Annotated in this window: 40 protein-coding genes and 3 tRNA genes; 26 read left to right on the forward strand and 17 right to left on the reverse strand. The window is 73.0% G+C overall.

Features of this window, described 5'->3' with window-relative positions:
* Positions 1 to 91: 91 nt before the first annotated feature.
* The 3 genes from ACZ514_RS31125 to fahA all read right to left on the reverse strand — a co-directional run bounded on the left by ACZ514_RS31125 (position 92) and on the right by fahA (position 2,768).
* Positions 92 to 715 carry a hypothetical protein gene (locus ACZ514_RS31125; RefSeq protein ID WP_468172640.1) on the reverse strand — a complete coding sequence of 208 codons (624 nt, stop codon included), beginning with the start codon at positions 713 to 715 and terminating at the stop codon, positions 92 to 94.
* Positions 716 to 818: 103 nt separating this feature from the next.
* Complete coding sequence (locus tag ACZ514_RS31130; protein WP_468699876.1) at positions 819 to 1,391, reverse strand: hypothetical protein; 573 nt, start codon at positions 1,389 to 1,391, stop codon at positions 819 to 821.
* Between the two features lie 150 nt (positions 1,392 to 1,541).
* Entirely contained in the window at positions 1,542 to 2,768 is a 1,227-nt protein-coding gene (gene fahA / locus ACZ514_RS31135; RefSeq protein ID WP_468172646.1) for a fumarylacetoacetase, read from the reverse strand.
* A gap of 141 nt (positions 2,769 to 2,909) precedes the next feature.
* Between fahA and ACZ514_RS31140 the strand changes: the two genes are divergently transcribed.
* Positions 2,910 to 3,719 carry a Cof-type HAD-IIB family hydrolase gene (locus tag ACZ514_RS31140; protein WP_468699878.1) on the forward strand — a complete coding sequence of 270 codons (810 nt, stop codon included), beginning with the start codon at positions 2,910 to 2,912 and terminating at the stop codon, positions 3,717 to 3,719.
* Positions 3,720 to 3,752: 33 nt separating this feature from the next.
* Here the strand turns inward: ACZ514_RS31140 and ACZ514_RS31145 are convergent, their stop codons facing one another.
* Positions 3,753 to 5,762, reverse strand: coding sequence for a CocE/NonD family hydrolase (locus tag ACZ514_RS31145; protein ID WP_469126237.1), 2,010 nt, complete (start codon positions 5,760 to 5,762; stop codon positions 3,753 to 3,755).
* A gap of 398 nt (positions 5,763 to 6,160) precedes the next feature.
* On the opposite strand from ACZ514_RS31145, the gene ACZ514_RS31150 reads away from it, so the two are divergent.
* The 4 genes from ACZ514_RS31150 to ACZ514_RS31165 all read left to right on the forward strand — a co-directional run bounded on the left by ACZ514_RS31150 (position 6,161) and on the right by ACZ514_RS31165 (position 9,332).
* Entirely contained in the window at positions 6,161 to 7,171 is a 1,011-nt protein-coding gene (locus tag ACZ514_RS31150; RefSeq protein WP_469126238.1) for a polyprenyl synthetase family protein, read from the forward strand.
* Positions 7,172 to 7,398: 227 nt separating this feature from the next.
* Entirely contained in the window at positions 7,399 to 8,619 is a 1,221-nt protein-coding gene (locus ACZ514_RS31155; RefSeq protein ID WP_469126239.1) for a LolA family protein, read from the forward strand.
* 96 nt (positions 8,620 to 8,715) lie between these two features.
* Entirely contained in the window at positions 8,716 to 8,919 is a 204-nt protein-coding gene (locus tag ACZ514_RS31160) for a hypothetical protein (RefSeq protein WP_361608417.1), read from the forward strand.
* Entirely contained in the window at positions 8,916 to 9,332 is a 417-nt protein-coding gene (locus ACZ514_RS31165) for a hypothetical protein (protein ID WP_468172661.1), read from the forward strand. Before ACZ514_RS31160 ends, ACZ514_RS31165 begins: the two co-directional genes overlap by 4 nt.
* 123 nt (positions 9,333 to 9,455) lie before the next feature.
* Here ACZ514_RS31165 and ACZ514_RS31170 read toward each other — a convergent pair whose 3' ends face one another.
* The 3 genes from ACZ514_RS31170 to ACZ514_RS31180 form a co-directional block, all read right to left on the reverse strand.
* Positions 9,456 to 10,772 (reverse strand): M28 family metallopeptidase, encoded by a 1,317-nt coding sequence (locus tag ACZ514_RS31170; RefSeq protein WP_468172664.1) that lies wholly within the window; start codon positions 10,770 to 10,772, stop codon positions 9,456 to 9,458.
* 244 nt (positions 10,773 to 11,016) lie between these two features.
* Entirely contained in the window at positions 11,017 to 12,033 is a 1,017-nt protein-coding gene (rarD, locus tag ACZ514_RS31175) for an EamA family transporter RarD (RefSeq protein WP_468172667.1), read from the reverse strand.
* 165 nt (positions 12,034 to 12,198) lie between these two features.
* Positions 12,199 to 13,053, reverse strand: coding sequence for an NAD(P)H-binding protein (locus ACZ514_RS31180; protein WP_468172670.1), 855 nt, complete (start codon positions 13,051 to 13,053; stop codon positions 12,199 to 12,201).
* 108 nt (positions 13,054 to 13,161) lie between these two features.
* On the opposite strand from ACZ514_RS31180, the gene ACZ514_RS31185 reads away from it, so the two are divergent.
* Entirely contained in the window at positions 13,162 to 13,539 is a 378-nt protein-coding gene (locus ACZ514_RS31185; RefSeq protein ID WP_468172673.1) for a winged helix-turn-helix transcriptional regulator, read from the forward strand.
* A gap of 74 nt (positions 13,540 to 13,613) precedes the next feature.
* On the opposite strand, the gene ACZ514_RS31190 is transcribed toward ACZ514_RS31185, so the two are convergent.
* The 5 genes from ACZ514_RS31190 to ACZ514_RS31210 all read right to left on the reverse strand — a co-directional run bounded on the left by ACZ514_RS31190 (position 13,614) and on the right by ACZ514_RS31210 (position 20,413).
* On the reverse strand, positions 13,614 to 14,684 hold the full coding sequence (locus ACZ514_RS31190; RefSeq protein WP_469126240.1) for a 2-oxoacid:ferredoxin oxidoreductase subunit beta: 1,071 nt from the start codon (positions 14,682 to 14,684) through the stop codon (positions 13,614 to 13,616).
* On the reverse strand, positions 14,677 to 16,623 hold the full coding sequence (locus ACZ514_RS31195; protein ID WP_469126241.1) for a 2-oxoacid:acceptor oxidoreductase subunit alpha: 1,947 nt from the start codon (positions 16,621 to 16,623) through the stop codon (positions 14,677 to 14,679). The genes ACZ514_RS31190 and ACZ514_RS31195 overlap by 8 nt, the downstream gene beginning before the upstream one ends.
* A 218-nt stretch (positions 16,624 to 16,841) precedes the next feature.
* Complete coding sequence (locus ACZ514_RS31200; protein ID WP_285342768.1) at positions 16,842 to 17,501, reverse strand: response regulator transcription factor; 660 nt, start codon at positions 17,499 to 17,501, stop codon at positions 16,842 to 16,844.
* A gap of 225 nt (positions 17,502 to 17,726) precedes the next feature.
* The gene (locus ACZ514_RS31205; RefSeq protein ID WP_469126242.1) at positions 17,727 to 19,028 is read right to left on the reverse strand and encodes a sensor histidine kinase; all 1,302 of its coding nucleotides are present in this window, start codon (positions 19,026 to 19,028) and stop codon (positions 17,727 to 17,729) included.
* Positions 19,029 to 19,252: 224 nt separating this feature from the next.
* Complete coding sequence (locus ACZ514_RS31210) at positions 19,253 to 20,413, reverse strand: sensor histidine kinase (RefSeq protein ID WP_468172685.1); 1,161 nt, start codon at positions 20,411 to 20,413, stop codon at positions 19,253 to 19,255.
* A gap of 156 nt (positions 20,414 to 20,569) precedes the next feature.
* On the opposite strand from ACZ514_RS31210, the gene ACZ514_RS31215 reads away from it, so the two are divergent.
* The 13 genes from ACZ514_RS31215 to ACZ514_RS31275 all read left to right on the forward strand — a co-directional run bounded on the left by ACZ514_RS31215 (position 20,570) and on the right by ACZ514_RS31275 (position 32,966).
* A complete protein-coding gene (locus ACZ514_RS31215; protein WP_468172688.1) occupies positions 20,570 to 20,977 on the forward strand; it encodes an NADH-quinone oxidoreductase subunit A in 408 nt (135 codons plus the stop codon).
* On the forward strand, positions 20,968 to 21,567 hold the full coding sequence (locus ACZ514_RS31220; RefSeq protein WP_388934953.1) for an NADH-quinone oxidoreductase subunit B: 600 nt from the start codon (positions 20,968 to 20,970) through the stop codon (positions 21,565 to 21,567). The genes ACZ514_RS31215 and ACZ514_RS31220 overlap by 10 nt, the downstream gene beginning before the upstream one ends.
* Positions 21,564 to 22,697, forward strand: coding sequence for an NADH-quinone oxidoreductase subunit C (locus tag ACZ514_RS31225; RefSeq protein ID WP_469126243.1), 1,134 nt, complete (start codon positions 21,564 to 21,566; stop codon positions 22,695 to 22,697). The genes ACZ514_RS31220 and ACZ514_RS31225 overlap by 4 nt, the downstream gene beginning before the upstream one ends.
* Positions 22,694 to 23,662: a complex I subunit 1/NuoH family protein gene (locus tag ACZ514_RS31230; RefSeq protein WP_468172694.1), complete on the forward strand. Its 969-nt coding sequence runs from the start codon at positions 22,694 to 22,696 to the stop codon at positions 23,660 to 23,662. The genes ACZ514_RS31225 and ACZ514_RS31230 overlap by 4 nt, the downstream gene beginning before the upstream one ends.
* Positions 23,662 to 24,270, forward strand: a complete 609-nt coding sequence (locus ACZ514_RS31235) for a NuoI/complex I 23 kDa subunit family protein (protein ID WP_468172697.1) — start codon at positions 23,662 to 23,664, stop codon at positions 24,268 to 24,270. Before ACZ514_RS31230 ends, ACZ514_RS31235 begins: the two co-directional genes overlap by 1 nt.
* Complete coding sequence (locus ACZ514_RS31240; RefSeq protein WP_468172700.1) at positions 24,270 to 24,899, forward strand: NADH-quinone oxidoreductase subunit J family protein; 630 nt, start codon at positions 24,270 to 24,272, stop codon at positions 24,897 to 24,899. The genes ACZ514_RS31235 and ACZ514_RS31240 overlap by 1 nt, the downstream gene beginning before the upstream one ends.
* A complete protein-coding gene (gene nuoK / locus ACZ514_RS31245) occupies positions 24,899 to 25,267 on the forward strand; it encodes an NADH-quinone oxidoreductase subunit NuoK (RefSeq protein ID WP_468172703.1) in 369 nt (122 codons plus the stop codon). The genes ACZ514_RS31240 and nuoK overlap by 1 nt, the downstream gene beginning before the upstream one ends.
* Positions 25,264 to 27,267 (forward strand): NADH-quinone oxidoreductase subunit 5 family protein, encoded by a 2,004-nt coding sequence (locus tag ACZ514_RS31250; RefSeq protein ID WP_468699884.1) that lies wholly within the window; start codon positions 25,264 to 25,266, stop codon positions 27,265 to 27,267. Before nuoK ends, ACZ514_RS31250 begins: the two co-directional genes overlap by 4 nt.
* Before the next feature lie 38 nt (positions 27,268 to 27,305).
* On the forward strand, positions 27,306 to 28,859 hold the full coding sequence (locus ACZ514_RS31255) for a complex I subunit 4 family protein (RefSeq protein WP_468172791.1): 1,554 nt from the start codon (positions 27,306 to 27,308) through the stop codon (positions 28,857 to 28,859).
* Positions 28,856 to 30,409: an NADH-quinone oxidoreductase subunit N gene (locus ACZ514_RS31260; protein WP_469126244.1), complete on the forward strand. Its 1,554-nt coding sequence runs from the start codon at positions 28,856 to 28,858 to the stop codon at positions 30,407 to 30,409. Before ACZ514_RS31255 ends, ACZ514_RS31260 begins: the two co-directional genes overlap by 4 nt.
* A 219-nt stretch (positions 30,410 to 30,628) precedes the next feature.
* Positions 30,629 to 31,492 carry a zinc metalloprotease HtpX gene (gene htpX, locus ACZ514_RS31265; RefSeq protein ID WP_468699886.1) on the forward strand — a complete coding sequence of 288 codons (864 nt, stop codon included), beginning with the start codon at positions 30,629 to 30,631 and terminating at the stop codon, positions 31,490 to 31,492.
* On the forward strand, positions 31,489 to 31,881 hold the full coding sequence (locus ACZ514_RS31270; protein WP_468172715.1) for a YccF domain-containing protein: 393 nt from the start codon (positions 31,489 to 31,491) through the stop codon (positions 31,879 to 31,881). The genes htpX and ACZ514_RS31270 overlap by 4 nt, the downstream gene beginning before the upstream one ends.
* Complete coding sequence (locus tag ACZ514_RS31275) at positions 31,878 to 32,966, forward strand: barstar family protein (protein WP_468172718.1); 1,089 nt, start codon at positions 31,878 to 31,880, stop codon at positions 32,964 to 32,966. Before ACZ514_RS31270 ends, ACZ514_RS31275 begins: the two co-directional genes overlap by 4 nt.
* Positions 32,967 to 33,164: 198 nt before the next feature.
* Here ACZ514_RS31275 and ACZ514_RS31280 read toward each other — a convergent pair whose 3' ends face one another.
* Positions 33,165 to 34,400 (reverse strand): APC family permease, encoded by a 1,236-nt coding sequence (locus ACZ514_RS31280; RefSeq protein ID WP_469126245.1) that lies wholly within the window; start codon positions 34,398 to 34,400, stop codon positions 33,165 to 33,167.
* Between the two features lie 206 nt (positions 34,401 to 34,606).
* Positions 34,607 to 35,095 carry a YajQ family cyclic di-GMP-binding protein gene (locus tag ACZ514_RS31285; protein ID WP_030030284.1) on the reverse strand — a complete coding sequence of 163 codons (489 nt, stop codon included), beginning with the start codon at positions 35,093 to 35,095 and terminating at the stop codon, positions 34,607 to 34,609.
* Positions 35,096 to 35,299: 204 nt separating this feature from the next.
* Here ACZ514_RS31285 and ACZ514_RS31290 point away from each other — a divergent pair.
* A tRNA-Tyr gene (locus tag ACZ514_RS31290) sits at positions 35,300 to 35,381 on the forward strand.
* A 111-nt stretch (positions 35,382 to 35,492) separates the two neighbouring features.
* Here ACZ514_RS31290 and ACZ514_RS31295 read toward each other — a convergent pair.
* Entirely contained in the window at positions 35,493 to 36,002 is a 510-nt protein-coding gene (locus tag ACZ514_RS31295; RefSeq protein WP_469126247.1) for a hypothetical protein, read from the reverse strand.
* 237 nt (positions 36,003 to 36,239) lie between these two features.
* Between ACZ514_RS31295 and ACZ514_RS31300 the strand changes: the two genes are divergently transcribed.
* Positions 36,240 to 36,548 carry a DUF3574 domain-containing protein gene (locus ACZ514_RS31300; RefSeq protein WP_469126248.1) on the forward strand — a complete coding sequence of 103 codons (309 nt, stop codon included), beginning with the start codon at positions 36,240 to 36,242 and terminating at the stop codon, positions 36,546 to 36,548.
* 40 nt (positions 36,549 to 36,588) lie between these two features.
* Here the strand turns inward: ACZ514_RS31300 and ACZ514_RS31305 are convergent, their stop codons facing one another.
* Positions 36,589 to 37,245, reverse strand: coding sequence for an SDR family oxidoreductase (locus ACZ514_RS31305; RefSeq protein ID WP_468172724.1), 657 nt, complete (start codon positions 37,243 to 37,245; stop codon positions 36,589 to 36,591).
* Between the two features lie 54 nt (positions 37,246 to 37,299).
* Complete coding sequence (locus ACZ514_RS31310) at positions 37,300 to 38,565, reverse strand: amidohydrolase family protein (RefSeq protein ID WP_469126246.1); 1,266 nt, start codon at positions 38,563 to 38,565, stop codon at positions 37,300 to 37,302.
* Between the two features lie 351 nt (positions 38,566 to 38,916).
* Between ACZ514_RS31310 and ACZ514_RS31315 the strand changes: the two genes are divergently transcribed.
* The 5 genes from ACZ514_RS31315 to ACZ514_RS31335 all read left to right on the forward strand — a co-directional run bounded on the left by ACZ514_RS31315 (position 38,917) and on the right by ACZ514_RS31335 (position 40,448).
* Positions 38,917 to 38,989, forward strand: a tRNA-Thr gene (locus ACZ514_RS31315).
* Between the two features lie 48 nt (positions 38,990 to 39,037).
* Positions 39,038 to 39,110 (forward strand) — tRNA-Met (locus tag ACZ514_RS31320).
* Positions 39,111 to 39,198: 88 nt separating this feature from the next.
* Complete coding sequence (gene rpmG, locus ACZ514_RS31325; RefSeq protein ID WP_007265873.1) at positions 39,199 to 39,363, forward strand: 50S ribosomal protein L33; 165 nt, start codon at positions 39,199 to 39,201, stop codon at positions 39,361 to 39,363.
* Positions 39,364 to 39,565: 202 nt separating this feature from the next.
* A complete protein-coding gene (locus ACZ514_RS31330; RefSeq protein WP_467889199.1) occupies positions 39,566 to 40,018 on the forward strand; it encodes an FAS1-like dehydratase domain-containing protein in 453 nt (150 codons plus the stop codon).
* Position 40,019: 1 nt separating this feature from the next.
* Complete coding sequence (locus tag ACZ514_RS31335; RefSeq protein WP_468172730.1) at positions 40,020 to 40,448, forward strand: MaoC family dehydratase; 429 nt, start codon at positions 40,020 to 40,022, stop codon at positions 40,446 to 40,448.
* The last annotated feature ends 129 nt before the right edge of the window (positions 40,449 to 40,577 follow it).

Below are 40,577 nucleotides of genomic sequence, written 5' to 3' on the forward strand. Positions count from 1 at the left end.
CCGCTACGACAAACGCGCCTACGTTTTCCACGGCACCATCACCACAGCAGCCATCAGACTCTGGCTCCGCGAATGATCCGCCGGACACAACCTAGTGCCCGTGCCCGTGGCCGGGGGCCGGCTGGGCGGTGCCCGCGGCGGGCTTCTTCGGGGGGCAGCTCAGGCCGGGGTTCCAGTTGTGGAAGCGGCCGGCGGGGTTCTTCTCGTACGCCCACATGTGGAGGTCGTAGTGCTTGGGCATGCCCGGCCAGTGGCCGGGCATGGGGCCGTCGAAGGGCAGCCCGAACATGCGGGGCCGGTCGTCGGTGGTCTTGAGGTCCTGGTCCCGGTCGGTGGACATCCACTCCACCGTCTGGAGCTTGCGGCGCCCGTGGCGGTCCTTCGCGGTGCTGTAGAGGAGCGCGGTCGGCCTGGCGGGGTCGGTGGAGCCCCAGTTGGCCTGCTTGACGTAGTGGTAGCCCATGGTGCCGACGCCGAACGGGTTGGTCATGCACTCCTCACCGTGCGGGACGTAACCGTCCCTGAGGGCCGCCCGCTCGTCCACGTACTTCGCGGTCGCCGCGACCGCCGTGGCCATGTCGCGCATCGCCCGCTTGTCGCGGGGGTCGGGCGCGGGCCCTTCGACCGCCCGGGCCGGGGGGAGGGCGGCGAGGAACAGCGACGCCGCGGCGGCGGAGGCGGCGAACAGGGCCTTGGCGCTGCGCGGTACGGGCATGGGAGCTCCTGGTGGTCGGGGGTCCCGGAGGGCTTTCGTCCACCATCGCGGGGAGACGGCGGCCCCGCACGCGGCGGGCCCCCGAACGGGGGGCGGCGCGGAGCTAAGGGGTGGCGGCGGGTGCGGCGGGGCGCGGCCGGGTGGTGCCGGGCCGGCAGACGACCGACGGGTTGAAGGGCTCGAACCGCCCCGAGGGGTTCTTCTTCCACAGCCACAGGTGCAGCGAGTAGTGGACCTTCTGGCCCGCGTACCGGGCGGGCAGCGGGCCGCGGAAGGGCTGCCCGAACAGGGTGGGGCGGTCGTCGTCGGTGTCCGTGCGGCCGTCGCGGTCCACGACCATCCACTCGAGGCCGGCGAGCCGCCAGTGCCCCGCGCCGTCGCCCTCGTAGAGCAGGGCCGTGGGCTTCCCCGGGTCGGTGGAGCCGTCGTAGGCGTGGTTGAAGTGCGGGTAGCCGAGGGCCCCGCCGCCCTCGCCCGGGTTGACGACGCAGTACCGGTCGGGGACGTAGCCGTCGGCGACGGCCTTCCGGTGGTCGTGGTACTTGGCGGTGGCCCGGTAGGTCGCGGCCAGCTGGGCGTTGGGCGTCGCCGTGGGGGTGGCGGGGGCGGCGCCGAGGGTGAGGGAGGCGGTGGCCGCGAGGGCCAGGGGGGCGAGCTTTGCGGTACGAGAGGCCATGCGAGCAGCGTCACCGCGGCCCCCGGCCCCCGCCACCCGGGCGGTGCGGCCGGAGTAGGCGCACCGGTGCGGTACGCCCGACCGGCGGCGGGGCGGCGGGGCGGCGGGGCGGCGGGGCGGCGGGGGAGGCCCGCCGCCCCTTCGTGCGTCCTACCGGGCGGCGGTGATGCGGCCGGTGACCTCGCCGAGGCCGACGCGGGTGCCGTCGGCGCCGGGGGCCCACGCGGTGAGGGTGACGGTGTCGCCGTCCTCGAGGAAGGTGCGCTTGCCGTCGGCGAGCTCGACGGCGTCGCGGCCGTTCCAGGTGAGCTCCAGCAGCGAGCCCCGCTGGTCGGGCTCCGGGCCGCTGACGGTGCCGGAGCCGTACACGTCGCCGGTGCGCAGGGAGGCGCCGTTGACGGTCATGTGGGCCAGCTGCTGGGCGGCCGTCCAGTACATCGAGGCGAACGGCGGCCGGGCGACCTCCTGCCCGTTGATGGAGACGCTGATGCGCAGGTCGAAGCCACCGGGGCGGTCGACGCCGGCGTCGTCGAGGTACGGCAGGAGCGGGAAGTCCCGGGCGGGCGGGGCGACCCGGGCGGCGTCCAGGGCCTCCAGGGGGGTCACCCAGGCCGAGACGGAGGTGGCGAACGACTTGCCGAGGAAGGGGCCGAGCGGCACGTACTCCCAGGCCTGGATGTCGCGCGCGGACCAGTCGTTGAGGAGGAACAGCCCGAAGACGTGCTCCTCGAAGTCGCCGAGCGCGACCGGACGGCCCATCTCCGAGGGGGTGCCGACGACGAAGCCGACCTCGGCCTCGATGTCGAGCTTCACGGACGGCCCGAAGACCGGCGCCGGGTCGGAGGGCGCCTTGCGCTGCCCCGACGGCCGCACCACATCGGTTCCGGAGACCACGATCGTGCCCGACCGGCCGTGGTAACCGATGGGCAGGTGCTTCCAGTTGGGGGTGAGCGCGTCGCCGTCCGGGCGGAAGATCCGTCCGACGTTGGTGGCGTGGTGCTCGCTCGCGTAGAAGTCGACGTAGTCCGCGACCTCGTACGGCAGGTGCAGGGTGACCGCGTCGAGCGGCAGCAGGTGCGGTTCGACCGTCCCACGGTGCCCGGGGTCGGTGACCCACGCGGTCAGGGCGCGGCGCACGTCGCGCCAGGAGGTGCGGCCGGCGGCCAGCAGCGGGTTGAGCGAACCCTGGGCGAGCAGCCCGGCGTACGGGGACCCGAGGGCGACCGCCACCGCCCCCGCGTCGAGCACGTACCCGCCGAGGCGCACGCCGACGCGGCGGCGCTCCGGCTCCGCCGGGGTGGAGAACACGCCGTAGGGGAGGTTGTGCGGCCCGAACGGGTCGCCCTCGGGGACGTCGAGGGGGCTCTGCTGGGGCATGGGGTGCTGCCTCGCTTTCGAGGGGGGCCGGGGGTGTCCCGGGGGCTGGCTGACACGTTACGTGGCGCGTGGGGTCTGTGGGAGGCCGGATTCGGGCGCTATTTGTAGGACTTGTCCAAGGGGGTCCGTATCCTTGGCGGGGTGACTTCCGCCCTCCCCTATGCCTTGATCGCCACCGACCTGGACGGGACTCTGCTGCGCGCCGGTGACACCGTCTCCGCCCGCTCCTGCACGGCGCTCGCGACGGCGCGCGCGGCCGGCGCCCGGCACATCGTGGTCACCGGCCGCCCCGTCCCGCAGATCCGGCACGTCCTGGACGACCTCGGCTACACGGGGCTCGCGGTGTGCGGGCAGGGTGCGCAGGTGTACGACGCGGCGCGCGGGATCCTGCTGCACTCCGTCGCCATGGACCGGGGCCTGGCCGAGGTGGCCCTCGGCAAGATCGAGGCGGAGATCGGCGAGGTGTACGTGGCCGTCAACCAGGAGGGGCTGGACGCGGAGATGCTGGTGGGCCCCGGCTACCGGATGCCGCACCCGCACCTGCCGATGGTGCGGGTCCGCGGGCGGGGCGAGCTGTGGTCGTCGCCGATCAACAAGGTGCTGCTCCAGCACCCCCGGCTGGACGACGACGAACTGACGCGGGTGGCGCGGTCGGTGGTCGGTGACCTGGTCAACGTCACGATGGCGGGGGAGCACACGGTGGAACTCCAGCCGCCGGGCGTCGACAAGGCCAGCGGGCTCGCGCGGGCGGCGTCGGTGCTGGAGGCGGCGGCGGAGTCGACGATCGCCTTCGGCGACATGCCGAACGACATCCCGATGTTCGCCTGGGCCGCGCACGGGGTCGCGATGGCGAACGCCCACCGGGAGCTGGTGGCCGTCGCCGACGAGGTGACCCTGTCGAACGAGGCGGACGGCATCGCGGTGGTGCTGGAGCGGCTGTTCCGTTCGTGACGCGGCCCCTGACGCGCGCCCGAAGGGGTCCGCTCAGCCCGCGGCGCGCGGCAGGCGGCGTTCCCACGTGCGGTGGAAGACGACCTCCTCGCCCTCACGGCAGACGACCTCGTCCGACGTGAGGAAGCCGCCCTCGTCGCACGTGATCTCGGACCGGGTCTCCACCCGCGCGTCCCACCCGTCCTCCGGCCGGTGCAACCGGATCCGCCAGTCCGAGCGGGTGCGGGCGGACAGCGGGTCGGCCTGCTGGATCTCGTAGACCTCCGTCGCGGCCTCCTCGTACTCCAGCCCGTCCGGGTACACCCGCGTCCCGGCGGGCCGGGGGTCCACCTCCAGCCGCCACACCCCGCGCGCGACGTCGCGCACGACCACCCGCTCCGGGCGCGGCGCGTCCAGCGTCTCCGGGTGGACCACCCCGAGCGGCTCGGCCTGTTCCGGCGGTCCGAAGGCGATGCCCGCGTCCAGGGAGGAGGGGGCGCGGACCGGGAGTTCCAGCGTGCTGCCCGCGGGGTCCAGGGTCCAGCCCGCCTCCGAGCCGGCGCGCGGCCAGACCCACGGCCAGTACGCGGAGGACACCGCGAGGCGGATCCGGTGCCCCGGCGGGAAGGAGTGGCCGATGCCGTCGAGCCCGAAGGTGACGTCCTCGTACGCGCCCGCCCGCCACGGCGCCGCCCGGTCCGGTCCGTACCGTGCCGACAGGTTCAGCGCACCCCGCGTGACCAGCGTCGACGCCCCGTCGGGGGCGACGTCGCACAGCCGCGCCACGACCTGCCCGTACGGGACGTCCAGCCGTAGCCGCAGCGTCACCGACGGCTGCCCCAGGACCTCCACCGGCTCGCCCGCGTCGACGGGCACCGGGAACTCGAAGCAGGCCGACTTCGCGTCCTCCTCCCGCTGGTCCGGCGGCAGGTCGGCGGCGCCGCCGACGGGGCGGTGCCGCCCGGCGTCGAGCCCGGTGTGCTGCGGCGAGGCCACCGTCACCGGCGGGCCCTGGAGCCCGTACGAGACGGGCACGACCGAGGGCGACGGCCACGCCTGCTCGCCGGCCCAGCGGCCCGGCAGCCGGTCGTAGACGGTGGCCGGCGGGTGCGAGCCGCTGATCCACGCGCGCAGCAGCGGCTCGTCCATCACCCCGTTGTCGGCGCCCTTCAGCCAGTGGTCCCACCAGCGCAGGGTCTCCTGGAGGAAGCCGATGGCCGGCCCCGGCGGCAGCTCCTGGTCCGGGTACTGGTGCGACCAGGGCCCGATCAGGCCCCGCACCCGGGAGGCGGGCAGGCGGGAGACCAGCCGCAGCACGGCGTCCCGGTGGGGGTCGTGCCAGCCGCCCACGGCGAGGACCGCGGCGCCGATCGCCGCGTACTCCTCGCGGACGCCGGCGTGGCGCCAGTAGGCGTCGCGGGTCTGGTGGGAGAGCCAGGTGTGGACCGGCGGTTCCACGCCCTCCAGCCGGTCCAGCCACTGCTCCCGCCAGCCGTCGCCGGCGTGGCGCGGGTCGGGCGGGCTGGCGGCGAGGGCCAGGGCCATGGCAGACCGGGCGTGCGCGTCCACGGCCAGTACCGACCCGCCCAGGTAGGGGCCGCCGTCGTCGTACGGGTCGTCCGTCGAGCAGACGGCGACGACGGCCTTCAGCGCCTCCGGTGCCAGGGCGGCGATCCGCAGGGCGTCGCGGCCGCCCCGGGAGATGCCGTGCATGCCCACCGCTCCCGTGCACCACGGCCGCGCGGCCAGCCACTCCACCACCGCGGCACCGTCGGCGATTTCGAGCGCGTCGTGCGCCCCGCCGGGGCGGCCGCCGCTGCACCCGTGGCCGCGTACGTCCACCCGCACGGACGCGTAGCCGTGCCCGGCGTACCAGGGGTGGCGCCGGCGGTCGCGCGCCGCCGTGCAGTCGGTCAGCCGGCCCGGGAGGTACTCCAGCAGGGCGGGCACCGGTTCGTCCGTCACGGGGCGCCAGACGCGGGCGTGGAGCCCGACCCCGTCCGGCATCGGGATCCGGACATCCTCGTGGGCGGTGGCGTACGGGAAGTCGGTACGGATGATCATCGGCTTTCCCTCACCGGCCCCTCGGCGGACGCGCGGACGGGGCCGAACGGGCCGTCGTCAACCGGCCGATACGCGCCAGGGGGGTGGCGGGCGCAGTGGAGGCGCGGCACCCGCCGGCGGCCCGCGGGGCGGCCGTGGCCGGCGGGCCGGCGACGGCGCCGGTGCTTCCGGGCCCGGGCCCGCCCCTATCGGTGACAGTTCTGGACAAAACGTGTTCTCCGGTCGTTTCGGCTCCCACCGAACATACCGGGATGGATCGGACTGCGCGTGTGCGGCAACCGGACAGGCGCTCTCGGTGATCGAAAACAGACCGGATACGCTGGCTTGAGTGATGGCAGCGACACATCGACAATCCAGGTGATCGTCAGCGTGATCGTCAGCAGACAGGAGTACCCCTCGTGACCGTCGTCGGGCCGTTCGGACTGAGCGTGCGGGACCAGGCTCTTGAGACCGATGTCCAGGCCGGACTGGCCGCCGTCGAGGCGGGTCTGCTGGAGGCCACCAAGAGCGAAGTCCCCTTCATCACCGAGGCCGCGCAGCATCTGGTGCGCGCCGGGGGCAAGCGGTTCCGGCCGCTGCTGGTGATGCTGGCCTCCCGCTTCGGCGACCCCTACGCGCCCGGCATCGTGCCGTCCGCCGTGGTCGTGGAGCTCACCCACCTGGCGACGCTCTACCACGACGACGTCATGGACGAGGCGGACGTACGCCGCGGGGTGGAGAGCGCCAACGCCCGCTGGGGCAACTCCGTCGCGGTCCTGACGGGTGACTTCCTCTTCGCCCGCGCCTCGCACATCCTCGCGGACCTCGGGCCGGAGGCCGTGCGCATCCAGGCCGAGGCCTTCGAGCGGCTCGTCACGGGTCAGATCCTGGAGACGGCCGGTCCGCGCGACGGCCGCGACCCGGTCGCGCACTACCTGGACGTCATCGCCGGCAAGACCGGCTCGCTGATCGCCGTCTCCGGCCGCTTCGGCGCGCTCATGTCCGGCGCCGACGAGTCCGTCGTCGACATCCTGACCCAGTACGGCGAGCGCCTCGGCACCGCCTTCCAGCTCGCGGACGACGTCCTCGACATCGCCTCCGACTCGCACGAGTCCGGCAAGACCCCGGGCACCGACCTGCGCGAGGGCATCCCGACCCTGCCCGTGCTGCGGCTGCGCGAGACGGCCGCGCGGGACCGGCGCCCCGAGGACCTGGAGCTCGTGGCCCTGCTGGACGGTGACCTCACGGACGACGCCCGGCACGCCGAGGTCCTCTCCCGGCTGCGGGTGCACCCCGCGCTGGAGCAGGCCCGCCGCGACACCGTCCGGTACGCCGAGGACGCGCGCGCCGCGCTCGCCCCGCTGCCGGAGTGCTTCGCGAAGTCGGCGCTGGAGGAGCTGTGCGACGCGGTGGTCCACCGCGCCGGCTGACCTCCGCCCCCACCGCGGCGGAAGGGCCCCCGCACCCCGCGACCCCTACGGGTCCGGGAAGCGGGGGCCCTTCCCGTGTCATCCCACGGTCGTACACGGAGTTGATTCCGGGGACTGACGCCCCGGGACCGCCGGTTTGGTCAGATGGAGACATCGAATCCCACCGGAACGGGTGAGTGCGGCGCCACGGGGGCCGCCGCCGTAGACACAGAGGGCAGGGCACTCAGATGGCAGCGAACACGAAGACCTCGCGCAAGGCCGCCCGGTACGCCGTACCGGTCGCCGTGGCGGGTGTCGCGGCGGCGACCGCCGCGATGGTCCCGGCCTTCGCCAACGCCGGGGGTCCCGACCTGCCCAAGGTGACGGCGCAGCAGCTGATCGAGAAGGTCGCGGCCTCCGACGCGCAGCAGCTCTCCGGCACCGCGAAGATCTCCACCGACCTCGGCCTCCCCCGGTTCGCCTCCGGCCTGCTGGGCGGCGGCGGGGTCGCCGGCGGCTCGGCCGACCCCCAGGAGAAGATCGCACAGCTGGCCAACGGCACGCACACCTTCCGCGTCGCGGCCGACGGCCCCGACCGCCAGAAGCTGACCTTCCTGGACGGCAAGGACGAGTACACCCTCGTCCACAACGGCAAGGACGTCTGGGGATACGACTCCAAGTCCAACGAGGTCTTCCACGAGGAGGACGGCCAGGACGCCGGCAAGGGCGCCGGCAAGGGAGCCGGCCCGGGCCACGGCAAGACCGCCGACCGCCTCCCCGCCTCGCCGCAGGAGCTGGCCCAGGAGGTCCTGAAGGCCGCCGGCCCCACCACCGACATCAGCGTGGGCGAGACCGCGCAGGTCGCCGGGCGCGACGCCTACCAGCTGGTCCTCACGCCCAAGCAGAGCGGCTCCACCGTCGGTTCGGTGCGGATCGCGGTCGACGCCCGCAACGGCGTACCGCTGCGCGTCCAGCTGCTCTCCGGCCAGGGCGGCAAGCCGATCATGGAAGCGGGCTTCACCCAGGTGGACTTCGCCAGGCCGGCCGCGGACGCCTTCGCCTTCACCCCGCCCAACGGCGCCAAGGTGACCGAGGGCGGCGAGCACGGCAAGGGGCGGAAGGAGGACGGGCCGCTCAAGGCGCTGGAGGCCTTCCCCGGCCTCGGTGACCTGGCCGCCGGAGCCGACGGCAAGGGCGAGGTGAAGGTCCTCGGCGAGGGCTGGTCCACGGTGGCGCGGATCGACACGGGCGCCGGCCGGTCCCTCAAGGACCTGGAGAACGACAAGAACGCGCCGAAGGAGGCCAAGCAGTTCCTGAACTCCCTCGGCGACAAGGTCTCCGGGAAGTTCGGCGAGGGCCGGGTCTTCTCCACCCGCCTGGTCAACGCGCTGATCACGGACGACGGCAAGGTCTACGTCGGCGCGGTCACCAAGGACCAGCTCGTCAGGACGGCCGACTCCGCCAAGTAGCCGCAGCACCGCAGGGGTGGCCGGGGACCTGTGTCCCCGGCCACCCTTGTGCCGTTCCCCTCCTCCGTACAGCGCTGCCGCTGTACCGTGATGGACATGTCGAGACACGTCACCATCCGCCTGGACGAAGAGTTCCACGAACGCCTCAAGGCGCGCGCGGCGGCGCTGGGGACGACGGTCACCGCGCTCATCACCGAGGTCACGGAACGCGAACTCGACGAGGACCGCAAGACGTTCCTCACCGGCATAGAGGAGTTCGCCGACCACTGGGGCTACTTCCAGGAGCGGTTCGGCAATTGAAGATCACCATGGAGTGGGCCTGGACCGCGCTGGCCCACCATCTGCCGTCGGACCCCGCCGTGTGGGACCCCTCCGGGGTGGCCGCCGCCGTCGCCCGGCACCAGAACGACCTGGTCATGGTCCCGGAGCAGCCGGCCCCCGACACCGCCTGGCGGGCCGCGGCCTTCCTGCACACGCTCGCCGTCTGCCCCGCGCTGGAATCCCCGATGAACGAGTTCTACGCGGCCGCCGCGACCCGCTCGTACCTGCGGGTGGCCGGTGCGAAGCAGCTGCCGACGCCCGAGGAGCTCGGCGATCTGGTGGAGGCCGCGAAGCTGGGCCGCGCGGACGTGACCGCGGTCGCCCAGGAGCTGCGCGCCCGCATCCAGGAGCCCCTGTCCGCGTCGACGCGGCCGGCGTCGGAGGGCGCGTAGTACCTCCGGCGCCGCGGGACGCGCGGCGCCGGAGGGGGCCGTCGTACGCGACGGGCCCCGGCGTGATCGCGTCGGATCACGCCGGGGCCCGGAGGTCCGGAACCGGTCCGGGGGCGGGCGCCGTCAGAAGGTGATCTTCCAGCTGTTGATGTAGCCCACGTCCTGCGCGGCCACGTCCTTGACCTGGAGCTTCCACACGCCGTTGGCGACCTCGGCGGAGGCGTTCACCGTGTAGCTGGTGACCAGGTTGTCGGCGGAGTCCGAGCTGGAGTTCTTCAGCCGGTACGCCGTGCCGTCCGGGGCGATCAGGTCGATCACCAGGTCACCGCGGTAGGTGTGGACGATGTTCACGTCGACCTTGGTGGTGGCCGGCGCGTTGCCCGCCACGCCCGAGACCGTGATCGGCGAGGTCACCGCGGCGGCGGGGGAGTCCGGGATGGCCACGTCGGCGGTGTTCTCGAAGGACGGGCCCGGCGGGACCGGGGTGGCCGCCCCGAGGTTCCAGATCGCGTGCGCGATGGCGTCGGAGTTGCGGTCCAGGGCGGTGTCGTTGATGTTCGCCGTGGTGTCGCAGGACGAGTGGTAGCAGCGGTCGAAGGCCTGGCCGGCGGTGCCGCCCCACTTCTGGGCCTGGGCCGAGGTCTTGGTGTTGCTGGCGCCCGTGAACAGGCCGCCGACGGGTATCCCCACGTTCTTGAAGGACGCGTGGTCGGAGCGTCCGTCGCCCTCGGTCTCGATCTCGGTGGGGACGCCGAGGCCCGTGAAGTAGTTCTTGAACGTCTGCTCGATCGTCGGATCGTCGTCGTAGACGAAGTAGCCCGGGTTCGGCGAGCCGATCATGTCGAAGTTCAGGTAGCCGGAGAACTTCGCCCGCTCCGTCGCCGACAGGCTGTTCACGTAGTACTTCGAGCCGACCAGGCCCAGTTCCTCCGCGCCCCACCAGCCGAAGCGCAGGTGCTTCGTCGGCTGGAGGTTCGCGCGGGACACCGCGAGGGCGGTCTCCAGGACGGCCGCCGAGCCGGAGCCGTTGTCGTTGATGCCGGGGCCCGAGCTCACCGAGTCCAGGTGCGAGCCGGCCATGAGGACCGAGTCGGGGTCACCGCCCGGCCAGTCGGCGATCAGGTTGTAGCCGGTGGCGCCGCTGGAGGTGAAGGTCTGCACGCTGGTGGTGAAGCCCGCCGCGTCCAGCTTGGCCTTCACGTAGTCGATCGAGGCCTTGTACCCGGCCCGGCCGTGGGCGCGGTTGCCGCCGTTGTTGGTGGCGATGGTCTGGAGCTGTGTCAGGTGCGCCTTGACGTTGGCCAGCGGGATGTCGGGCGGCGTCGGCGCCACGGCGACGGCCGTGGGCGCGGCGAGCGCGGCGGGAGAGGTGGCGGCCAGCAGCCCAGCGACCGCGAGGGCGGTCGCGGCGGCAAGACGCCGGGAGACGGACAGGCTCATGTGGGGGCTCCGGGATTCCGTTGGGATGATCCGTTGGGGATGAGACGGAACGTGCGGGAATCGTGCAGGTGAGCGTTGGTGCGTCAGTGCGAGCCTGATGTTCAGTGAGAGCGTGACTATCCGTCAAGACCACAATCCGGTCAGGGCAGTTCGGAAAACGGACGATCCCCGGTACGGGTGTTCCGTACCGGGGACCGTGTGGTGTATTGGGGCGCGCGCGTCGGATGCGCGCACCCGTGCGCGGTTACGCGGGATCGTGGCGCGGAGCCGGTTCCGTCCCGGGCGTGACCGGAACCGGACCGGCGCCCCCTTCGGCCAGGGCCGTGGCCACGGCTTCCGCCGCCGCGGCGGCGGAGACTTCGGCGAGCAGGGCCCGCGAGCGCCGGGCGGTCCTCAGCGCGTCCCAGGTCAGGAGCACCAGCGCGCCCCAGACCAGGGAGAAGCCGGCCCACCGCTCCGGCGGCATCGCCTCGTGGAAGTAGAGGACGCCGAGCCCGAACTGGAACACCGGCGCCAGGTACTGGAGCAGCCCCAGCGTGGAGAGCGGCACCCGGATCGCGGCCGCCCCGAAGCAGACCAGCGGGATCGCCGTGACCAGCCCCGTCGCGGCGAGGAGCGCCGCATGTCCGAGCCCGTGCGAGGTGAAGGTGGACTGCCCCTGGATTCCCAGCCACAGCAGGTAGCCCAGGGCGGGCAGGAACTGCAGGGCCGTCTCGGCGGCCAGTGACTCCAGCCCGCCCATGTCGAGCTTCTTCTTGATCAGCCCGTAGGCGGCGAAGGAGAAGGCGAGCGTGAGCGAGATCCACGGCAGCCGGCCGTAGCCGACGGACAGCACCAGCACGGCGGCGAGGCCGATCCCCACGGCCGCCCACTGGGCCCGGCGCAGCCGCTCGCCCAGCACCAGGACGCCGATGGCGATGGTGACCAGCGGGTTGATGAAGTAGCCGAGGCTGGCCTCGACGACCTGGCCGTTGTTGACCGCCCAGATGTACAGGCCCCAGTTGACGCTGATCACGGCCGCCGCGAGGGCCGTCAGCCCGAGCTTGCGCGGCCGGCGGACGATCTCGGCGATCCACCCCCAGCGGCGCAGCGCGAGGAGCGCGATGCCGACCGCGGCCAGCGACCACACCATGCGGTGGGCGAGGATCTCGATCGCCCCGGAGGGCTTGAGGAGGGGCCAGAAGAGGGGGACGAGTCCCCACATTCCGTACGCGCCGAATCCGTAGAGCAAACCCGTGCGCTGCTCGTTCTCCGCCTTCACGGGGCCTCCAGTGCAACTTCCAGCCAATCTCACAACCTCACGACCGTAGCGCCGCGCGGCGCTGCTGTCATGCCCGTTCCAGGGAGATACTCATGACACCGCGCGCGGCACCCCTCGCGGCACCCTTCCACGGGACGGCCGGACGCGCGGCCGGACGGCCGGTGATCAGGCCAGGGCGCCGGCGATGGCCGCGGCCACCGGCGTCGTCGGCCGCCCGATCAGACGCGACAGGTCGCCGCTCGTCCCGGCCAGCCGGCCGCGGGAGATCGCCGCGTCCACGTCCACGAGGATCGCCGCGAAGGACTCGGGCACCCCGGCGCCGGTCAGCACGCTCAGGTGCGCGTCGGCCGGCACGGCGGCGTACGAGACCTCGCGCCCGGACTGCCGCGCCACCTCACCGGCGTACTCGGCCAGGCTCCAGGCGGTGTCGCCCGACAGCTCGTAGACCTGGTTCAGGTGACCCTCGCCGGTCAGCACCGCCGCCGCGGCCGCCGCGTAGTCCGCCCGCGCCGCCGAGGCGATCCGGCCCTCGCCCGCGCTGGCGACGACCGCGCCGTGCTCCAGGACGGCGGGGAGCTGGGCGGTGTAGTTCTCGTGGTACCAGCCGTTGCGCAGGAAGGTGTAGGGCAGCCCGGAGTCGAGGATCGCCTGCTCCGTGACCTGGTGCTCGGCCGCCAGCTCGAAGTCGGCCTCCGGCCCGCCGAGGATGCCGGTGTAGGCCAGCTGGGCCACCCCGGCCGCCTTCGCGGCCGCGATCACGGCGGTGTGCTGCGGGATCCTGCGCCCGACCTCGCTGCCGGAGATCAGCAGGACCCGGTCGCCGGCCCGGAAGGCCCCGGCCAGCGCGGCCGGGTCGTCGTAGTCGGCGATCCGTACGTCGATGCCGCGCGCGGCCAGGTCGGCGGCCTTCTGCGCGCTGCGCACGACCACGGCCAGCTCGCCGGCGGGGACCCGCTCCAGCAGTTCTCCGACGACGAGGCGGCCGAGGGCTCCGGTGGCTCCGGTGACGACGATGCTCATGATGCGCTCCTGGTGCGGTGGGGTTCCCCGCGTCGTTCGCGGGAACATCACCAGCCTATGGAGAGCGCTAACTATTCGTAAGTACCCACTTCGAAGTAAGGTACTGGTATGGACGTAAGTGTGAAGCCCGTGAGCGTGAAGGCCCCCATGTGCCCGTCGCGGGGGATCCTGGAACACGTGACCAGCCGCTGGGGCGTCCTCGTCCTGGCCGCCCTCGTCGAGCGCTCCTACCGGTTCAGCGAGCTCCGCCGGGAGGTGGGCGGGGTCAGCGAGAAGATGCTCGCCCAGACCCTCCAGACGCTGGAGCGGGACGGTTTCGTACTGCGCCACGCGCACCCCGTGATCCCGCCGCACGTGGACTACTCCCTGACGGACCTCGGCCGGGAGGCCGCCGAGCAGGTGTGGGCCCTGGCCCGCTGGACGGAACGCCGCACCGACGCGGTGCAGGCGGCGCGGGCCGCGTACGACGGGGCCCGGACCCCGTAGCGGGATCCGGGCTGCCGCCGGAGGTCATCCGTGCGCCGTGCGCCCGGGGGCCGTGCGCCGGGGCCCCGTGTGCCTTAGCCGACCACGGTCCAGGTGTCGGAGCCGGCGAGCAGGGCCGCCAGATCCCCCTTGCCGCGCTGGTCGACGGCCGCTTCGAGCTGGTCGGCCATGAGGGTGTCGTAGACGGGGCGTTCGACGCTGCGGAAGACGCCGATGGGCGTGTGGTGGAGGGTGTGGGGGTCGGCGAGGCGGGAGAGGGCGAAGGCGGTGGTGGGGGAGGTGGCGTGGGCGTTGTGGACCAGGATCCGCGACGCGTTCTCCGGGGTGACGGTGACGGCCTGGAGGTCGCCGGTGGCCGGATCACGGACCACGCCCTTGGCGTCGTCGGCGCCGAAGCGGATGGGCCGGCCGTGTTCGAGGCGGATCACGGCTTCGCGGGCGTGTTCCTGGTCCTTGAGGGTGTCGAAGGCGCCGTCGTTGAAGATGTTGCAGTTCTGGTAGATCTCGACGAGGGCGGTGCCGGGGTGGTCGGCGGCCTGGCGCAGGACTTCGGTGAGGTGTTTGCGGTCGGAGTCGATGGTGCGGGCGACGAAGCTGGCTTCGGCTCCGAGGGCGAGGGAGACGGGGTTGAAGGGGGCGTCGAGGGAGCCCATGGGGGTGGATTTGGTGATTTTGCCCAGTTCGGAGGTGGGGGAGTACTGGCCCTTGGTGAGTCCGTAGATCCGGTTGTTGAAGAGGAGGATCTTCAGGTTCACGTTGCGGCGCAGGGCGTGGATGAGGTGGTTGCCGCCGATGGAGAGGGCGTCGCCGTCGCCGGTGACGACCCAGACGGAGAGGTCGCGGCGGGAGGTGGCGAGGCCGGTGGCGATGGCGGGGGCGCGGCCGTGGATGGAGTGCATCCCGTAGGTGTTCATGTAGTACGGGAAGCGGGAGGAGCAGCCGATGCCGGAGACGAAGACGATGTTCTCCCTGGCGAGGCCGAGCTCGGGCATGAAGCCCTGGACGGCGGCCAGGACCGCGTAGTCACCGCAGCCCGGACACCAGCGGACCTCCTGGTCCGACTTGAAGTCCTTCATCGACTGCTTGCCCTCGGCCTTGGGGACCAGGGACAGCGGGGTGGTGGGGGCGTCGGTCACCTCAGTCATTGATGGCCTCCTCGAGGACCTTCGCGAGCTGCTCCGCCTTGAAGGGCATTCCGTTGACCTGGTTGTACGACCGGGCGTCGACCAGGTACCGCGCCCGGATCAGGGTGGCCAGCTGCCCGAGGTTCATCTCCGGTACCACCACCTTGTCGTAACGCTTCAGGACCCCTCCGAGATTTCCCGGGAAGGGGTTGAGGTGGCGCAGGTGGGCCTGGGCGACGGGGGTTCCCCCGGCGCGCAGGCGGCGGACGGCGGCGGTGATGGGGCCGTAGGTGGAGCCCCAGCCCAACACGAGGGTGCGGGCGCCGTCGGGGTCGTCGACGTCGAGGTCGGGGACCTCGATGCCGTCGGTCTTGGCCTGGCGGGTGCGGACCATGAAGTCGTGGTTGGCCGGGTCGTAGCTGATGTTGCCGGTGCCGTCCTGCTTCTCGATCCCGCCGATGCGGTGCTCCAGGCCGGGTGTGCCGGGCACCGCCCAGGGGCGGGCCAGGGTCTGCGGGTCCCGCTTGTAGGGCCAGAACACCTCGGTGCCGTCGGCGAGGGTGTGGTTGGGGCCCGTCGCGAAGCGGGTGCGCAGGTCGGGCAGGTCTTCGGGGTCCGGGATGCGCCAGGGTTCGGAGCCGTTGGCGAGGTAGCCGTCGGAGAGCAGGAAGACCGGGGTGCGGTAGGTGAGGGCGATGCGGGCGGCGTCCAGGGCGGCGTCGAAGCAGTCCGCCGGGGTGCGCGGGGCGATCACGGGGACGGGGGCCTCGCCGTTGCGGCCGTACATGGCCTGGAGGAGGTCGGCCTGCTCGGTCTTGGTGGGCAGTCCGGTCGACGGGCCGCCGCGCTGGATGTCCACGATCAGCAGCGGCAGCTCCAGCGAGACCGCCAGACCGATGGTCTCCGACTTCAGGGCGACGCCCGGGCCGGAGGTGGTGGTGACGGCGAGCGAGCCGCCGAAGGCCGCGCCGAGGGCGGCGCCGATGCCGGCGATCTCGTCCTCGGCCTGGAAGGTCCGCACGCCGAAGTTCTTGTGCCGGCTCAGCTCGTGCAGGATGTCGGAGGCCGGGGTGATCGGGTAGGAGCCCAGGAAGAGCGGCAGGTCCGCCTGCCGGGCGGCGGCGATCAGCCCGTAGGACAGGGCCAGGTTCCCCGAGATGTTGCGGTAGGTGCCGGCCGGGAAGGCGCTGGTCGCGGGGGCGACCTCGTAGGAGACGGCGAAGTCCTCGGTCGTCTCGCCGAAGTTCCAGCCCGCCCGGAACGCGACGATGTTCGCCTCGGCGATGTCGGGCTTCTTCGCGAACTTCTGCCGCAGGAAGGCCTCGGTGCCCTCGGTCGGCCGGTGGTACATCCACGACAGCAGCCCCAGCGCGAACATGTTCTTGCTGCGCTCGGCCTCCTTGCGGGAGAGCCCGAAGTCCTTCAGCGCCTCCACCGTCAGGGTGGTCAGCGGCACCGGGTGGACGTTGTAGGCGTCCAGGGAGCCATCCTCCAGCGGGGAGGTCTCGTAGCCGACCTTGGCCATCGGCCGCTTGGTGAACTCGTCCGTGTTGACGATGATCTCGGCGCCGCGCGGCACGTCCGCGATGTTCGCCTTCAGGGCCGCCGGGTTCATCGCGACCAGCACGTTCGGCGCGTCACCCGGGGTGAGGATGTCGTGGTCCGCGAAATGCAGCTGGAACGACGACACCCCCGGCAGGGTCCCGGCGGGTGCGCGGATCTCGGCGGGGAAGTTCGGCAGCGTCGAGAGGTCGTTGCCGAAGGACGCCGTCTCCGAGGTGAAACGGTCACCCGTCAGCTGCATGCCGTCACCCGAGTCACCCGCGAAACGGATGATCACCCGGTCGACACGGCGGATTTCCTTGCCGGCTCCATGGGGCACAGCCGAGGCGCGCTGTTCTCCGATGGACCCGCCGGCCCCGTCGGCCTGATCGGCCGGGCTACTGACCTGGCTGGTCACTGAACTGGACCTCCTTCGAGGCGGGGGCGCTCGTCCCCAGAACCAACCCTACGTCCGTGAGGTCGTCCGGCCCTGGGTCGCCCGCATTCTGGACCGCCCCTCGCGGGGCGGTCTGTCCGACAGACGTCGTGCACAACTCGAAACATTCCAAATCAACCGGCGGTCGCCGTGGCGCTCCGGAACGAACGGCGCGCCCTACCTGACAGATTGTCAGTCAATCAAGACCTCAGGTAGGTGAGGACCGCCAGTACACGCCGGTGGTCCCCGTCACTCGGGGACAGCCCCAGCTTCATGAAGATATTGCTGACGTGCTTCTCCACGGCCCCGTCGCTCACCACGAGCTGCTTGGCCACAGCGGAATTCGTGCGTCCTTCAGCCATCAGGCCCAGTACCTCGCGTTCGCGCGGGGTCAGACCGGCGAGCACGTCCTGCTTCCGGCTGCGGCCGAGCAGCTGGGCCACCACTTCGGGGTCCAGGGCCGTTCCGCCCCGGGCGACGCGCACCACGGCGTCGAGGAACTCGCGCACCTCGGCGACGCGGTCCTTGAGCAGGTAGCCCACGCCCGTGCTGGAACCGGCCAGCAGTTCGGTGGCGTACTGCTCCTCCACGTACTGCGACAGGACGAGCACCCCGATACCGGGATGGTCGCGGCGCAGCCGTACGGCGGCCCGCACGCCCTCGTCGGTGTGCGTCGGCGGCATCCGCACGTCCGCCACCACCACGTCCGGCAGCGCGCCCTCGGCGGCCAGGTCCGCCACCGTCTTGATCAGGGCTTCCGCGTCCCCGACGCCGGCCACGACGTCATGCCCCCGGTCGGTCAGCAGCCGGGTCAGGCCCTCACGGAGCAGCACTGAGTCCTCGGCGATGACCACTCGCACCCTGTCGTCCACGTTCTCGCAGCTCCCGCGTCCACTCGTCCACCCACTTGGCAAGGCCAAGCATCCCAGCCGGACCCCGGGCCGGGGGCGGATCCCGGCCAACGGGGGAAGACATGGCCGAAAGCGTCACCTGTGGGGGGTGTGCGGGAGGCATGCGCGGGCCTACGGGCCGTGCGGGTCCAGCCGGATCGGGCCCGGCCGCGCCGGCGGGTGGGGCGCGCGGCCTCAGCCCGCCGTAGTGCGCCACGGCAGCTCCGCCGTGACCACCGTCCCCTCCCCGACGGGCGAATCCACCACGAAGACCCCGTCCACCGCGTCCAGCCGCTCGGCGAGCCCCGCCAGCCCGCTCCCGCCGGAGGCATCCGCTCCGCCACGGCCGTCATCGGCGACCCGGATCAGCAGCCGCGTCCCCGACTTCCACACCTCGACGCTCGCACCCCGCGCCCCCGCGTGCTTGCTGACGTTCTGCAGCAGCTCGGACACCGTGAAGTACGCGATCCCCTCGATCGCCGCCGCCGGCCGGGACGGCAGGTCCACCTCCACCCGCACCGGCACCGCGCACCGCGAGGCCACCGACGACAGCGCCGCGTCCAGCCCCCGGTCCGTGAGCACCGCCGGGTGGATGCCCCGCGCGAGGTCCCGCAGCTCCTGGAGGGCGATCTTCACCTCGCCGTGCGCCTCGTCCACCATCCGCGCGGCCGCCTGCGGATCCTCGGTCAGCTTCTCCTTGGCCAGACCCAGGTCCATGGCCAGGGCCACCAGCCGCGCCTGCGCCCCGTCGTGCAGGTCGCGCTCGATGCGCCGCAGGTCGGCGGCGGCGGTGTCCACGACCGCCCCCCGGTCGGACTCCAGCTCGCTGAGCCGGTCGTCGAGACGGGACCGGCCGAGCAGCCCGCTGACCAGCACCCGGTCGGCGGTGGTCAGGGCCCGCACCACCCACGGGGTGGCCAGCGTGAGGACCAGCCCGGCGGCGGCGGTCGCGGCGACGGCCACGGGGGAGTCGAGGTAGAAGACGTACGTCTCGTTCTGGAAGACCGCGAGCCCCGGCTGGTCGGTGAAGGCGGGGAAGACCCAGAACCACAGCGGGTACAGCAGCATGCTCCAGCCGGTGCTCCACAGCACGAGCGCCGTCGTGAAGGCGAACACCGCCCAGGGCAGGTGGATCACCGAGTACAGCACGTGCCGCCAGGCGCTGCCGCTCCTGAGCAGCGCCCCCATCGCGGCCAGCGGGCCGCTGGCGCCCGCCAGGACCGGCGCCGGATCGGCGAGCGGCACGCGCAGCATGCCGCGCACCCGGGCCCGCTCGACCTGCCCGAAGCCCCGGCACACGGCCAGCACCCCGGCCAGCACCGGCACCCCGACGAACGTCACGAGCAGCCCGGCCCCGAGGGCCACTCCGGTGACGGCGAGCGTGAAGTACACGGTGCTGAGCGGCAGGCCCACGACCAGGTACGCGAACTCGCGCCAGGTCTGCGCCGCCACCGGAGCCCGCAGTACCGCCCGGCCGCCGTCCTTGCCGTTGCCCATGATCCCGACCCGCCCTTCGACTCGTCCCTTGACCTCCCCCACCCTGCCGCCCGGCCCTCTGCCCGAACCATGCGGCGGGTCGGCGTCTCCCGAGGGGGGATAACCCCACCCCGGCTCCGAGGGGGGATGACCCCACCCCGGCTCCGAGGGGGGATGACCCCGCCCCGGCTCCCGAGGCGGGACGACCCCGCCCCCACCCCCACGGCCCGGTCCCCGGGAAGGAACTACCGGCGGTCCCGCCACGGCAGCTCCGCCGTCACCACCGTCCCCGCCCCCTCGGGGGAGTCCACCGTGAACACCCCGTCCACCGCCCGCAGCCGCTCGGCGAGCCCCGCCAGCCCGCTCCCGCCGCCGGCGCGGGCTCCGCCGCGCCCGTCGTCCGAGACCCGGATCAGCAGCCGTGCCCCCGCGCGCCACACCTCGACGCTCGCGCCGCGCGCCGCCGCGTGCTTGCTGACGTTCTGCAAGAGCTCGGACACCGTGAAGTACGCGATGCCCTCGATGGCCTCCGCCGGGCGCGCCGGCAGGTCCACGATCACCTTCACCGGCACCAGGCACCGCGAGGCCACCGACGACAGCGCCGCGTCCAGCCCCCGGTCCGTGAGCACCGCCGGGTGGATGCCCCGCGCGAGGTCCCGCAGCTCCTGGAGCGCCAGCTTCACCTCGCCGTGCGCCTCGTCGACCATCGCCGCCGCGCCCTCCGGGTCCTCCAGCAGCTTCTCCTTCGCCAGACCCAGCCCCATCGCGAGGGCCACCAGCCGCGCCTGCGCCCCGTCGTGCAGGTCGCGCTCGATGCGCCGCAGGTCGGCGGCGGCGGTGTCCACGACCACCCCGCGCCCCGATTCCAGCTCGGCGATGCGCCGCTCCAGCTCGTCGGAGGGCGACAGCAGGCCCCGTACCATCGCGCGGTCCACATTGGCCAGGCCGCGCACCAGGTACGGCAGCACCGGCCACAGCACGAACAGCCCCGTCAGCGCGATACTGAAGGTCAGTACTCCCCACGGCAGCCGGACCAGGTCGTACAGCACCGTCCGCCAGGCCACCGGATCCTTGATCCCGGCCCACAGCCAGGCGAAGAACCCGCCGGCCCGCGCCGGCCACGGCAGCGGCGTCGGCTCGTCCACCCGTACGCCCAGCAGCGCCCGCGCCCGGACGCGTTCGAGCTTTCCGAACTGCCGCGACCCGAGGAGACCGCATGCGAGCAACGGCAGTCCGATCGCGGTCAGGGTCAGCCCGCCCGCGGTCGTCACCATGAAAACCGTGTAAACAAAACCGATCAACGCCACCGGCAGGTTGCTCAGCAGGTAGGCGATCTCCTTCCACGTGGCCGCGTCGAAGGCGGGGCGTACGGGAGGGGGAGCGGAAGCTTGATCGTTCGCGGTCATGCCGCTCAGCCTGCCAACTGCGCCCCGCGCGCGCCATGGGGTAGCCATGCGCCAGTGAACGGGGGGTAACCCCACCCCGTGCGGCCCAGGCCCTAGACTCCCTGCCGTACCAGATCAACCCGATCGTCGACAGAGGCCGAGGAGCGAGGAACGGACGTGCCCGACCCAACGGTATCGACAGCAACCGTGATCGCAGCGGACTACTTCCGGAGCTATTCGGTCGTCGGCCTGCTCGCGGTCCTCGGCGTGCTCTTCGTCGCCGTGGCCTTCGGCGCCGGCCGCCTGCTGCGGCCCGTGGTCCCGACCCCCGAGAAGCTGCTGACGTACGAATGCGGAGTGGACCCCGTGGGGGAGGGCTGGGCGCACACCCAGGTCCGCTACTACGTCTACGCCTTCCTCTACGTCATCTTCGCCGTCGACTCGATCTTCCTCTTCCCGTGGGCGACGGTGTTCGCCGCCGCCGGTTACGGCGCCACGACCCTGGTCGAGATGTTCGTCTTCCTGGGCTTCCTGGCCGTCGGCCTGCTCTACGCGTACAAGAAGGGCGTCCTCGAATGGACGTGACACCGGCCGTCACCCCGGAGCCCCAGCCGCTTCCGGAGCCGAAGAGGCTGGGAGTGCTCTCCCGCCTCGCCCCGGAGCCCATGAAGGTGGTCCTGAACTGGGGCCGCCGCTACAGCCTGTGGGTCTTCAACTTCGGCCTCGCCTGCTGCGCCATCGAGTTCATCGCGGCGTCGATGGCCCGGCACGACTTCATCCGCCTGGGTGTCATCCCGTTCGCGCCCGGCCCCCGCCAGGCCGACCTGATGATCGTCTCGGGCACGGTGACGGACAAGATGGCCCCGGCCGTCAGGCGCCTGTACGAGCAGATGCCCGAGCCGAAGTACGTCATCTCCTTCGGCGCCTGCTCCAACTGCGGCGGTCCCTACTGGGACTCGTACTCCGTCACCAAGGGCGTGGACCAGATCATTCCCGTCGACGTGTACGTGCCGGGCTGCCCGCCGCGCCCCGAGGCCCTCCTCCAGGGCATCCTCAAGCTCCAGGAGAAGATCGCCCGCGAGTCCCTCGCGGACCGTTACGCGGCGGCGCCCTCCGTCGCCCAGCTCACCAGCGGCCTCGTCACGGCGCCGCCCGCACCGGGAGCCGGCGCGTGAACCTCTACGACTCCCTCCCCGAAGCGGCCGGTACCGTCTTCGGCGCCGAGGCCGTCGCCTCGTCCGCGTACGAACTCCTCACCGTCGACGTCCCCGTCGGCTCCTGGATCTCCTCGCTGGAGATCGCCCGCGACAAGCTCGGCTGCACCTACTTCGACTGGCTGAGCGCGGTCGACGAGCCCGGTACCGGCTTCCGCGTCTGCGCGCACGTCGTCTCCCTGGAGAACCACCGGGTACGCCGCCTGCTGCTGCGGACGACCGTTCCGCACGCGGCGCCCACCCTGCCCTCGGCGGTCGCGGTGTACGCGGGCGCGGCGTGGCACGAGCGGGAGACCTTCGAGATGTTCGGGGTCACCTTCACGGACCACCCGAACCTCGTCCACCTGCTGCTCCCCGAGAACTTCGAGGGGCACCCGCTGCGCAAGGACTTCGTCCTGGCGGCGCGCGTCGCCAAGGCGTGGCCCGGGGCCAAGGAGCCCGGCGAGTCCCACGACCCGGACGCGCCCAAGCGCCGCCAGATGCTGCCGCCCGGCGTGCCGGACCCCAACGACTGGGGCCCCCTCAAGGGCCAGCTGCCGCCGGCCCCCGCCCGGCCCGCGCGCACCCCGCGCGCCGCCGGAGCCGGCCCCGCGCGCACGCCGCGCGAGGGCGCCCCGGTGCGGCGCACCCGCTCGGTGGCGGAGGGCTCGGCCACCCAGGCCGCCCCGGCCCCGGCGTCCGGGGGGCCCGACGCTCCGGAGGCCCCGCGTCCGGTGCGGCGTACCCGCTCGGTGGCCGACGGCTCCGCCAGCCAGACCGCCCAGGCCGCCCCGGCCCCGGCGTCCGGGGGGCCCGACGCTCCGGAGGCCCCGCGTCCGGTGCGGCGTACCCGCTCGGTGGCCGACGGCTCCGCCAGCCAGACCGCCCCGGCCGCCCCGGCCCCGGCGTCCGGGGGCTCCGACGCCCCGGAGGCCCCGCGTCCGGCCACCCCGCCGGCGGCGAAACCCGGCTCGGACGCGCCCTGGCACAACCCGAAGCCCGCCTTCGAGGAGCCCCCGGCCGCCACCCCGCCCCGGCCGGACCCCGGACCCGAACCGGAACCCGGGCCCGAGACCAAGAACCAACCCGACACCAACGGAGGCGACGCGTGAACGACGTCCTCGACGTCGCCCTGCGACTGATCGTCGTCTTCGCCGTCTTCCTGGTGCTCCCGCTCGTCATCGGGCAGACCGAGCACAAGGTGATGGCGCACATGCAGGGCCGCCTCGGCCCCATGTACGCCGGCGGCTTCCACGGCTGGGCCCAGCTCGTCGCCGACGGCGTGAAGTTCGCGCAGAAGGAGGACATCGTCCCGGCCAACGCCGACCGGCGGATCTTCCAGCTCGCCCCCGCCGTCGCGCTGCTGCCGTACCTCCTCGTCCTGATCGCCGTCCCCATCGGCCCGGGCAACGGCGGGATCGGCCAGGTCATCGACGCCGGCCTCTTCTACGTGCTCGCCGTCATGGGCGTCGGCGTACTCGGCAGCCTCATGGGCGGCTGGGCCTCCGCCAACAAGTTCTCCCTGCTCGGCGGCCTGCGCACCGCGGCCCAGCTGCTCGCGTACGAACTGCCGATGCTGCTCGCCGCCGCCTCCGTCGCCATGGCCGCCGGGACCGTGTCCCTCCCCGGCATCGTCGACGCCTTCGCATGGTGGTGGCTGCCCTGGCAGATCGTCGGCGCGGTCGTCTTCTTCACCGCCGGCCTCGCCGAGCTCCAGCGGCCCCCGTTCGACATGCCCGTCGCCGACTCCGAGATCATCTTCGGCGCGTACACGGAGTACACCGGCCTGCGCTTCGCGCTGTTCCTGCTCGCCGAGTACGCCGGCATCGTCGTCCTGTGCGCCCTCACCACCGTCCTCTTCCTCGGCGGCTGGCACGGCCCCTTCGGCGGTGACGGCCTCGGCTGGTTCTGGACCCTGCTCAAGACCGCCGTCCTGGCCTTCGTCGTCATCTGGCTCCGGGTGAGCTACCCCCGCCTGCGCGAGGACCAGCTCCAGAAGCTCGCCTGGACCGTACTCATCCCCCTCGCGCTCGCCCAGATCGCGCTCACCGGCATCGTGAAGGTGGCGATCCAGTAATGCCCCCGATCCCCGGATCCGGCCTCGCCAAGGGCCTGGCCGTCACCCTGCGCACGATGACCAAGCGCGCGCACACCGCCCAGTACCCCGACGTGCAGCCCGAGCTCCCGCCCCGCAGCCGCGGGGTCATCGGCCTGTTCGAGGAGAACTGCACGGTCTGCATGCTGTGCGCCCGGGAGTGCCCCGACTGGTGCATCTACATCGACTCCCACAAGGAGACGGTGCCGGCCGCCGCCCCCGGCGGCCGCGAGCGCAGCCGCAACGTCCTCGACCGCTTCGCCATCGACTTCTCCCTCTGCATGTACTGCGGCATCTGCATCGAGGTGTGCCCCTTCGACGCCCTCTTCTGGTCGCCGGAGTTCGAGTACGCGGAGACCGACATCCACGAGCTCACCCACGAGCGCGACAAGCTGCGCGAGTGGATGTGGACCGTGCCGGCCCCGCCCGCCCTGGACCCGGCGGCGGAGGAGCCCAAGGAGATCGCCGCCGCCCGCAAGGCCGTCGAGAAGGCCGAAGCCGCCGCCGCGGCCGCCGCCGCCGCTGACCGGGCCGCGGCGGCCCCGCCGGCCGACGGCACCCCCGACACCCCTGCGGGAGGCACCGCCTGATGTACCCCGCCCACCTCGCCGCGGCCGCGGGCGCCCCCGTCCCCGGCCCCGGCTTCCTCTCGCCGACCGGCGTCGAGATCGCCTTCCTCCTCGTCGGCCTCGCCACCCTCGGCGCGGCCGTCATCACGGTCACCACCAAGCAGCTCGTGCACGCCGCCCTCTGGCTGGTCGTCGCGCTCGGCGGGATCGCCGTCGAGTACCTGCTGCTGACCGCCGAGTTCATCGCCTGGGTCCAGGTCCTGATCTACCTCGGCTCCGTGGTCGTCCTCCTCCTCTTCGGGCTGATGCTCACCAAGGCCCCCATCGGCCGCTCCCCGGACGCCGACTCCGGCAACCGCCGGGTCGCGCTCGGCGTCGCCGGCACCGCCGGGGCCGCGCTCGTCTGGGTGGTCGTCGACGCCTTCCGCACCACCTGGATCAACCTCGACGGACCCGCCCAGGGCTCCACCCGGGTCTCCGGGGAGATCCTCTTCCAGCACTGGGTGCTGCCCTTCGAGGCGCTCTCCGTCCTCCTCCTCGCCGCCCTGATCGGTGCCATCGTGCTCTCCCGGCGCACCACGCCCGCCGAGGACGCCGCCGATGCCGCCGACGCCGCCGCCCGCGCGGGCGGACAGGAGGAACAGCGCTGATGCACCTCGCCTACCCCGCGGTCCTCGCCGCCCTGCTCTTCGCCACCGGCCTCTACGGAGTCCTCGCCCGCCGCAACGCCATCCTCGTCCTGATGTCCGTCGAGCTGATGCTCAACGCCGTCAACCTCAACCTGGTGGCCTTCGACGTCTGGCTGCGCGACACCCTGCACGCCGGCCAGGCCCTCACCCTCTTCACGATCGCCATCGCCGCCGCCGAGATCGGCATCGGACTCGCCATCGTGCTGATGGTGTACCGCAACCGGGGCACCTCGGACGTCGACCGGCTGCGCGACACCGCCGAGGGCCGCCGGCCCGGCCGACCCGATGACACCGCTGCCCGCACCGCCCGGCCGGAGGTCGCCGCGTGAGCACCACGACCCTCGCGGTCCTCGTCCCCCTGCTCCCCTTCCTCGGCGCGGTCGCCGGCCTGCTCCTGGGCCGCACCGCACCCGGCTTCGTCAGGCCGCTCGCCGTCCTGCCGGCACTGGGCGCCGCCGTCCTCGCCGTCCTCGTCGCCGTCCGCCACGGAGGCGGCCCGGCCATCGACACCGCGACCGAACTCACCCCGACCGGCTCCGTGCCGATCGAGCTGTCGCTCCACCTGGACGGCTTCGCCGTCCTGGTCGCCGCCCTCGTCGGGGTCGTCGCCACCTGCGTACAGCTCTACTCGACGGCGTACCTCCGCGAGGACCCGCGCTACCCCTCCTACGCCGCGCTGGTCTCCCTGTTCACCTCCGCCATGCTGCTCGTCGTCTACTCCGGTGACCTGATGGTGCTGCTGGTCGGCTGGGAGATCATGGGCATCTGCTCGTACTTCCTCGTCGGCCACTACTGGGAGACCGAGGCGGCCCGCTCCGCCTCCCTCAAGGCCTTCCTCGTCACCAAGCTCGGCGACGTCCCCTTCCTCATCGGCCTGTTCGCGCTCGCCGCCGACGCCGGCTCCTTCCGGATCACCAAGATCCTCGGCACCGTCGCCGCGGGCGGGCTCGACCACCCGACGCTCATCGCGCTGCTCCTGCTCGCGGGCGTCGCCGGCAAGTCCGCGCAGTTCCCGCTGCACACCTGGCTCCCCGATGCCATGGCCGGCCCCACCCCGGTCTCCGCGCTGATCCACGCCGCGACGATGGTCGCCGCCGGCGTCTACTTCATCGCCCGCCTCCTGCCGGTCTTCGCGGCCTCCCGGGCCGCACTGGTGGTCATGGCCGTCATGGCCGCCGTCACCATGGTCGGCTCCGCCCTCGCCGCCCTCGCCCAGGACGACATCAAGCGCGTACTCGCCTACTCCACCGTCGGCCAGCTCGGCTACATGACCGGCGCCCTGGCCGTCGGCGACCGCGGCGCCGCCGTCTTCCACCTCCTGTCTCACGGCGCCTTCAAGGCGCTCCTCTTCCTCGGCGCGGGCGTCATCATCCACGCCGCCGGAACGAACTCCCTGGCCGCCATGTCCCGTATGGACGGCCTGGCCAAGCGCATCCCCGACGCCTTCTGGACGATGACGGTCGCGCTGCTCGCGCTCGCCGCCATCCCGCCCTTCGCCGGCTTTTTCTCCAAGGAAGCCGTCCTCGTCGCCGCCGAACACACCGCCGGCGGGCACTCCGACCTCGCTCCCGGCGCGGCCGGCTGGACCGTCCTCGTCGCGGGCCTGCTGACCGCCCTGCTCACCGCCGCCTACGCCACCCGGCTGTGGCTGATGGCCTTCCGCGGCCGTGGCGCGGCCGCCCCCGACCACGGCAGGGAACCCGTCGCCATGACCGGCGTGCTGTGGCTGCTGGCCGTCCCCTCGGTCGCCTTCGGCCTCGCCGCAGGACCCCTCGCCGACTGGTTCGACGGCGGGGAACTCACCCCGTCCGTCACCACCTCGGTCCTCGGTACGGGCGCCGCCCTCATCGGCGTGGTGCTCACCTACGGCCTCTGGCAGCGCGCCGGCGCCCGCGCCGCCGCCGGGCTCCGCGACGGAGCCGCCGTTCCCGCCTCCGTCGCCGCCGCCGAATCCGCCGCCGAGACCCCCGAGGTGGCCGAGGTGGCCCACGAGCACCCCGCCGTCCCGGCCGCCCCCGCCGCCGACCCCGGCCGGGCCCTCCTCGGCCCGCTGCACCGCCACGCCGCCGACGGCTTCCACCTCGACGCCGTCTACGACCGGCTCTTCGTCCGCCCCACCCGGGCCGCCGCGGGCCTGGTCCGCTTCCTGGACCGGGAGGTCGTCGACACGTACGTCCGCGGCGCGGGCACCGGCCCCCGGCTGCTCGGCAGCCTCGTACGCCGGGCCCAGACCGGCAACGTACAGAGCTACCTGAGCGCCCTGCTCGCCGGCGCCGTGGTCCTGGCCATCGCCACCGCCGTCCTCGCCAACGTCAACGCCGGATCGTGAGCCGAGAGTCAGCCGTGATCGATATCAGCCCGTCCGTGATGCAGTTCCTTCTGGCGTTCCTCGTGGCCGCACCGCTCCTCGGCGCGGTCGCGGCCCTCCTGCCGGCCCCGCCCGGACTCAAGGGCAAGAGCCCCGGACAGGCCGTGCTCCGCCACGGCGTCACCGTCACCGGAGTCGTCCTCGCCGCGGCCGTCGCCCTCACCCTGGGCTTCGACCACGACGACCCGTCCCGCTTCCAGGCGACGACGGACATCAGCTGGATCCAGGCGCTGAACATCCGGATCCACCTCGGCATCGACGGCATCTCGCTCCCCCTCCTCCTGATGACCGCGCTGCTGTTCTTCCTCTGCGCGGTGTACAGCTACTTCAAGCTCCCCGAAGGGCCCTCCCCGAAGGCCTTCGTCGCACTGCTCCTGGTACTCGAGTCCGGCACCCTCGCGACCTTCGCCGTACTCGACCTGATGCTCTTCTTCCTCGCCTTCGAGATGGTCCTCATCCCGATGTACTTCCTCATCGCCCGCTGGGGCGGTGCTCAGCGGCAGGCCGCCGCCTGGAAGTTCATCCTCTACACCCTCCTCGGCTCCGTGGTCATGCTGCTCGGGCTGCTGCTGATCGGCCTGGACAGCGGCACTTTCGACATGGTGGCACTCGCCTCTGACAACGGGCGCGGACTGAGCCGCACCACCCAGCTCCTGGCCGTACTCGCCATCGGCTCCGGCCTCGCGGTGAAGACCCCGATGTGGCCGCTGCACTCCTGGCTGCCCGACGCCCACACCGCCGCGCCCACCGTCGGCTCCGTACTGCTCGCCGGCGTCATGCTGAAGATGGGCACCTACGGGTTCGTCCGCATCCTGCTGCCCGTCACCCCCGACGGGATGCACACCTTCGCGCCCTACCTCGGCGCCTTCGCCGCCGTCGGCATCGTCTACGGATCCCTCGCCTGCCTCGCGCTGACCCGCAAGAACGGCAAGGGCGACCTCAAGCGCCTCATCGCGTACTCCTCCGTCGGCCACATGGGCTTCGTCCTCCTCGGCATCGCGACCATGACCCCCACCGGAGTCAACGGCGCGCTCTTCGCCAACATCGCCCACGGCCTGATCACCGGCCTCCTCTTCTTCCTCGTCGGCGCCCTCAAGGACCGCTACGGCAGCAGCGACCTCGACACCCTCGCCGGAGCCACCGGCGCCGCCCTCTACGGCCGCGCCCCCCGCCTCGGCGCGCTCCTCGCCTTCGCCGCCGTCGCCTCCCTCGGCCTGCCCGGCCTCGCCGGCTTCTGGGGCGAGATGCTGGCCCTCTTCGGCGCCTTCGACCCGGCCGAAGGCCTCTCCCGTCCGGCCTTCCTCACCTACACGGCCGTCGGCGCGTTCGGCACCCTGCTCACCGCCGCCTACCTGCTGATCGTCGTACGGCGCGTCTGCATGGGCGACCCGAAGACCGCCCCCGGGACCGCCCTCGCCGACGTACAGCGCCACGAGTTCGCGGCCTGGACCCCGCTCGTCGCCCTCACCGTCCTCGCCGGCCTGTGGCCGGCCCTCCTCCTCGGCCTCACCGACCCGGCCGTACAGAAGCTCCTCGCAGGAGGCAACGCATGACGGCCACGACGGCCATGACGGCCACGACGGTCCTCGCCGCCGACACCCCCAGCCTCGTCCAGTCCGTCGACTGGCTCGCGATCTCACCCGTGGTCATCGCCGCCGCCGTCGCCCTGCTCGTCCTGGTCGCCGACCTCTTCGTGCCGGAGTCCCGCAAGCCGGTCCTCGGCTGGATCTCCGTGGCCGGCCTGGCCGCCGCGACCGCCGTCCTGCTCCCGCTGCGCGCCGGTGACCGCACCACCTTCTGCCTCACCACCGACCCGGCCGCGTGCAGCTACACCGCCGACCGCTTCACGCTCGTCGTGCAGTTCCTGGTGCTGGCCGGAGCCCTCGTCACCGCGCTGATGTCGGTCACCGCCGTCCGCGAGGCCCGCACCCCGGCCGGCGAGTACTGGTTCCTGCTGCTGTCGTCCGCCGCCGGGGCCGCCCTGCTGCCCGCCTCCCGCGACCTCGCCACCCTGATCGTCGCCCTCGAGGTGGCCTCGCTGCCCGCGTTCGCCCTCGTCGGCATGCGCCGCGGCGACCGGCTCTCCTCCGAGGCCGCCCTCAAGTTCTTCCTGTCCTCGGTCACCGCCACCGCCGTGTCCCTGATGGGCGTCAGCTTCGTCTACGCCACGACCGGCTCCCTGCACCTGTCGCAGGTCGCGGGCCGGCTCGAAGAGGTGCCCGGGCAGCTCGACACCCTCGCCATGGCGGGCGTCGCGCTCACCCTCGTCGGCTTCGCCTTCAAGACCGCCGCCGTCCCCTTCCACTTCTGGGTCCCCGACACCTACGTCGGCGCCCCGCTGCCCGTCGCGGCGTACCTCTCGGTGATCGGCAAGGCCGTCGGCCTCACCGGCCTCGTCCTCGTCACGGTGATCGCCTTCCCCGCGTACTCCGACGTCTGGGGCCCGGCGCTGGCCGTGCTCGCCGCGCTCACCATGACCCTCGGCAACGCCGCCGCCCTGCGCCAGTCCGCCGACCGCGCCCACAGCGCCGTACGCCTCCTCGCCTGGTCCTCCGTCGGCCAGGCCGGCTACCTGCTGGTCCCGATCGCCGCGGCCGCGTACACCGACCGCGACCAGATCGGCTCCACCGTCGCCTACGCGCTGATGTACGCGGCCGTGAACCTCGGCGCCTTCGCCGTGGCCGCCCTGGTGGCCCGTACGAAGCCGCTGCACCGGATCAGCGACTACCGGGGCCTGTACGCCGAGCGGCCCGCAGCCGCCCTCTCGCTGGCCTTCTTCCTGCTCTGCCTGGCCGGCCTGCCGCCGGGCATCATCGGCCTCTTCGCCAAGGTCGCCGTCTTCCGGTCGGCCGTGGACGCCGGCCTGGGCTGGCTGGCCGTGGTCATGGCCGTCAACGTCGTCGTCGCCCTGTACTACTACCTGCGCTGGACCGCGCTCCTGTTCCGCACCGCCGAGCCCGCCGAGGGCGCACCCCCCGCCCCTGCGAAGGCCCCCCGGCCCGTCACGGCCGCCATCGCCCTCACCGCCGCGACCGCCCTGGTCCTCTCGGGGGCCCCGCAGCTCGTCCTGCGCTTCGCCTCCGGCACCCTCTTCCCGCTGTAGGCCGCCGGCCGGGCCCTGACGTACGCGTTCACCCGCACGGAGCAACGCCCGCCGCCGTCCGCCGCCGCCCCCCGGCCCGCGCCGCCGGGGCGGCGGCCCCGTCGTGCCCCGGGAACCACACGCCGCCACCTCGCGTTGACCAGGAAGGGAGGGTCCACTGGACCGAAGTCCCGCAGATCCACGACGGGCTCCCCTGCCGCACCACTTGGAGGGCGTACCGTGCACCGCCGACACAACGGGCTGAAGACCGCCGCACTCCTCGGCGGGCTGTCCGCGCTCATCATCGTCATCGGAAGCCTCTTCGGACGGGGCGGCCTGATCGTCGCCGTCCTCGTCGCCCTGGGGACCAACGCCTACGCCTACTGGAACAGCGACAAGCTGGCTCTACGCGCGATGCGCGCCCGGCCCGTCAGCGAGTTCGAGGCCCCCGCGCTCTACCGCATGGTGCGCGAGCTCTCCACGTCCGCGCGCCAGCCCATGCCCCGCCTCTACATCTCCCCGACCGAGGCCCCCAACGCCTTCGCGACCGGCCGCAACCCGCGCAACGCCGCGGTCTGCTGCACCGAGGGCATCCTGCGCATACTCGACGAGCGCGAGCTGCGCGGGGTGATCGGGCACGAGCTGAGCCACGTCTACAACCGCGACATCCTGATCTCCTCGGTCGCCGGAGCCCTCGCCTCCGTGATCATGTTCCTGGTGAACTTCGCCTGGCTGATCCCGATGGGCCGGTCCAACGACGACGAGGGCCCGGGCCTCTTCGGCATGCTGCTCGTCATGATCCTCGGCCCCCTGGCCGCCTCCGTGATCCAGCTGGCCATCAGCCGCTCGCGCGAGTACGAGGCCGACGCCTCGGGAGCCCAGCTCACCGGGGACCCGCTCGCCCTGGCCAGCGCCCTGCGCAAGCTCGACGCCGGCACCAAGCGGCTCCCGCTGCCCCCCGAGCCCCGCCTGGAGACGGCGAGCCACATGATGATCGCCAACCCCTTCCGGCCCGGTCAGGGGCTCTCCAGGATGTTCTCGACACACCCTCCGATGGCCGAGCGCATCGCCCGGCTCGAGCAGATGGCAGGCCACAGCCGGTGAAAACCATCCTGAACGTCATCTGGCTCGTCCTCAGCGGGATCTGGCTCTTCGCCGGATACTGCGTGGCGGGCCTGATCCTCTGCGTCACCGTCATCGGCATCCCCTTCGGGATCGCCGCCTTCCGCATCGCCGTCTACGCCCTCTGGCCCTTCGGCTACACCACGGTCGAACGCCGCGACGCGGGCGCGCCGTCCTGCGTCGGCAACGTCCTGTGGCTGGTCCTGGCCGGCTGGTGGCTGGCCATCGGCCACGTCGTCACCGGCATCGCGCTCTGCGTCACGATCATCGGCATCCCGTTCGGCATCGCCAACTTCAAGATGGTCCCGCTCTCCCTGCTCCCCCTGGGCCGCGAAATCGTCCCCACGGACGCCCCGTTCGCCGCCCGGTGACGGCGGGAACGCGCTTCGCCCTGCGGGGCGAGAACGAGGACCGGTACGAGGAGCAGCTGTGGGCGCTGTGCGAGGAGGCGGAGAACCTCTTCGCCGACCCGCCCGCCCCCGTACGGCGGCGCTACGAGCTGCGCGGGTTCACCGCGCGTACGGAACTCCCGGCCGCGCTGGGATTCCTCGTACTGACCCCCCTCCAGGAGCGCGGCGGCGCCCCCGGCCGGGAGTGGTACCTGGAGGACGCCCGCGTCCTCACCACCCGGCCCGGCGGCGCGTCGCGGACGCACGTCACCGTCGAGGCCGTCCGCTCCGAGGACCAGCCGCCCCGCCCCGCCGGGGCGCCCCTGGCCGTGGGGTTCAGCCTGTCCGACCACCAGGACCGGGTCCTGGGCCACTTCCGTGAGCTCGTCGAGGTGCTGCCCGTCGAGGAACCGCCGCCGCACTCCGTACGGCTCCTCGGCTGCACCCTGCACGGGCCGCTGCGCGAGGTCCTGGAAGGCAGGGACGAACGGCCGCTCGGCTACCGGCGCCTGGACGCCCTGAACGCCCGCGGAGAGGTCCTCGCCCCGGCGGGGAACCCGCACGTCGTCGACTGCCGGCCGTCGTCGCGGGCACCGGGCCGCTACGACCTGACCGTGCACATGGAGCCCCTGCCGCCCGTGGTCGCCGAGATCTGGCCCCTGTGGAGCGGAGGCCGCCCGGCCGTCCCCAACCTGTGGGCGCGGTTCGGCGGCGAGGGGCGGGCACGCTGGCTGGACCCGGCGCTGGAGCACCGCGGCGGCCCGGACCGGCCGGCCGGGAGCACCCACCACCTCGACGGGAGGCACGTCACCGACGCGGAGGGCTTCTTCTGTGCCCTCGGCGAGGCGGTCAACGGACCGGGCGGCTACTTCGGACGCTGCCCGAACGGCGTCGCGGACGCCCTGGGCGGCGGCTTCGGAGCCACCCGGCCCCTCACCCTGGTGTGGCACGACCACGAGGTGGCCCGCCGCTGCCTGGGCCCACAGCCCCTGACGGGACGCCCCGCCACCTTCCACGAACTCCTCGGCTTCCTGCGGGAGGAGGGCGTCGAGGTCGTCCTGGCCTGAGTCGTCCACAGGCCCGGGCGGCTGTCAGAGGGATGCGGCACTCTGAACACATGAACGAGACCGAGCAATTGCTGAAGCAAGCCGCCGGCCGCGCGGGCACCGCCGCGCCCGAGACCGGAAGCCCCCGGAGCGCACCCCGGACCCCGGCGGGGACGGTCCGGGCCGGGCCCGTGAGAGGAGGCGGCCCGCCGCCCGCGCTCATACCCCGGACCTGAACCGGCCGCGTACTCCGTAGACCAGCACGCCCACCGCCAGCACCGCCGCGCCCGAAACCGCCGACGCGAGCGGCAGCGTGCAGGCCAGCACCACACAGCCGGACAGCCCGACCGCCGCCACGGCCCGGTCCTTGACACCTGAACCGAGAGTCCACGCAGAGGCGTTCGCGATCGCGTAGTAGACCAGTACTCCGAAGGAGGAGAAACCGATCGCGCCCCGCAGATCGGCGGTCGCCGCGAGCACCGCCACGACCGCACCCACCGCCAGCTCCGCGCGGTGCGGCACCCGGTGCCGGGGATGTACGGCCGCCAGCGCGCGCGGCAGATGGCCGTCCCGGGCCATCGCCAGGGCCGTGCGCGACACCCCGAGCACGAGGGCCAGCAGGGAGCCCAGCGCGGCCAGCGCCGCGCCCGCCCGGACGACGGGGGACAGTCCGGGCCGGCCGGCCGCGCCCACCGCGTCGGCCAGCGGGGCCGCCGACGCAGCCAGACCGTCACTGCCGAGCACCGACAGGGCCGCCGTCACCACGGCGGCGTACACGAGCAGGGCGATCCCCAGCGCGAGCGGCACCGCGCGCGGGATCGTGCGCCGCGGATCACGCACCTCCTCGCCCAGGGTGGTGATCCGGGCGTAGCCCGCGAAGGCGAAGAACAGCAGGCCCGCGCCCTGCAACAGCCCGGCGGCACCCCAGTCCCCGCCCGCCAGGGCGCCGGAGTCCGCCGCGCCGGAGGTCAGGCACACCACGACGACCCCGGCCAGCACCGCCAGCACCACCGCCACGATCAGCCGCGCGATCCGGGCGGACTTCTGCACCCCGCCGTAGCCCGCCGCGGTCAGCGCCACCACCGCCGCCACGGCCACGGCGTGCTGCCGCCCGGGCCACACGTACGCCCCCACCGTCAGCGCCATCGCCGTACAGGAGGCCGTCTTGCCCACGACGAAGGCCCAGCCGGCCAGGTACCCCCAGAAGGCCCCGAGCCGCTCGCGGCCGTAGACGTACGTCCCGCCGGAGGCCGGATACCGGGCGGCCAGCAGCGCCGAGGAGCGGGCGTTGCAGTACGCCACCAGGGCCGCCACCGCGAGGGCGGCGAGGAGACCCCCGCCCGCCGCGCGTGCCGCCGGCCCGAGGGCGGCGAAGATCCCGGCGCCGACCATGGCGCCCAGTCCGACGACGACGGCGTCGGACACCCCGAGGCTGCGCTTCAGTTCGTTGTCCACGGGCGGAGGTTAACGGGGCGCGGTGACGGGACCGGGTCCGCCGGCGCTACCCGGAACCAGGCCGCGGGACGCGCTCGCGCGCCGCCCCCTCGCCCCCCGCCCATGACGAAGGGCACAACGCGGGCGGCCGCCGGCCTGCCCGGCGATCCGCCCCCGTTGTGCCCCACGGGTCCGCCTCAGAGGCGCGCCCGCGCCTCAGCGGTGGTTCAGCGGTAGTTCACGAACTGGATCGCGAAGTCCAGGTCCTTGCCCTTGAGGAGGGCCTGGACGGCCTGGAGGTCGTCACGGCTCTTGGAGCTGACGCGCAGCTCGTCGCCCTGGACCTGGGCCTTGACGCCCTTGGGGCCCTCGTCACGGATGATCTTCGCGACCTTCTTGGCGTTCTCCTGGGAGATGCCCTCCTCGATCGTCGCGAAGATCTTGTACTCCTTGCCGGACAGCTGCGGCTCGCCGGCGTCCAGCGCCTTCAGCGAGATACCGCGCTTGACCAGCTTGGTCTCGAACACGTCCAGGACCGCCTTGACGCGCTCCTCGGAGTTCGCCTCCATGAGGATCTTCTCGCCGGACCAGGCGATGGTGGCGCCGGTGCCCTTGAAGTCGTAGCGCTGCGAGAGTTCCTTGGCGGCCTGGTTGAGGGCGTTGTCGACCTCCTGCCGCTCGACCTTCGAGACGATGTCGAAACTGGAGTCGGCCATGTGCTGTGGCTCCTTGAAATCGGCTGCGGTGTGCCCCGGAGGGCCGCGGCCGGACATCCCCGGACCGCTCCGCAAAGCCTAGCCACCACGCCCACGTGGGGCGCTGATCAATCCGGTGGCGAACCACCCCCGAGCATCAGGTATCGTTTACGTCGTTGCCAGGGAACGACGCCGCAAGGCGGAGGAACCCGAGCGACATCCCATGGCGGTGTGCCCGAGTGGCCAATGGGAGCGGACTGTAAATCCGTCGGCTTAGCCTACCCAGGTTCGAATCCTGGCGCCGCCACGCGAGTGGAACCCCCGTTCATCTGCGGAAACGCAGTGACGGGGGTTTCTTCGCATACCCCGGGCCGCCGCGCCCCGCGCCGCGCCGCCCCGCGCCTCGGACGCCAGGGCATCAGGGCTCCGTCACCGTCAGGTGGTAGGTCGTGTCGATCCAGAAGCCGTTCGTCGCCGCCGCCTCGATCTCCAGGACGAACTGGCCCGGCGGCAGCGGCTCAAGGGCGCACCACAGCCCCCAGGCGACCTGCGGTACGCCCCTCAGGGGGAAGGGCTTCGAGGAGAACTCGCGCGGCCTCAGGGGAGAGCCGTTCAGGGCCGCCGAGGCCCGGGCCGCCTCCAGGCGCAACGGCTTCGTCAGGAACGGCACCGCCGCCCGCCGGGTGCTCAGCACCGGGAAGAAGAGCGGCCGGGCCGACGGGACACCGCACCGGCGCACCACCCGGCCCCCGTAGGTCCCCGCGAGGAACCACAGGTCCCGCGGCTGACGCCACCCGGCGTACGCACCCGTCGTGTCCCCCACCGGGCTCTGCGCGTCCGGCGCGGACACGGCCCACCGCCACCACCGGGCCGAGAGCCGGCCGCCCTCCGCCGCGCTGACGCGCCACTCGCCCTCGCCTTCGCCCATGACCACCCCGGAACCCTTGCGGCCGCCCCCTGCGGCCCATTTCCGGGATGACCCTATCGGCCCCCCGTCACGCACCGAAGCGGGCGGCCGTTCGTTCCCCGGGGCATGACATGGACTTCGGACGGACGCGGCAAGGCCCGGGGCGGCGTCCTGCTCGCCCTGCTCGGCGCCGGCATCCCCGCCCTCGTCGGCGCCGCCCTGCACAGCCACACGGGAGAGCCCTACCGGGAGACCCGGCTGTACTTCGGCACCCAGCGCCCCGACGGAGGGGAACCCGTCGGCGAGGCGGAGTTCACCCGGTTCCTGGACCGCGAGGTCACCCCCGCCTTCCCCGAAGGGCTGACCCTCCGGGACGGGCACGGCCAGTGGCGCGGCGACGACGGCGCCATCGTCCGCGAGACCTCCTACGAGGTCGTGCTGCTCTACCCCCGGAAGGAGGCGGACGAGCGGGGCGCCCGCGTCGAACGGATCCGGCAGCAGTACGAGACGCGCTTCCGCCAGCGCTCCGTCAGGCGCTCCGACGCCGAGGTCCAGTCCGGCTTCTGACGGGCGGTCGGCGCGCCCCGGCCGCCCGCCCGGCGCCGCCTCAGTTGCCCGCCACGTCCTTCACCGCCACCGGGACCGGTGCCGAGCCCGAGACCAGCTCCAGCGTCAGCCCCGCCGTCGCCGGAGTCTCCACCAGCTCCGCGAGCACCGCCGCCACGTCGTCACGGGGGACCGTGCCCCCTCCGGTGTGGGCCTCCAGCCGGACCAGCCCCGTACCGGCGTCGTCCGTCAGCCGCCCCGGGCGCAGCACCGTCCACTCCAGCCCCAGCCGGGTCTGTACGTGGGCGTCGGCGTCGCCCTTCGCCCGCAGGTACACGTCGAAGACCTCGTCACCCTCGTGACGCGGGTCCGCGCCCATCGTGGAGACCATCAGGAAGCGGCGTACGCGGGCCCGTTCGGCGGCGTCGGCGAACAGTACCGCCGCGCCGCGGTCCACGGTGTCCTTGCGCGCCGCACCGCTGCCGGGCCCGGCCCCCGCGGCGAACACCGCCACGTCCGCGCCCTGGAGGATCCCCGCCACGTGCTCGACCGACGCCGACTCCAGGTCGCACAGCACCGGTTCCGCACCGGCCTCCCGCAGGTCGTTCCCCTGCTCCGGATCACGGACGATGCCCGCGACCTCGTACCCGCGCGCGGCGAGCAGACGCTCCAGCCGCAGCGCGATCCGACCGTGTCCACCCGCGATGACGATGCGCATGACCCGACCGTACGACGAGCCGGGCGCGCCCGCCCGCGAACACCCGGCAAACGGTCAGGGCCCCGGTTCCGTACGGCCCTGCCGGGGCAGATCCAGGGCCACCGCGACCGCCGAGTCGCAGTACTCCCGCACCGCACTCGTACGGGCTACCACCCGCCCCCGGTGGATCACGATGCGGCTGTACGCCAGCGACAGCACGCCGGCGATCCGGTCCCCGCGCACGGCGAGCAGCTCCGCCGGGAAGCCCGCCTCCACCCGCACCTCCGGCAGCCCCATGGCCTCCCGGGCGGCGGCGCTGACCGCCTCGTAGGCCTCGCCCGCGCGCAGTCCGCCCTGGGAGGCCAGCAGGTACGCGGCTTCGAGCGGGTCGCCCCGGCCCACCGGGTTCCCGGCGTCCCGCAGGGCCCCGCTGCCGGCCGCGACGCGGACCCCGGCCGAGCGCAGGAGGCGGACGGGAGCGATGCGCAGCCCGCGGCGCTCCAGGGCCGCGCAGTCGCCCTGGGGCAGGCAGGTCACGCGTACGCCGGCTGCGGCGAGCCCGTCGGCGGCGCGGGTGGCCGAGTCCAGGGGGAGCCGGGACAGCCCGCCGCAGGGGCCGATGGTCACTCCGGGCCGCAGCCCCCCGGCCATGGCCGCCAGCCGGGCCAGCCGGCCCGGGTCGTCACCGTCGGTGTGCAGGTCCACCGGGCAGCCGTGCTCCGCGGCCAGTTCCAGGACCGCCTCCAGGAAGCCCGTCGGGTCGGGGTCGAGGTCGGGGCAGCCGCCGATCACCGAGGCCCCCATCTTGACGGCGTCGCGCAGCATGGCGAGCCCGTCCGCACCGGCCACCCCCGTCAGCAGCCGGGGAACGGCGACGGCCGTCAGGTCGGCGAGCCCGCGCAGCGAGCGGCGGGCCTGGAGCACCGCTTCCATGGGGCCCAGCCCGTGCACGTCGCCGATCCGCACGTGGGAGCGCACGGCGGTCGCCCCGTGGCCGAGCTGGAGCAGTGCCGCCTCGGTGGCGCGGCGCTGCACCTCGTCCGGGCTGTACGACACCGGGCCCTCGCCGTCGGCGGTCAGCGCGGTGTCCCCGTGCGCGTGCGGTTCGGCGGGGGCGGGCAGGAGCAGGTACCCGCGCAGGTCGACCCGGGCCAGGGCGGGGGCGGGCAGGCTGCCCGACGTGCCGACGGCCTGGATGCGGCCGCCGCTGAGCCGGACGTCGACGGTACGGCCGTCGGTCAGCCGGGCCCCGGTGAGCAGCAGCCCCGTGGCCTCGGGGACGGGGCCGCCGACGGGGTGGCGCGGGCTGGGGGAGGGCTGCTGCGGCTGGCTGTCGGACATCGCGCTCCTGCGGTGGCTCGGGCGGTTCCTGTGCCGTGGCCGCAGCCGGCGGCCCAAGATCACGCAGCGTGGTCAGAGCCTAGGGCGCGGGGCTCCCGGGTTCGCGGAGGAGCGCAATAGTCGTACCGGTGTGGTGCCCCCCTGCCCGGGTGGCCCCGTCCAGGCCCCGGCGGGGGCGGAAGGGCGACGGGCGAGGGGCTCCGGAATGTGACTCCGGGCACAAACGGGCCGGAAAGCGGGCCGGGAGGGGTCCGGGAGCCGCGTGGAATGGCGGGGGCGGAGGTCTCCGAGCCCAGTCCCCCCAAAGGATTTGGGCGAACGGCGGGCAACCGTGTAATGTCTTCATCGCTCGCCCCAATAGCTCAGTCGGTAGAGCGTCTCCATGGTAAGGAGAAGGTCTGCGGTTCGATTCCGCATTGGGGCTCTGGTGAGAGAGGTTCCCCACCCTCGGGTGGGGAACGGATCTCATCAAAGCGGCGTAGCTCAGTCGGTAGAGCAAGCGGCTCATAATCGCTGTGTCACCGGTTCAAGTCCGGTCGCCGCTACACCCAGTAGCCGATTGCGGGGTCGGTCTCCCGATCGGCTACTCTTTTATGCGTTCATCCGTCCCATAGTCCGTCAAGGAGCACTCACGTGGCTGCCACCGACGTCCGCCCGAAGATCACGCTGGCCTGCGTGGAGTGCAAGGAGCGGAACTACATCACCAAGAAGAACCGGCGTAACAACCCGGACCGCATGGAGATGAAGAAGCACTGCCCGCGCTGCAACTCGCACACCGCGCACCGCGAGACCCGCTAGTCACTGGCGAAGTCTCAATATAGGCACCGTCATGAGGTCGTCCCCTTCAATGGGGGGCGGCCTTGTGTCGTTTCCGCACCCGGTCTTGATCAGGTGCGCGTACGCCGGACCGGGGGCGGCCGGCGTGCCCGATACGTGTCGCCTTCACACGTGCCCTTCCAACGCCCCGTCAACGTGTCCCTGCAACAGGAGGCAGTGAGCCATGGCCCTCGATCAGACCTTCGTAGGGCGGACCTACCCGCCCACCGATCCGTACGAGGTCGGCCGGGAGAAGATCCGCGAATTCGCGGTAGCGGTGGGTGACGAGAATCCCGTCTACACCGATCCCGAAGCCGCCAAGGCGTTCGGTCACCAGGACGTGATCGCCCCGCCGACCTTCGTGTTCGCCATCACCTTCGCGGCGGCGGGCAAGGTCATCGAGGACCCCCAGCTGGGGCTCGACTACAGCCGCGTCGTGCACGGCGACCAGAAGTTCGCGTACGTACGCCCCGTGCGGGCGGGTGACCGGCTCACCGTGACCTCCACCATCGAGGCCGTGAAGTCGCTCGCCGGCAACGACATCATCGACATCCGCGGCGAAGTCCACGACGAGTCCGGCGAGCACGTCGTGACCGCGTGGACCAAGCTCGTGTCCCGCGCCCCCGAGGAGGCCTGAGATGGCCGCGCAGATCCACTACGCCGACGTCGAGGTCGGCACCGAGCTCCCGGCGGCGTCCTTCCCCGTGACGCGCGCCACCCTGGTCCGCTACGCCGGTGCCTCGGGTGACTTCAACCCGATCCACTGGAACGAGAAGTTCGCCAAGGAGGTCGGGCTGCCGGACGTGATCGCGCACGGCATGTTCACCATGGCCGAGGCGATCCGCGTCGTCACCGACTGGGTGGGCGACCCGGGCGCGGTCGTCGAGTACGGCGTCCGCTTCACCAAGCCGGTCGTGGTCGCGAATGACGACCAGGGCGCGCTGATCGAGGTCACCGCGAAGGTCGCCGCGAAGCTGGAGGACAACCGCGTCCGGGTCGACCTGACCGCCATGAGCGCGGGCCAGAAGGTCCTGGGCATGTCCCGCGCGGTGGTCAAGCTGGCCTGAGGGGGGCGGGGGCTGCGGAGGTGGGCGGGGTTTCGGGGGCGGGGTCCTGGCGGGGCGGTATCAGGGCTGGTTTGGGGGTTTCCCGTCAGTCCCATCGTCCTTCCGTGTCGGGCCGGTCCCTCAAGGGCG

This window comes from Streptomyces sp. NPDC034086, assembly GCF_055575515.1.

Coding starts and splice junctions, on each gene's coding strand:
- ACZ514_RS31125 (WP_468172640.1), bottom strand. CDS start 715: ATGCCCGTACCGCGCAGCGCCAAGGCCCTGTTCGCCGCCTCCGCCGCC.
- ACZ514_RS31130 (WP_468699876.1), bottom strand. CDS start 1,391: ATGGCCTCTCGTACCGCAAAGCTCGCCCCCCTGGCCCTCGCGGCCACC.
- fahA (WP_468172646.1), bottom strand. CDS start 2,768: ATGCCCCAGCAGAGCCCCCTCGACGTCCCCGAGGGCGACCCGTTCGGG.
- ACZ514_RS31145 (WP_469126237.1), bottom strand. CDS start 5,762: ATGATCATCCGTACCGACTTCCCGTACGCCACCGCCCACGAGGATGTC.
- ACZ514_RS31155 (WP_469126239.1), top strand. CDS start 7,399: ATGGCAGCGAACACGAAGACCTCGCGCAAGGCCGCCCGGTACGCCGTA.
- ACZ514_RS31160 (WP_361608417.1), top strand. CDS start 8,716: ATGTCGAGACACGTCACCATCCGCCTGGACGAAGAGTTCCACGAACGC.
- ACZ514_RS31170 (WP_468172664.1), bottom strand. CDS start 10,772: ATGAGCCTGTCCGTCTCCCGGCGTCTTGCCGCCGCGACCGCCCTCGCG.
- ACZ514_RS31180 (WP_468172670.1), bottom strand. CDS start 13,053: ATGAGCATCGTCGTCACCGGAGCCACCGGAGCCCTCGGCCGCCTCGTC.
- ACZ514_RS31185 (WP_468172673.1), top strand. CDS start 13,162: ATGGACGTAAGTGTGAAGCCCGTGAGCGTGAAGGCCCCCATGTGCCCG.
- ACZ514_RS31190 (WP_469126240.1), bottom strand. CDS start 14,684: ATGACTGAGGTGACCGACGCCCCCACCACCCCGCTGTCCCTGGTCCCC.
- ACZ514_RS31205 (WP_469126242.1), bottom strand. CDS start 19,028: ATGGGCAACGGCAAGGACGGCGGCCGGGCGGTACTGCGGGCTCCGGTG.
- ACZ514_RS31210 (WP_468172685.1), bottom strand. CDS start 20,413: ATGACCGCGAACGATCAAGCTTCCGCTCCCCCTCCCGTACGCCCCGCC.
- ACZ514_RS31220 (WP_388934953.1), top strand. CDS start 20,968: ATGGACGTGACACCGGCCGTCACCCCGGAGCCCCAGCCGCTTCCGGAG.
- ACZ514_RS31235 (WP_468172697.1), top strand. CDS start 23,662: ATGCCCCCGATCCCCGGATCCGGCCTCGCCAAGGGCCTGGCCGTCACC.
- ACZ514_RS31240 (WP_468172700.1), top strand. CDS start 24,270: ATGTACCCCGCCCACCTCGCCGCGGCCGCGGGCGCCCCCGTCCCCGGC.
- nuoK (WP_468172703.1), top strand. CDS start 24,899: ATGCACCTCGCCTACCCCGCGGTCCTCGCCGCCCTGCTCTTCGCCACC.
- ACZ514_RS31255 (WP_468172791.1), top strand. CDS start 27,306: ATGCAGTTCCTTCTGGCGTTCCTCGTGGCCGCACCGCTCCTCGGCGCG.
- ACZ514_RS31260 (WP_469126244.1), top strand. CDS start 28,856: ATGACGGCCACGACGGCCATGACGGCCACGACGGTCCTCGCCGCCGAC.
- ACZ514_RS31285 (WP_030030284.1), bottom strand. CDS start 35,095: ATGGCCGACTCCAGTTTCGACATCGTCTCGAAGGTCGAGCGGCAGGAG.
- ACZ514_RS31295 (WP_469126247.1), bottom strand. CDS start 36,002: ATGGGCGAAGGCGAGGGCGAGTGGCGCGTCAGCGCGGCGGAGGGCGGC.
- ACZ514_RS31305 (WP_468172724.1), bottom strand. CDS start 37,245: ATGCGCATCGTCATCGCGGGTGGACACGGTCGGATCGCGCTGCGGCTG.
- ACZ514_RS31310 (WP_469126246.1), bottom strand. CDS start 38,565: ATGTCCGACAGCCAGCCGCAGCAGCCCTCCCCCAGCCCGCGCCACCCC.
- ACZ514_RS31330 (WP_467889199.1), top strand. CDS start 39,566: ATGGCCCTCGATCAGACCTTCGTAGGGCGGACCTACCCGCCCACCGAT.
- ACZ514_RS31335 (WP_468172730.1), top strand. CDS start 40,020: ATGGCCGCGCAGATCCACTACGCCGACGTCGAGGTCGGCACCGAGCTC.